Source organism: Streptomyces sp. NPDC002209 (assembly GCF_042890265.1).
Taxonomy (GTDB): Bacteria; Actinomycetota; Actinomycetes; order Streptomycetales; family Streptomycetaceae; genus Streptomyces.
In genome coordinates this window covers 280,219-337,889 of sequence record NZ_JBIARX010000002.1, presented here as the reverse complement: position 1 = coordinate 337,889, position 57,671 = coordinate 280,219, and the positions used below count along the sequence as shown (strand labels likewise).

Below are 57,671 nucleotides of genomic sequence, written 5' to 3'. Positions count from 1 at the left end.
CCACCATCTTCCCGTTGTAGGTGGTGTTCTTGGGCGCTCCGGCGCTGATCGGGAGGGTGGAGAGCAGTTTCCCGTCCCGGCGGACCTCCATCGTGTGCGCCTCCGCGTCCACGGTGGAGACCTGGGAGCGGCCCACGGTGAAGGTGACCGCCTTGTCCTGGATGCCGTACGAGCCGGGCGCGCCCTGCACGTCCCGCAGGTTCATCGTGACGGTGACCTCGGTCCCGGGCTTCCAGTACTGCTTGGGCCGGAAGTCGAGGCGCTCGTTGCCGAACCAGTGGCCCACGACCTCCACCGGGGGCTTGGAGGTGACGGTGACGGCCCGCTCGACGTCGGCGCGGTTCTCGATCGACCGGTTGAAGTTGAAGGAGACGATCATGCCGGTTCCGACGGTGGAGCGGTTCTCGGGCTTGAAGTAGCCGATGAACCGCTCCTCGGGGACGTAGGTGGTGAAGCTGGTGTGCCGGGCCTGGCGGCGGTCGTGCCCGTCGAGGGCGACCGCGTCCACGGTGTACTTGGCGGCGAGGGCGAGCTTGCCGCCCGCGGGGTCGGGGCTCCAGCTGAGGCCGTCGGGGGCGATGGAGCCGGGGACGCGCTCCTCCTGGGCGTCCTCGACCTTGGTGACCACGACCCGCTCGAGGCGGCCCTCGGGCACTCTGACCGTCAGCGGGCCTTCGGCCGGGACCCCCTTGGCGTTGTCCTCGGGGGTGATCCGGATGGCCTCGTCGGGCGAGCGGGGTTTGCCGGGGAGCTGGATCTCGACCGGGGAACCGCCGCTCCCGGTGCATCCGGCCAGGCCGCCCAGCAGGGCCGCCCATGCCGCCACGGCCGCCAAGCCCGCCCCTGCCCGCCTTGTCAGAAGTGTCACGATCCCTCCAACGACGGGCCCCCTCCGGGGGAAACGTGAGCGCGGGCCACGTTCCGGGCAGATCTCTCCGGGCAGAACAGTGGGAAGGACCAGACGGGGGCGGGCCCAGGCCGGGACGCCGGGGCCGCACTCTCCCCTTCCCCCGCCGGTACCCAGGAGCCGTGGAGGCGGGCAGTGTCGAGCGCAGCCGAGCAAGAGGCGGTGGATGCCGCCGCCATGGAGTCAGCGGAGTCAGTGGAGTCGCCGGATCCGGTGGAGGCCGTGGATTCGGTGGGGGCCGTGGACGCGGTCCGCGGCGGCGGGGCCGCGCCGCCCGTCCCGCACGTCAACGGCCGGGTGAACGGCGCGGTGGCACGGGACCTCGAGCCGGCCTTACGGGCCGTCACCCGCCCGGGGCCGCCGGTGTGGCCGGGGTCCTCACACCCGCTCGGGGCGCGTTTTCGCACCGGACCGGACGGGACGGCGGGCACGAACTTCGCGCTGTGGGCCCAGGGCGCGGAGGCGGTGGAGCTGTGCCTCTTCGACGCGGAGGGCGCCGAGACCCGCTGCGCCCTGACCGAGCTGACGCACGAGATCTGGCACGGCTTCCTGCCCGGCGTGCGCCCCGGGCAGCGGTACGGGTTCCGTGTGCACGGCCGCTGGGACCCGTGGACGGGGGCCCGGTTCAATCCGGCGAAGCTGCTGCTGGACCCGTACGCACGGGCCGTCGACGGGGACTTCGTGCTGCCTCCGGAGGTGTACGGGCACGTCCGCGACTGGCCGCAGCAGTACATCGCGGACACCGTGCGCGACGACCGCGACTCGGCGCCGTACGTCCCCAAGGGGGTCGTGGTCCACGATGACGACGACTGGGCGGACGACGTCCGGCCGAAGACCCCGTGGGCCGATTCGGTGATCTACGAGCTGCACGTGCGCGGGTTCACGATGCGCCATCCGGGTGTGCCCGAGGAGCTGCGCGGCACGTACGCGGGCCTGGCCCATCCGGCGGCGGTCGAGCACCTGACCCGGCTCGGGGTGACGGCGGTCGAGCTGCTGCCGGTGCACCAGTTCGCGCACGAGGACCACCTGCTGCGCCGGGGGCTGCGCAACTACTGGGGCTACAACTCGATCGGCTACTTCGCCCCGCACGCCGGCTACTCCTCGTCCGGTACGGCCGGGCAGCAGGTCGGCGAGTTCAAGCGGATGGTGAAGGCCCTGCACGCGGCCGGGATCGAGGTCATCCTCGACGTGGTCTACAACCACACGGCGGAGGCGGGCGAGCTGGGCCCGACGCTCTCGCTGCGCGGCGTCGACAACCGGGGCTACTACCGGCTCCAGTCCGACCAGCGCCGGTACGCCGACTACACGGGCTGCGGGAACACCCTGCACGCCGGGCGGCCGCACGTGCTGCGCCTCATCACGGACTCCCTGCGCTACTGGGTGACGGAGATGGGGGTGGACGGCTTCCGCTTCGACCTGGCGGCGGCGCTGGCCCGCTCGATGCACGACGTGGACATGCTCTCCCCGTTCCTCGCGGTCATCGCCCAGGACCCGGTGCTGCGGCGGGTCAAGCTGATCGCCGAGCCGTGGGACGTGGGCTCGGGCGGCTACCAGGTGGGGGCGTTCCCGCCGCTGTGGACGGAGTGGAACGACCGGTACCGGGATGCCGTACGGGACTTCTGGCGCGGCGCGCTGCCGGACGTGCGGGATCTCGGGTACCGGCTGTCGGGCTCCAGCGACCTGTACGCGTGGGGCGGGAGGCGGCCGTACGCCTCGGTGAACTTCGTGACGGCGCACGACGGTTTCACCCTGCGCGACCTGGTGTCGTACGAGCGCAAGCACAACGAGGCCAACGGGGAGGCGGGCCGCGACGGGACCAACGACAACCGCTCGTGGAACTGCGGGGCGGAGGGGGAGACGGACGATGCCCGGATCGGGGTGCTGCGGCGGCGGCAGCTGCGCAACCTGCTGACCACGCTGCTGCTGTCCACCGGGGTGCCGATGCTGGTGGCCGGCGACGAGTTCGGGCGTACGCAGGGCGGCAACAACAACGCGTACTGCCAGGACAACGAGACGGGATGGGTGGACTGGTCGCTGCTGGAGGACCCGGCCTGGCGGGAGCTGGCCGCGCTGGCCGCGCGGCTGGTGGCGCTGCGCCAGGAGCATCCGGTGCTGCGCCGGCGGGCGTTCTTCTCGGGGCGGCCGCAGGGCGCGGACGGGCTGCGGGACCTGGCCTGGTTCACCCCGGCGGGCGTGGAGATGACCGAGCGGGACTGGTACGCGCCGGCCGCCGCGCTCGGGATGTACCTGTCGGGGCGGGACATCCCGGGGCGCGACGAGCGGGGGCGGCAGGTGAGCGACGACAGCTTCCTGGCGCTGCTGCACGCCGGGGACCGGCCGGCGGCGTGGGTGCTGCCGGGCGCGCCGTGGGCGGCGGGGTACGAACTGGTGCTGGACACCTCGCGGGAGGACCAGGCGGCGCCTCCCGGCACCCGGGTGCGGGGCGGGGAGACGCTGACGGTGCCGGCCCGTTCGGTCCTGCTGCTGCGGGTGGTGGGCTGAGGGGCGCGGGCCGAGGGGCGCGGGAAGCGGCCGCTACTTCTCCTGCTTCTCCTCGACGTGCCGCAGCATCCGCTTGAGGAGGGCGGAGAGCGCGGCCCGCTCCCCGTCGTCGAGGGGCTCGACCATCTCGGCCTCGGCGATGCCGCGCCAGCGCATGGCCTCGGTCCAGCGCCGGTGGCCGTCGTCGGTCAGCTCGACGTCGACCCGGCGCCGGTCCCCCGAGGCGCGCACCCGGCGGACCAGCCCGGACTTCTCGAGGGTGTCGAGGCGGCCGGTCATCCCGGCCGGGGAGAGCAGCAGTTCGGCGGCGAGTTCGGCGGAGGGGGCCCGCCAGGGTGCGCCCCGGGAGGCGAGCCGGTGCATGGTCTCGAACTCGAACTCCTGCAGTCCGGTCTCGGCCAGGGCCCGTTCCTTGCCGTACTTCACGTGCTTGGCCAGGAGCTGGATCCGCGTGATGACCGCCTCGGTGGGCACGTCGAAGGGGACCTTGCCGCTCCAGCGGGCGATGTGCCGGTCGACCGAATCCTCGGCGTACTCCGTGTCCATGGTCGGAAGTATCGCACCCCGGACGTGATACTTCGTTGACGAATGATTCGCTGGCGAAATATTATCCGCTGTCATGACCTCGTCGATCTGGCGGCTTCTCGCCGGGCGCACCTTCGCGGCCTTCGCCAGCGCCCTGATCCCCACCACCCTCACCCTGGCCGCCGTGCGCACCGGCTCGGCCGCAGACCTCGGCATCGTGCTCGCGAGCGAACTGCTCCCGATGCTGCTCCTGCTGCCCGTCGCGGGCGTGGCCGCCGACCGTTTCCCCGCCCGGCGGGTCGTCCTGGCCGCCGACCTGGTGCGCGCCGCGGCCCAGGTCGCGACCGGGATGCTGCTGCTGACCGGTCCGGTGCGCATCCCCGAACTCGCGGCCCTGGCCGCGGTCACCGGCGCCGGCGTCGCCTTCGGCAACCCCTCGGCCCGCACGCTCGTCGCCGCCGTCGTCCCCGCCGAGGGCCGGCTGCGGGTCAACTCCCGGCTCGGGGTGGCGACCGGGCTCGCACAGATGGCGGGGCCCGCCGCCGCGGGCACGATGATGCTGGTCCTCGGGGCCGGCTGGTCCTCCCTGCTGACCGGCGCGCTGTTCGCCGCCTCCGCACTCACCCTCGGCGGGCTGCGCACCGCCCCGGCGCCGCTCGTGCGCACCCGCGCCGGGTTCACCGCCGAACTGCGGGCCGGCTGGTCCGAGACCCGGCGCCACCCCTGGTTCCTGGCCAATGTGCTCGCCCACGGCGTCTGGCACCTCGCGGCCGGCCTGCTGCTCACCCTGGGACCGCTGATCGCCGTACAGAGCCTGGGCGGGGCGGCGACCTGGGTGGTCATCGCCCAGGTGGGCACCGCCGGCATGCTCGTCGGGGTCTGGGCCGCCGGCCGGCTGCCCGTGCGGCGGCCGCTGTACGGGGTGGCCGTCGGGGCCTCGGCACAGGCCCTGCCGCTCACGGCGCTCGCGCTGCGGCTGCCCGCGGCGGTGACGGCGACGGCCTTCTTCGTCGCGATGTTCGGCCTGGGCGTGCTGAGTCCGCTGTGGGAGACCGAGATGCAGCGCCGGATCCCGCTGGAGACGCTGGGCCGGGTCGGCTCGTTCGACACCCTGATCTCCTTCGCCGCCCGGCCGCTGGGGCTGGCGGTGGCGGCGCCGCTGGCGGGGGTCACCGGTACCGCGGCGCCGCTGCTGGTGGCGGCCGCCCTGAGCGCCGCGGCGAACCTGTCGGTACTGCTGCTCCCGGACGTCCGCAGGCAACCGGAGCGGGAACCCTCACTCGCCCTGCGATGATGTGCCCTCGTACACACGTGCACCCGTACACGTGTTCCGCCGCAGGAAATCAGGGGTACGCATGGCGAAGGTCGGGACCGCGCTGCGGGAGCTGCGCGGGGCGCAGAAGTCGGCGAAGGGGGTGTCGCTCTATTCGCGGTTCGTCAACCGGCCCGCGGGGCGTTACCTGGCCGCCGTGTCGTACGCGCTCGGGCTGACCCCGAACCAGGTGACGCTGGTCAGCGCCGCCTTCAGCTTCGCCGCCGTGGCCGCCGTCGCGCTCGCCGCGCCCTCGTGGGGGCTGGGCGTCGCCGTGTGGGCCGCGCTCGCCGTCGGCTTCGCGTTCGACTCCGCCGACGGGCAGCTGGCCCGGCTGCGCGGGGGCGGCAGCGCGGCGGGCGAATGGCTCGACCACGTCGTGGACTGCGCCAAGCTGACCGCCCTGCACACCTGCGTGCTGATCGCGTTCCACCGCTTCCCCGACGCGTACGGGACGGGCGGGGACGGCTGGCTGCTGGTGCCGCTGGGCTTCCAGTTCGCCTCGGTCGTCACCTTCTTCGGCGGGCTGCTGACCGAGAAGCTCAAGCCCAAGCCGACGCCGGGCAGCCCCGCCGCCACACCGTCGACGGTGCGTGCGGTGGCGCTGCTGCCCGTGGACTACGGGGTGTTCTGCCTGGTGTTCCTCGTGCTCGGGGGCGGGGGGCTGTTCCGCTGGGCGTACGCGGGACTCGGCGCGATCGCCGCGCTGTTCCTGCTGGCGTTCCTCGCGAAGTGGTTCCGGGAGCTCAGCGCCGTTCCGCGCTGAGCGGTTCGGACAGCGCGTCCAGCGCCCGGCGCAGCTGGGTGCTGGAGGTGTGCACCGTGTAGGGGAAGTAGACGACGTCGACGCCGACGGCGGCGAAGTCCTTCTCCAGCTTGTCGCCCTTGGGGGTGCCCCGCCAGTCGTCGCCCTTGAAGATCACGTCGAAGCGGACCTGCTTCCAGGTCTCCACCTTGTCCGGGACCGTTTCGACGAACGCGGCGTCCACGTATTTCACGCTGCGGACGATTTCGAGGCGCTCGACGAGCGGGATCATCGGGCGCCTGCCCTTGGCCAGTTCCGCCATCTCGTCGGAGACCACCCCGGCCACCAGGTAGTCGCACTGGCTCCGGGCGTGCCGAAGGATATTGAGATGCCCGATATGGAACAGATCGTAGGCGCCCGGGGCATACCCGACTCGGTACGGTCTGTGCGCAGGCGCACCAAGTTCGGACATGTCGCGCTCCGTCATGAGTTACCCCCCAGCGGCCACACCCCCCGGTGTGGCGGATTAGCAGACAATAGCGTGCACGTTCCGCAGCCTGTCGGTGAACGAATAGGGTGACGTGCGCATCATCCTGGGGAGAAGGGGACGTTCAGTGTCGAGATCCGGTCACCGGCGCCTACTGCTGGTTTCCACCAATTACGCTCCCGAGCACGCGGGGATTGGGCCGTACGCCACCCAGATCGCGGAGCACTGGGCTGATCTCGGCCATGACATCCATGTCCTCGCCGGCATGCCGCACTACCCGTCATGGTCGCTGGAGCCGGAGTACAAGGGGGCGCTGCGGCGCACGGAACAGCGCGCCGGAGTCACCGTGCACCGGCGTGCACACACCGTGCCGCCCCGTCAGACCGCCGTCAAGCGGGCCCTGTTTGAGGGATCGATTCTGCTCCACGGCACCGTGGCCCCGCCCCGGATGCCGCGCCCGGACGCGGTCATGGCCCAGATGCCCAGCCTGGCCGGCGGCGTCGTCGCCGCCCGGCTCGCCGCGCGCTGGAAGGTCCCGTACATCCCCGTCGTCCAGGACCTGATGGGCGCGGCCGCCGCACAGAGCGGGATCAGCGGCGGCGACAAGGCGGCCGCGATCGCCGGGCGCGCGGAGGCGTACGCCCTGAAGCGGGCCACCCTGGTCGGCGTCATCCACGAGACCTTCGTGGACCGGGTCGTCGGCATGGGCGTGGACCCGAAGAAGATCCGCCTCGTCCCCAACTGGTCCCACGTCCCGCAGCCCACGAGGCCGCGCGGCCAGACCCGCCGCCACCTGGGCTGGGCACCCGGCCAGCCGGTCGTCCTGCACTCCGGGAACATGGGCCTCAAGCAGGGCCTCGAGGTCCTCGTCGGCGCCGCCCGCCTCGATCCGGGTGTCCGTTTCGTCCTCATGGGCGACGGCAGTCAGCGCTCGGCCCTCGCCGACCTCGCGGCCGACGTACCGAACCTGGACATCATCCCCCCTGCCGCCGACGGAGAGTTCCCGGATATCCTCGCGGCGGCGGATGTGCTCGCCGTGACGCAGCACGCGGCCGTGCTCGACATGAGCGTGCCGTCCAAACTGACCTCCTACTTCCAGGCCGGCCGGCCCGTCGTCGCCTCCGTCGCGGCGGAGGGCGGTACCGCCCAGGAAGTGGAACGCTCGGGCGCAGGGGTGCTCGTACCACCGGAGGACCCCCACGCCCTGCTGAAGGCCGTACGGGCCCTCGCCGAGGACCCCGAGGGCGCGGATGCACTGGGGGCGGCCGGGCCCCGCCACGTGGCGGCCCACCTGAGCCGTGACGCGGGCCTGGCCCGCATCGACGCACTGATAGACGAAGCACTTGGGGGTCCGCAGCCGTGATCGAGACGAATCGCCCTGCAGCGGTCCCGGCGGAGGACGAACCTGATCTCCTCAGGGACCAGTTCAAGCAGCTCCTGCGCTACCGCCGCCTCCTCGGCGCGGGTGTCGGCATCGGCCTGCTGGGCGGCGTCTACCTCGGCATCTCCACGGCCGACACCTACGTCGCGACCGCGGACATCGTGCTGCGCGCACCCACCGACGACCCGTTCAACCCGAGCCTCGCGCCCGACAAGGCGATCAACATCGGTTCGGAGCGGCAGGTCGCGCTCAGCTCCTCCATAGCCAACGAGGCCGCGAAGAAGCTCGGCGTGTCCTCGAAGGACTTCGCCGGCCTGCGCAGCGGCCTCCAGGTGACCAACCCGCCGCAGACGATGGTGCTGCGCTTCACGTACACCGCGTCCTCCCCCAAGGAGGCCGCGACCCGCGCCAACGCGATGACCGAGGCCTACCTGCTCAAGCGGCAGGAATCCCTCGACGTCACCCGCGACAAGATGGTCAAGGGCTACCAGGAGCAGCGCGATCCGGTCGCCAAGAACCTCGACGAGCTCGTCAAGCAGATCAACGCCATGCCGGCCGGTCCGGGGCGCGACGCCGCGTACTCCTCGAAGACGGACCTCCAGAGCAAGGTCAACACGCTCAACAGCAACATCGCCAAGCTCCAGGCCCTGGACATGACCCCGGGCCGGGTCACCAGCGCCGCGACCCCGCCGTCCGACACCGACGGCCCGGGCATCCCGATGTCGCTCGCGCTCGGCGCGGCCGTGGGCCTCGCACTCGGCCTGCTCGCCGCGTGGGTCCGCCTCGTCTTCGACCCGGCGCCGCGCTCCGAGGGCGATGTCGCGCGGGCCCTGCGCGCCCCCGTGCTCGGCTACCTGCCGCGGGCCAAGACCATCGGCGGACCGCTGCTCGCGGCCGGCGAGGAGGACCCCCGGCTCGCCGAGGAGTTCCGCTCGGTCGCCTTCCGGCTCGCCTACGACTCCCGCTTCGCCGACCGGCGCCGGCTGCTCGTCGTCGCCCCGCGCGGCAGCAGCGAGACCGCCGCCGCCGCGGCCGTGAACCTGGCCGCCTCCTTCGCGGAGACCGGCAAGGACGTCCTGCTCATCGAGGCCGACCTGCGCACCCCGGTACTGGCCAGCCAGCTGCCCACCGGTGCGGGCGGGCGGCCGCGCTGGAGCCAGACGCCCGGCGGCCCGGCCGCCGGCGGGCACGCCTCCGCGCAGGGCGACTCCGACTGGCCCGACGGACGCCAGCTCGTCGTCGACGCCGGTGAGTCGGGCGCCTTCGACCTGATCCCGGGCGAGCCGGTCCGCAACGTGCCCCGTGCGCTGACCTCCCCGCGCGCCACCCGGCTGATCTCCGAGGCGGACTCCCCCAACTCCACGGTCGTCGTGCTCGCGCCGCCCGTGCTCTCGTACGCCGATGCCCTCGCGCTCGTCGACCGCGTCGACGGGGTCCTGGTCGTCTGCGACCCGCGCGCCGTCCACCGCAGCGACCTGTCCCGGATCCGCGAGCTGATCAGCGGCGCCGGCGGCACGGTGCTCGGCGCGGTGCTGCACGCCCCGCTGCCGGGCGAGAAGCGCGGCCGCGGCGGCAAGTCGAAGGCTGCGGCCGCCCCGGCCCGGCCGTCCGCGCCTCAGCCGCAGCCGCTCACGCGGCAGCCGAACCAGGCGCACCAGGCGAACCGGCAGGCCGAGCCGGAGCAGCACATCCCGGGCGACGGCACGGACACGGTGGCCCTGCGCACGGTGCGCATGGGCCGCAGATGAGCCGGCGCGGCCTCGCCGCCGTCTCCTCGGTCCTGGACCAGGCCGCGTCCAGCGCCACCAACATCCTGGTGCTCGTGCTGGCCGCCCGGCTGTCCTCGGCGTCCGGCTTCGCCGACTTCTCGATGGTGTACGTGACCTTCAGCGTGCTCCTCGGGCTGAACATGGCGTACGTCGGCCAGACGGTGGTGCTGGAGAAGGACGAGGACCGGCTGGGCGCGGTGTGCCGCTCGGGCCTCGCGTTCACCGCGGCCGCCTCGGCGGCGGCGGGCGCAGCGCTGGTGGTCGTCGGCCTCGGCCTGCCCGGGTCCGGCGGCCGGGCCTTCCTCGCGCTCGGCCTCGTACTGCCGCTGGTGCTCGTCCAGGACGGGCTGCGGTACTGCTTCTCCGCGCTCCGCACCCCCGAGCGGGCGCTGGCCGCGGACGCGCTGCGGCTGGCGTGCGTGGTCGCTGCGCTGCTGCTGCAGCCCGAAGGGGCCTCGGCGGGGCGGCTGGTGCTGGTGTGGGGGGTCTCGGCGCTTCCGGCGCTGGCGCTGGGGCTGTTCCTGCTGCGCCCGTACGTACGGGGCGCTGCCGCGGACCTGCGGCCGTACCTGCGGCGCGGGCACCTGGGCCGGCGGTTCGTGGTCGAGTTCGCGGTGGGCAACGGCTCCAGCCAGCTGGCGGTCCTCGGCCTCGGGCTGTTCGCCACCCCGCTGGCGGTGGGCGCGCTGCGCGGCGCGACCACGCTCTTCGGGCCGCTGAACGTGCTGTTCAACTCGGCGAACGCGTTCGGGCCGCCGGTGGTGGGCCGCGCCTCGGGCAAGCGGGGCGTGGTCCGGCTGACGCTGCTGATGGGCGGCGTACTGGCCGTGCTCGGTGCCGGGTGGGGGGCCGTGCTGTACGCGCTGCCGGAGGCGGTCGGCCGGCAGCTGCTGGGCGACACGTGGGGCGCGGCCTGCGCGCTGCTCCCGGCCACGGGCGCGCAGTACGCGGTGATGGGCCTGGGCACGTGCGCCCTGCTGACCCTGCGGGTGCTGGCCCCGAAGGCCACGCTGTCGCTCCAGGTCGTGTTCTCCCTGCTCTCGGTGGCGCTGCTGCTGGGCGGGTACGTGGCCTGGGGCGTGGCCGGCGCCGCGTGGGGCCTGGCGGCCGGCTCGGCCCTCAAGGCCGCGGCGGCCTGGCTGCGCGTCTCCCGTGTCCCGGCCCCGGTGCCGGCGCCGGTCACCACCGCGGCCTGACCGGACCCCGATTGCCGGGTCCGGCGCCGGACCCCGTTCGCCTGCACCGCCGTTGTCGGGGGCAGGGGCGGGGCAGGGCCCGCTCCGCGGGGGTCAGCGCAGGGTGGTGGACCTGTCCTGGCGGTACGTCGCGACCAGCGCCAGGCAGAGGCCGGCTATCGCCACACGGCCGGAGGCCTGGAGCAGCGGCCCCCGCAGCAGGATGAACGAATAGCCCGCCACCAGCGGGACCACCACCGAGATCAGGCTGCCCGGCGGGGACCTGCGCGTGGCGCGCTTCGCGTACCGGCGGTCCACGCGCGCGGACGCGTAGCCCATCCCCAGCAGCCCGGCTCCCATGCCCAGCGACCCGAAGTCGAGCCACAGCTCGGCCCAGATCGGCGACGACAGGTTGGTGTTGACCGTCCCCATCCACTGGCCGACCATCACGCCCGTGTCCCGCGGCTTGCCCGGCCACACCGAGCGCGGCACCGCGAAGAAGACCGATCCCGCGAGCTGGCGCCCGTAGTAGTGCCCGGGCCCGGAGTTCGAGTAGGTGATCGTGTTCGCGAACATGCCGATCTGGTCGTAGTCCTTCAGCGCCATCGGCTCCAGGAACGACGTCGTCTCGACCGGCTTGTAGTTCTTCTCGTCGTACCGGAAGCGGTCCGCGAACGGGAACACGAGCAGGGCGATCACCACGGCCATCGACAGCGCGACCCGGTACATCGCGGCGCTCACCGGGAAGACGGTGAAGAGCAGCGCGAACATGACCGTGAGGAACCAGTACCGCGGGTTCGAGATCGGGTTGTTGACCACCAGGTTCAGCAGGGCGAGCGCCCCCCAGGTGACGATGATCGAGACCTTGCGGCGGGCGTACGTCGAGGTGATCAGCCAGCGCGTGTACAGCAGCAGGGCGAGCAGCGCCGGGACGGTGCCGAAGCCGCGCAGCAGGGCCTGGCCGGCCTGGCCGTCGCCGTTGGAGACGCCCGCCTCCTCGATGCCCGCGATGATCTCCTGGCGGCTGGAGAAGAAGACCGCCGGGCCGCCGAGCTTCATGATGAAGGCCGCGCTGCACAGGAAGGCGAGCCCGGTGAGCAGTTGGAGGCGGCGCCGGTGGGCCATGACCGGGCGCGGCTCCTTCTGGGAGCCGCCGGCGCGGCCGGCCGGCCGGTGGCGGGCGAGCAGGACGCCGACGTCGAAGGCCGTGCAGCCGAGCAGGACCAGGCCGATGGCGATGGTGAGGTCGGAGCGGGGGCCGACCACGGGGGTCGGGACCCGGCCGAGGACGGCCTGCGCGAGCGGGGCGACGCCCATCGCCATGTACACGAACAGCCAGAAGGAACCCTGGAGCAGCTTGCGGCGGCTGGTGAGGACCATCGCGGAGAGCCGGGCGCCCGCGTACATCGTGAGCAGGAGCTGGAGCCAGAAGGCCGCGTCGCGCTGGCCGTCGCCGGACTGGACGGCCACGAACAGCGGCAGGAAGACGGTGAAGCCGAGGATGAGCGGAACGGACAGGGCGCGCGACAGCAGCGTGCGCGGGGTGGTGACCCGGCCCCACTTGTGCTCGTCCTCGAGCTCGGGAACCGGCGGGGTCACGGAGGGCTTGCGTATGTCCGTTGCCACTGCTGCCCCCACCCCATGTGCCTGGTCCGCGCGCAGTCTAGTCTGAGCGGGCGGCGCCCGGGGAGGCGCGCCTGCGAAGGACGATGAGGGGCGACCGTTGCGTGATCTTCCTGCCTTCACGCTGGCCGGGTACGACAAGGGGCGCGGGCTGCTGACGCAGGCGCTCTGGTTCGCCGTGATGAACACGCTGTTCATGGCGTGGTTCTGTCCGGCCCGGCTGCGGGTCGCGCTGCTGCGGGCGTTCGGCGCGCAGATCGGCGAGGGCGTGCTGATCCGGCACCGGGTGCGGGTGCTGTGGCCGTGGAAGCTCACCGTCGGGGACCACACGTGGATCGGCGAGGGCGCCTGGCTGCTGAACCTGGAGCCGGTGACCATCGGGGCGAACGTGTGCATCTCGCAGGAAGCCATGCTGTGCACCGGTTCGCACGACCACCGGGCCGCCGACTTCCGGTACCGCAACGCGCCGATCGTGGTCGAGGACGGCGCGTGGGTGGCCGTGCGGGCGACCGTGCTGGCCGGGGTCACGATGGGCCGCTGCGCGGTGGCGGGCGCCGGTTCGGTGGTCCACAGAAACCTTCCTGCCCTGACCCTGCAGACGATGGACGGGCAGCGCCGCCCGGTCGAGGAGCCCAAGTGAGAGTCCTGCACGCCGTCACGCTCCACTCCCCCTCGCACGCGTTCGGCGGCCCGGTCCGGGTCGCGCTGAACCTGGCCGAGGGCCTGCGGGGCCGCGGCCACGAGGCGCGGCTGCTGGCGCTGGGCGAGGGCTTCCCGGACCCGTGGCCGACCTCGGTGGAGGGCGTCCCGGCGAAGCTGTTCCCGGCCCGGCGCCTTCTCCCCCTGGGCTTCAGCGGGATGACCTCGCCGGCCCTGCTGGCCTCGGCGGGCCGGCTGGTCCGGGACGCGGACGTGGTCCACGTCCACCTGGCGCGGGACCTGGTGACGCTGCCGGTGGCCCTGGCGGCGCTGCGGGCCGGCAAGCCGCTGGTGCTGCAGACCCACGGGATGGTGGACCCGAGCGAGAAGCTGCTGGCCAAGGTGCTGGACGCGGTGGCGGTACGCCGGCTGCTGCGCGGGGCGGACGCGGTGCTGTACCTGACCCCGCACGAACGGGAGGGCCTCGACGCGGTGGTGGGCGCCCCGCTGCCGGGGGCGGTCCGGCTGGTGAACGGCACCCCGGCGCAGGAGGAGCGGCCGGCGCTCGCCGGTCCCCCGCGCATCCTGTACTCGGCGCGCCTGCAGGCCCGTAAGCGCCCGGTGGACTTCGTGGACGCGGCCCCGGCGATCCTGGCGGCGCACCCGGACGCGGAGTTCGTGGTGGCCGGCCCGGACGAGGGCGAGCTGCCGGCGGTCCGCGCGCGCATCGCGGAGCTGGGGCTCACGTCCCGCTTCACGGTCCCGGGCGCGCTGTCCACCGCCGAGGTCCTGTCGCAGCTGCGCCGGGCCCACGTCTACGTGCTGCCGTCGGTGGACGAGCCGTTCCCGATGTCGGTGCTCGAGGCCCTCTCGGTGGGCGTCCCGTCGGTGGTCACCCACTCGAACGGCCTGGCCCGGGACATCGCGTCCGCCGGCGCCGGCCGGGCGGTCGCCCCGGGCCCGGCGGGTGTCGCCGAGGCCGTCCTCGCCCTCCTGGACCCGCAGTCCAACGCGGAAGCCTCCCTGTCGGCCCGCAAACTGGCCGCGGAGTCCTTCTCGATGGACGCGGTCCTGGACACCCTCCTGCCGGTCTACGAGAAGGCCTGCCGGCAGGGCTAGGTCGGAAGAGACGGCCTAGACCTCGCGGCGGGTTTCGTCCACCACCGGGAGGGCCGCCGTGCGCCGGCGCCTGAAGACGCTCGCGTAGACGGCGAGTCCGATGGCGCCGGCCGCCATCATGATCAGGCCGACGACGTCGAGGTCGACGCTCTCCATCTGCCAGTCCGTCGCGAACGTGAGGGTTGCCCCCACCACGATCAGCGCGATACAGCCGCCGATGCCTCCCATGTGATCCGCCTCCGCAGTCGTGGTCGTCTGACCGCGCGGCTACCCCCGGCGGGCGAACGAAAACGCCGCCCGCCGCCCGGAGTCCGGGCAGGGGGCGGCGTTCTCTTCGGTGCGGGGTGCGCTACGCCGGGATCCAGGCGTAGCAGCCCGCCGACGTGAACGTCGCCGTGCCCGACGGGATCGTGGCCGTGATCTTGTCGCCGGCCTTCGGGGCGGTTTCCGGGCCCGACGCCAGGACGGCGCCGTCCTTGCCCCTGGCCTCCCAGGTGCACGTCGTGCTCTGCGTCAGCGCCCGGTAGGTGCCCGCCGCGGGCGACTCGCGGGTGCCGTCGGCGAAGCCCTTGGACGCCGCGTCCAGGATCGGCTTCTGCTCCGGGCACAGGTACGTGATCGCGTCCTTCGCCCCGGGGATCTCCCCCGCGACGATGGACCCGGTCGCCGCGTCCTTGTCGCGCTTCGCGGTGCGCTCCACCCGCTGGCAGGACTCCTGGCCGGTCTGCAGGACCGCCGCCGGGTCCATCTTCTCCGGGACCCGACCGCTCAGGTACTGCTTCTCGTTGGGCTTGAAGCTGCCCGTCTTCGGGGTGAGCTTCGCGTCCGGCAGGACCGGGCCCGTCGGCTTCGCGTCGGGCGACGCCGGCGCAGCCGTGGCGTCCGCCGGGTCCGGGGCCGCCGACGAGGCCGGCGGCTTCGGCTTCGCGGCCGCGGCGTCGGCCTTGCCGTCGCCGCCCGAGCTGCAGGCGGTCAGGGTCAGAGCTGCGGCCAGCAGAACAGCAGCCGCGGCGGAGCGTCGGTACATCTCTAGGGCTCCTGTATTACGTGCCGGTTGATCGGGTGGGATAGGGGTGCGGGGCCCGGCTGTCCTTCGCGCCGGGCCCCGCATCCGTCAGACGGTTACTTCGGGCCGAAGGTGAGGACGAGCTGCGGAGCGGCGTCCGCTGCCGTCGACTCCATGGACCAGATCCACAGCGGGTCGGTGCCCGTGCTCGTCAGGGCCAGGCTGTAGCTGCTGCCCAGCACCGAGGAGAGCGCGGCGGTGTCCAGCGGGGTGCTCTGGACCGCCGAGCCGTCCGGCACGCTCGCGAACGAGCCGAGCGGCGTGGTGCCCAGGGTCGGCTTGTTGTTGAACGTGGTGCTCGCACCGCTCCAGGTGCCGGTGACCGGGACCACGGACACCTTGTCGGCCGTACCGGCGTTCGCCTGGGTCGACGTCTTGATCTGGAGCGCGGCGGACTTCAGGACCTGCCCGGCCGGCGCGGCCGGCAGGTTGAAGCGCAGGTACGTCTCGTACGCCGAGGTGCCGCGGACGGCGAGCGAGGTGCTCGCGCCGTTGGCGGCGCTCGGGGCGCCCTGGTTGATGTAGGTGTCCTCGGTCGCGGAGACCTTGGAGACCGTGTCGGAGGGCGCCTTGGCCAGGTCGTAGTGGTTCTTGGCCTGGGCCGCGGTGAGCGCCTTCGGGTAGACGGCCGTCTCGTCGATCTGGCCGGCGAAGAAGTTGCTCGTCGGCTTGGTCGGCCAGCCGGAGAGGTTGTCTCCGCCGACGTGCCAGTAGCCCTCGTACGCGGCGGAGCCGGTGACGTTCAGCGTGCCCTTGCTCTGGCCGTCGACGATCAGCTCCATGCCGGCGGGACCCTGGGTTCCGACGACGTGGTGCCACTTGTTGTCGTTGTACGTGTCGAACAGACCCGTGGAGACGGTGCGCGTCGAGCCGTTGTAGACGCCGAAGACCAGACGACCGGTGTTGGTCATGTAGATCTGCTTGTCGAACGAGCCGCTGTTGCGCGTGGTGTTGTTGCCGAAACCGATCAGCTTGCCGCCGCGCGTGGTGTTCGTCTTGAACCAGGTCTCGACGGAGAAGGCGCTGCCCACCGTCTGGCGGTGGTCGCTGTACACCTGCTGGCTGGTGCCGTTGAAGCCCATCGCCGTGCTGGCGCCGCTGATCGCGCCGGGCGTCTGGCGCAGGGCCGGGGCGTTGAGCTGGATGCCGCTGGTGTTGCCGGCCTCGGAGGAGTCGGCGACGTACGGGCTGACGGTGTCGTCGTAGCGCCAGTACAGGTTGGCGCCGTCGGCGCGGACCTGGTTCGGGTACGACTGCACCGAGCTCGGGACCGTGACCGAGGCCGTGGCCGACAGGGCGCTGGTGTTGCCCGCCGCGTCGGTGGCCGTCACGCGGTAGGTGTAGGACTGGCCGGCCTTGACCGTGGTGTCGTTCCAGGAGGCCTGGGGACGCTCCCACTCGAGGGACTCGGCGGCGACCGTGGCGATCGGGGTGGCGGAGCCGTTGCGGTAGATGCGGTACGTCAGCTTGCTGTCGTCCGCGTCGTAGCTGGTGCGCCAGCGCACCTGGACCTCGCCGGGCTTGACGCTGCCGGCGCTCGCGACCGGGGTCGTCGGGGCGCCGACGTCACCGGTGGAGGCGAAACGGGTCAGCGCCTGCTGGGGCTTGCCGTTGATGGCGGTGAACTCGCCACCGGCCCACATGTACTTGACGTCGCCCTTCTCGGCGATCGTCATGGCGCGCGGGCCGATGCCCTCGCCGAGGCCGTCGTTGGCGGTGGGGTGCCAGCCGAGCTTGCGCGGGCTGCGCACGAAGCCGTCCACGGGCGCGGGGGAGGCGCCTTCGTAGTTGGTCAGCTGCGCGTTGAAGAAGTTGCGCTTGCCGTCGGGGAACTGCCCCTCGAGCGAGCAGTCGTGCGCGTGCGAGGAGCTGTAGAGCACGCCGTCGTACGGCAGGACGGCCTGCGTCGCGCCGAGGCAGCGGTCGCGCCACTTCTCGCTGAAGTCGCTCAGCCTGAGGCCGATGCGGCCGTCGAAGACGCCGCCGCCCGAGCCCTCGTTGCCGGTGTAGAAGCCGGTCGAGTCGGTGGCGATGTCCTTGACCACGGAGTTCGACGGGATGTTGCTGTACGTCTTGGCGACCGCACCCGTGGTGGCGTTCACGACGGCCAGGGCGTGCGTGTTGGAGCCGTTGACCGAGAAGAAGTCACCGCCCAGGAGCGCGTTCTTGCCGTCCGGGGTGATCTCGATCGCGCGGCCGGGCTCGTCGGCGTTGGCGACGAAGGGCTTGAGCGCACCGGAGGAGGCGTCGACCGCGGCGAACCGCTCGCGGGTCTGGCCCTCGACGGTGCCGAAGTCGCCTGCCGCGTACAGGGTGTCGTCCGTGACGGCGAGGTCGCGCACGGTGGCGGGGAAGCCCGGGTGGAAGGCGGCCCTGGGGGTGCAGCTCTCGATGTCGATCGCCGCGACGCTGGAGACCGGGGTGCCGTTGACGGCGCCGAAGTAGCCGCCCGCGTACAGGGTCTTCTTGTCCTTCGAGACGGCCAGCGCACGTACGGTCGCGCTGCCGTCGCCGATGGTGAAGGCGAGCTTGCACGAGGTCGGCTTGCCCGTCGCGGCGTCGAGCGCCACGAAGTTCACGGCTTCCTGCTCGGCGCCGCTGGTGCCGTCGGGCGGGCGGACGGCCGAGAAGGTGCCGCCCGCGAAGACGGTGCCGTTCGCCTGGGCCATCGCAAAGACGATGCCGTTGGGCTGCCAGGTGGGCAGCTCGTCGGCGGTGAATGCCACGGGAGGCGTGATGGCGGACGCCTCGGGCATCAGCACCAGCCCTATGCCGGTGCCGGCGCCGGCCAGTGACAGGACGAGGGCAGCAGTCAGCCCTCTGGATCTACGCATGAGCCCCCCAGGGCAGTTGCCCGGTTTGATGGCTTGAACTATCCGAACAGCCATATGTACTGGCGCAGACTAGGGCTCCTGCGAGGACCCGGTCACCTTCCTTGACCCATTGCATACCAACTTGGAATGAACGGTTCAGGTTTGAGGGCGCACAGCGGACATACGGCAGGTTTGCCCCGGCCACACCCACCGATACCAGTGGAGATGACCGGGACACGGCAAATCGTAGGGGAAATATAAGGCCTTCAGCGGTCGATGCGGACCGTCACGCCCGCCAGTTGGTCCTCGACCTGCCGGATGTCGGCGTCGACCATGATCCGCGCCAGTTCGGCCACCAGCACCGTCGGCTTCCAGCCAAGCAGCTCGTTGGCCTTGGAGGCGTCGCCGATGAGGGCGTCGACCTCGCTCGGGCGCTCGTACTTGGGGTCGTAGCGCACGTGCTCGGCCCAGTCGAGGCCCGCGTGGGCGAACGACGACTCGACGAACTCGCGGACCGTGGCGGCCACGCCCGTGGCGACGACGTAGTCGGTCGGCTCGTCCTGCTGGAGCATCCGCCACATGGCGTCCACGTACTCGGGGGCGTAGCCCCAGTCGCGGACCGCGTCGAGGTTGCCGAGGTAGAGGTGCTCCTGCAGACCGGCCTTGATGCGGGCGACCGCACGGGTGATCTTGCGGGTCACGAAGGTCTCGCCGCGGCGCGGGGACTCGTGGTTGAAGAGGATCCCGTTGACGGCGAACATGTCGTACGCCTCGCGGTAGTTCACCGTGGTCCAGTACGCGAAGACCTTGGCGGCGCCGTACGGGCTGCGCGGGTGGAACGGGGTCTTCTCGTTCTGCGGGGGCGGGGTGGCCCCGAACATCTCCGAGGACGAGGCCTGGTAGATCCGGGTGTCCACACCGCTGGCCCGGATCGCCTCGAGCAGCCGCAGGGCGCCGAGGCCGGTCACGTCGCCCGTGTAGAGGGGGGCGTCGAAGGACACCCGCACGTGCGACTGGGCGCCGAGGTTGTAGACCTCGTCGGGCTTGATCTCGCGGAGCAGGTTCACGAGCGCCACGCCGTCGGAGAGGTCGGCGTGGTGCAGGACGAAGGACCGGTTGGCGGTCTGCGGGTCCTGGTAGATGTGGTCGATGCGCTCGGTGTTGAAGCTGGAGGACCGCCGCACGAGGCCGTGCACCGTGTAGCCCTTGGAGAGCAGCAGCTCGGAGAGGTAGGAGCCGTCCTGCCCGGTGACGCCGGTTATCAGTGCGGTCTTGCCCATGTGGGTCCCCCTGGGGGTCGTATCGGTCTGTTCTGGTGAGGCAGGGCCTCGGGGGCGGCGGTGCGGCCCGCCGGTGGGGCCGTACCTCGCGGGTGACGGGGTCCCGCCCAACCGGCCGGGGCTGCGCCCCGGTTTTCGCGCCGGACCTGACGGCGCGCGTACGGCCGCGGTGCCCAAGGGGCTGGATGCGTACCGTACACGGCGTCGTCCCGCCCCCTTCGGGCGGATTGCGCCGTGCCGGGCCGAGCCGGAGCAGGCCCGGGCGCGCGGAGCCGGCCGCCGGCGGCGGGGCCGGACCTCGTCTGCTGCCCGCGGCGGCGGACTGGCATCATCGGCGGTATGACAAGTTCGCTGCCGCTCCTGCCCCCGAACGCCCGAGTCTTCGTCGCGGGCCACCGCGGCCTCGTGGGGTCCGCGGTCGCCCGCCGGCTCACCGCCGACGGCCACGAGGTGCTCACCCGGGGCCGCGCCGACCTCGACCTGCGCGATGCCGCCGCCACGGAGGCGTACCTGAAGGACGTCCGCCCCGACGCCGTCGTGCTGGCCGCCGCCAAGGTCGGCGGGATCATGGCCAACAGCACCTACCCGGTGCAGTTCCTCGAGGACAACCTCAAGATCCAGCTCAGCGTCATCGGCGGCGCGCACGCCGCCGGGGTAGGCCGCCTGCTGTTCCTGGGCTCCTCCTGCATCTACCCGAAGCTCGCCCCGCAGCCCATCAGCGAGGACGCCCTGCTGACGGGCCCGCTGGAGCCGACCAACGAGGCGTACGCCCTGGCGAAGATCGCCGGCATCGTCCAGGTGCAGTCGTACCGCAAGCAGTACGGGGCCTCCTACATCTCGGCGATGCCCACGAACCTGTACGGGCCGGGCGACAACTTCGACCTCGAGACCTCGCACGTGCTGCCCGCCCTGATCCGGCGCTTCCACGAGGCCGCCGCCGAGGGACGCGACGAGGTCACCCTGTGGGGCAGCGGCACCCCGCGCCGGGAGTTCCTGCACGTGGACGACCTGGCGGCCGCCTGCGCGGTGCTGCTGGGCAGCTACGACGGCGACGAGCCGGTCAACATCGGCTGCGGTGAGGACCTCACCATCAAGGCCCTCGCCGAGACCGTCGCCGAGGTGACCGGCTTCCGCGGCCGGCTCGCCTGGGACACGTCCAAGCCGGACGGCACGCCGCGCAAGCTCCTGGACGTCACCCGCCTGACCTCGCTCGGCTGGAAGCCGGAGATCGGGCTGCGGGACGGCATCGCCGCCACCTACCGGTGGTGGCGCGAGCAGGGCTGAACGCGACGGCACGTGGTGCGGCCCCTCAGTACGCTCCGCGACCGTCGACGACGGCGCGGAGGGTACGGCCCATGACGTCGACGTCGCTGGTGAACGACCAGTTGTCGACGTACTGAAGGTCGAGCTGGATCGTCTCGTCCCAGGACAGGTCCGAGCGTCCGCTGATCTGCCACAGCCCGGTCATGCCCGGCCGCACGGTGAGCCGGCGCAGCTCGACCTCGTCGTACTGGGCGACCTCCTCCGGCAGCGGCGGGCGCGGCCCGACGAGCGACATGTGCCCGCTCATCACGTTGAACAGCTGGGGCAGTTCGTCCATGGAGGTGCGGCGCAGCAGCCGGCCCACCCGGGTCACCCGGGGGTCGCGGCGGATCTTGAACATCAGGCCGTCGTTCTCGTTGGCCCCGGACAGTTCGTTCTTGAGCCGGTCCGCGTCCACGACCATGGTGCGGAACTTCCACATGACGAACGGGACCCCGTCGCGCCCGATGCGCCGCTGGCGGTAGAACGCCGGGCCGCGGGAGCCGAGGCGGATCGCCAGGACGATCCCGAGGAAGACCGGGGAGAGCAGCAGCAGCCCGAGCGCGGCCCCCGTGCGGTCGAGGACCGACTTCAGCAGGGTCTGGATGCCGCGGCTCACCGGCGGCAACACCCGCAGCACGGCGAGCCCGCCCGCGGACAGGGTCTCCAGCCGCTTGACGGAGACCTCCACGAGGCCGGGGAAGACGGCGAGTTCCAGGCCCGCGTCGTGCAGCGCCCACGCGACCCTGCGCAGCCGCTCCCCCGCGATCCGCGCGCCGGGGGCGACCAGCACCAGGTCGGCATCGTGACTGCGGACGGCGCCGAGCAGGGCGGCGGAGTCCGCGTTCCGGGCCTCGGGCGCGGCCGCCTCGAGCCGGGCCGCGACGGGCACCCCGCCCTCGATCGGGCCCGAGCCGACCGGCACCACTCCGACGACGACGTACGGGTGGTCGGTGCGCGCCGCCAGGTGCTCGATGACGGACTCGGCCGCGCCGGGTTCGCCGACCACCAGGACCCGGCTGACGGCGTGCGCCTCGCGGCGGGCCGCCGAGAGGTGGCGGTAGGTCAGCTTGTGGCAGGCCACGGTGATCAGCAGGGCGGGCAGCAGGGCGCCGAGCGCGGACAGCCGCGGGGTGCTCTCACCGGTCACCACGCGGGCCACGGCCAGGACACCGATCAGAATCAGCCAGTCGTGTACGACGGGCAGCACACCGCGTGATTCTCCGAGCACGCGGGCCGCGTACCGCCGGCGCACCGCCTGCACGCCGGTCCACGCCAGGGCCGCGCCGAGGGCGCAGTACACCGGCCGGACCTGCTGCGCCGCTTGGAAGACCAGCCCTACGGGGACTGCGGCGCCCAGGAAGTCGGCCGTGAGGGCAGCGGGCAGGTACCAGCGGGCCTTGTCGCCGAGCCGCCTCGCCGGGGCGGCCGCGAGCCGCGCCGGATCGGCGCCTGCTGCGGCCAGTCTTTGCGCAGGAAAATGGACATGCCTCATGGGCCCCCCTGGCACGTGGTCTATGACAGTGGCGCGTGCCCATGGCTTCCCCTGGCGACGGACATCTGGCGCACCGGGAAACAGTACGACAAACACCCGTACGACAAATGCCGATTGCCCGAACGGGGCCTCTTGTTGCGCAAGTGTTAGCAACCGGTACCAACCGTTCCAGATATCGACCCCCTCCTTCGCACGCGAAGGTGAATGGTTCGGATACCGGATACGTCTCATCGGTCAACGAACCGTTTCCAGCCAACCTTTTGACGCGGCCCTGACATTGGAGCCGACAGCTGGCACTCTTCGATCCGTTCTTCGCACCAGCCTGCTCTGCCCGGAGGCCCACCCAGCCGTCCGGAACCCCCCTTGCAGAAGGAGTCTGCGTTGAGTCCCACCCCCCACAGGCGTGCCACCGCGGCCGGCGCGCTCGTTGCCGCTGCAGCGCTGCTCGCCGTCGGCATACAGGCCGGCACCGCATCCGCCGACGCCACCGCGTCGCAGGCCCGCAACGCCGCTCAGCCCAACCCGGGCGCGGCCGCCGTCAATCTCAGCCCCTCCGAGCGTGCGACGCTCATCGCCGACGCCAACTCGACCACCGTCCAGGCGGCCAAGGCCCTCGGCCTCGGCGAGCAGGAGAAGCTGGTCGTCCGGGACGTCGTCAAGGACGCCGACGGCACCACGCACACCACGTACGAGCGCACCTACGGCGGACTCCCCGTGCTCGGCGGCGACCTGACGGTCCATGCCAAGGCCGGCGTCACCAAGAGCATCACCAAGGCCACCAACCACGAGATCAAGGTCGCGGACACCACGGCCACGGTCACCCCGGCCGCCGCCGAGGGCCAGGCCGTCTCCGCCGCGAACTCCGAGGGCTCCAAGGACGCCAAGGCCTCCAAGACCGCCCGCAAGGTGATCTGGGCCGCCGAGGGCGCCCCCGTCCTCGCCTACGAGACCGTCGTAGGCGGCCTCCAGGACGACGGCACCCCGAGCCAGCTGCACGTGATCACCGACGCCAAGACCGGCGCGAAGATCACCCAGTGGCAGGCCATCGAGACCGGCACCGGCAACACCATGTACAGCGGCCAGGTCACGATGGGCACCTCGCAGTCGGGCAGCAACTACACGCTGACCGACGCCGGGCGCGGAAACCACAAGACGTACGACCTCAACGGCGGCAGCTCCGGCACCGGCAGCCTCTTCACCAACACGACCGACGTGTGGGGCAACGGCGCCGCGTCCAACCGGGCCACCGCCGGTGCCGACGCGCACTACGGCGCACAGCTGACCTGGGACTACTACAAGAACGTGCACGGCCGCAACGGTCTGCGCAACGACGGCGTGGCCCCGTACAGCCGGGTCCACTACGGCAACGCGTACGTGAACGCGTTCTGGGACGACTCCTGCTTCTGCATGACGTACGGCGACGGTACGAGCAACACGCACCCGCTGACGTCCATCGACGTGGCCGCCCACGAGATGACCCACGGCCTCACCTCGGTCACCGGCAACATGACCTACAGCGGTGAGCCCGGCGGCCTGAACGAGGCGACCTCCGACATCATGGCGGCGGCCGTCGAGTTCTACGCCAACAACCCGCAGGACGTGGGCGACTACCTGGTCGGCGAGAAGATCGACATCAACGGCGACGGCACCCCGCTGCGCTACATGGACAAGCCGAGCAAGGACGGCGGCTCCAAGGACGCGTGGTACTCGGGCATCGGCGGAGTCGACGTCCACTACTCCTCCGGCCCGGCCAACCACTGGTTCTACCTGGCCTCCGAGGGATCCGGCGCCAAGGTCATCAACGGCGTGAGCTACGACTCGCCGACCTCCGACGGCCTCCCGGTCACCGCGATCGGCCGTGACGCCGCCGCCAAGATCTGGTTCCGCGCGCTGACGGTGGGCTACTTCAAGTCGAACACCAACTACGCGGCGGCCCGGACCGCGACCCTGCAGGCCGCTGCCGACCTGTACGGCGCCGGCTCGACCACGTACAACAACGTGGCCAACGCCTGGGCGGGCATCAACGTCGGCCCGCGCATCGTCTCCGGCGTCACGGTCACCCCGATCGCCAACCAGACCACCCAGATCAACACCGCTGTGAGCCTTCAGGTCCAGGCGACCAGCACCAACCCGGGTGCGCTGAGCTACGCGGCGACCGGCCTGCCGGCCGGCCTGTCGATCAACTCCTCGACCGGTCTGATCTCGGGCACGGCGACCACCGCGGGCACGTCCAACGTGACCGTGACGGTGACCGACTCGGCGAGCAAGACGGGCACGGCGTCCTTCACCTGGACCGTCGGCACGTCCCAGCAGAACGTGTTCGAGAACACGAACGACTACCAGATCGCGGACAACGCGACCGTCGAGTCGCCGATCGCCGTGACCCGCACGGGCAACGCCCCGAGCACCCTCAAGGTGGACGTGAACATCGTCCACACCTACGTCGGTGACCTCCGGGTCGACCTGGTCGCCCCCGACGGCACCGTCTACAACCTGCGCAACCGCACCGGCGGCAGCGCGGACAACATCGTCCAGAGCTTCACCGTGAACGCCTCGTCCGAGGTGGCCCAGGGCACCTGGAAGCTCCGCGTGGCGGACCTCGCCAGCCTGGACACCGGCTACATCAACAGCTGGAAGCTCACCTTCTGACCCCACCCGGGGCAGGTGAAGCGAAGCGGCTGATCCCATGAAAACGCGGGGCCGTCCGGGAGAGACCCTCCCGGACGGCCCTGTTCCATGCGGCGTCGAAGGGCCCGGCACCCACGGGGTGCCGGGCCCTCGTGCTCATCGGATCCGAAGGTCAGCCGCCGATGCCCTTGAAGATGAAATCGAACAGGTCGTGCTTTCCGTGGTGCTTGCGGCCCTCGTCGTGCCGGCCCTGCTCCTTGCCGTGCTCCCGACCCTCGTCCTTGCCGTGCTCCTGCTCCTTGCCGTGCTCCTGCTCCTGGCCGTTCTCCTGGCCCTGGTCCTGGCCGTGCTCCTGCTCCTGGCCGTTCTCCTGACCCTGCTTCTGCTCCTGCTCCTGCTCCTGCTTCTGCTTCTGCTCCGGCTCGTCCATCGGCGTGCGGTGCGCGCGGAAGTCGTCATCGTCGTTGCGGTAGTCGTCGCGGTAGTCGTCACGGTCCTCACGGAAGTCATCACGGTGACCGCGGACCGGCACGAAGGTCGCCGAGAGGACCGATACGTTGTGCACCGTGTCGCCCGGCTGCAACTCCCGCTCCACCCGGCCGCTGCAGGCGTGGTTCGGGTAGAGCACGGCCCGCGAGTCGGTGTCGTTGTGCACCGCCGTCGCGGGGCGGTTGCGCGAGGTGTCCGTCAACTCGTAGCAGGTGTCGTTGTCCGACGGGCGGATCTGCCCGCGCTCGTCGTTGTCGATGATGTACTGCAGCCGGCCGAGGTCGTCGTTGCCGCCGGCCATGGACGGGCCGGCGGTCGGCAGGACGAGGGCGAGGGCACCCAGGAGCGCTGCGGCGGTAGGGCGAAGACGCATGGGGAGGCAGTCCGTTCTGTGGGCAAATGGATGCCGGTCCGGTGGCATCCAGCGGGCAGCGTAGGAGCGGTCCCCCATGCCGAAACGATTCGGCATGCACAGCGCGTTCGAAGGTTCACCCTCCCGGATCGGCGGCCTGCACCCGTACGGTCCCGCTCCGCAGCCCTTACGCGGACGCGCGTTCGGACGCCGGAACGGCCGCACCGGCCGGAGCCGGTACCGCAGTGGCAGCCGGGACGGGAGCCGGAGCCTGCGCCGCCGAGCGGACCAGGACGAGCACGATCAGCGCGCCGGCCAGCCCCATCAGCCCCGAGACCAGGAACGTCCCCCGCAGCCCGCTCGCGAAGGCCTCCTCCACCCAGACCCGGGCGGCCGGCCCCGCGGCCAGCAGCTCCCCGGCCCGGCCGGAGGCCAGCGCCTCGGCCGCGGCGGGCCCTTGGCCGAAACCGCCGAGCCCGTCCTTCAGACCGGCCTGGAAGACCGCGCCGAGCACCGCGATGCCCAGCGCCATGCCCAGCTGCCGCGCGGTGTTGAGGGCACCGCCGGCCATGCCCGCCCGGGCCGGGGCCACGGCCCCCATCGCGGCGGCCGCCAGCGCCGGGGTCGCCATGCCCACGCCGAGGCCGGTCACCACCAGACCCGGGACCAGGGCCGGCCAGCCGTCACCGGCATCCGTCATCCAGGCCTGGAGCAGTGCGCCCGCCCCGATCAGCAGCAGCCCGCCGCCGATGGTCAGCCGCGCCGGGGCCCCGTGCAGCAGCCGGCCGGCCACCGCCGAGACGGCGAACGCGGCGAGGCTCAGCGGCACCAGCACCAGGCCCGCCGAGACCGGGCCCATCCCCTCGGCGGACTGCAGCCAGAGGGAGACGTACATCAGGTACGAGAACGCGGCGCCGGACAGCAGCAGCGCCCCGGCCATGACGCCGACGAAGGAACGGCTGCGGAACAGCGAGAGGTCCAGCATCGGGCGGGAGCTGCGCAGTTCGACCAGGACGAAGGCCGCGAAGGCGGCCGCGCCGAGCCCGAACAGGCCGAGGGTGGCGCCGCCGGTCCAGCCGTTCTCGCCGACCCGGATCAGGGCGTACGTGACGGCCGCCGCGCCCGTGGTGAAGGCGGCCATGCCGGGCAGGTCGAGGCCCTTGGCGCGCGGGTCCCGGGACTCGGCGACCGAGCGGAGGGTCACGTACACGGCCACGGCACAGACCGGGAGGTTGATGAAGAAGATCCAGCGCCAGTCGAAGTGCTCGGTCAGCAGCCCGCCGATGATCGGGCCGGCCGCGGCGGCGGCGCCGTTGACCGCGCCCCAGACACCGAAGGCGATCCCGCGGTCGCGCCCCTGGTAGGCACTGCTGAGCAGGGCCATGGTGGTGGCGAACATCGCGGCACCACCGATGCCCTGGACGGCCCGGAAGGCGATCAGTGCGGCCGGTCCGGTGGCCAGCCCGCAGGCGAGCGAGGCGGCGGCGAAGAGCCCGAGCCCGCCGACGTAGACGCGGCGGCGGCCGATCCGGTCGGCGAGGGAGCCGGCCCCGAGCAGCAGGGCGGCGAGGGCCAGGGCGTAGACGTCCATGACCCACTGGAGTGCGGAGAAGGAGGTGTGCATGTCGGCGGCCATGTCGGGCAGGGCGACCATCACGATGGTGACGTCGACCAGGAGCATGAACGCCCCGAGGCACACCGCGGTCAGCGGGAGCCATTTGCGCATGTGAGTTCTCCTCGGGACCCGAAGGCCCGGCAGGGGCCGGGCAGGGCCGGCAGGGGGTTGGCGGTGGCTCCAACCTCTCAGCCGCAGGGCCAATCCCCCATCCACGCCGCCACGGCTGCCGGATTCCTCCATGACGGGCCCTGTCATGATGGATTCCATGACCACACCCGCACAGCTGGACGACCTCGACAGGGGGCTGATGCAGGCCCTGATGCTCGACGGCCGGGCCCCCTTCAGCCGGATCGCCGAGGTCCTCGAGGTCTCCGACCAGACGGTGGTGCGCCGCTACCGCCGGCTGCGGACCTCGGGCCTGATCCGGGTGGTCGGGCTGCCGCTGGGCAGCCGCGTCGGGCTGTTCGAGTCCTGGCTGCGCGTGCAGTGCGCGCCCGACGCCGCGCTCGCGGTGGCCGAGGCGCTGGCCCGGCGGCCGGACATCTCCTGGGTGAAGCTCGGCTCCGGCGGGACGGAGATCAACTGTCTGACCAAGGCCCGGACCCGGCAGGCCCGCGACGGCCTGCTGCTGGACAAGCTCCCGCGCACCCGCCGGGTGACCGGGATCAGCGCCCACACCATCCTGCGGGTGTACATCGGCGGCCCGACGGGATGGTGCGGCCTGGACACCCTGCGGCCCGAGCAGGTCGCGGCGCTGACGCGGCCCCGCGTGGCGCCCGGGCAGGAGCGGTACACCCTGGACGAGGCCGAGCTCGCGCTGCTCGCGGTACTCGCCCAGGACGGCCGGGCCGGCTATCCCGAGCTGGCCCGCGCCTCCGGCCTGTCGGAGTCGACCGCGCGCCGCCGGCTGGACCGGCTGCGGGAGCTGCGGGAGCTGTACTTCGACCTGGAGCTCGTCCCGTCGACCCTGGGCTACGAGGCGGAGGCGACGCTGATGCTGACCGCGGAGCCGGCCCGGCTGGCCGAGGCGGGCGCCGCTCTGGCCGGCCACCCGGAAGTGCCGTTCGCGGCCGCGGTGACCGGCACGGCCAACCTCATGGCCGCGGTGGTGTGCCGGGACACCGACGCGTTGTACACGTACATGACCGAGCGGATCGGCTCGGTGCCCGGCCTGCGGCACGTGGAGGTGATCCCGACCCTGCGCAACATCAAACGGGCCGGGATGCTGGTGGAGGGCGGGCGGCTGGTCGACCCGCCGCCCGCCCCCTGACCGGCGCCCCGACTAGCGCAGCAGTACGCCGCCCCCAGGGCCCGTGTCACCGGCCGCGTCGGCCTCCACCGGAGCGGCGACCAGCCCCAGTTCGGCCGGCGTCGCCAGCAGCGGGTGCGCGGGCAGGATGCGCACGGTGTAGCCGTAGGGCCCCGTGCGGTCGAGGGCGAGCGGGCCCTCGTACATCCAGCGTCCCTCCAGGTCGGGCCCCGCGGCCGGCTTGAGCGGGAAGGTCCGCCCGTCGCGGATCACGTCCTGCGGATCCACCCGGCCGGCGACGGCCTGTACCTCCACGTCCTCGGGGGTGAGTGCGTCGAGCGCCACCCGCACCCGCAGCGTGAGGGTGGCCCCGAGCTCGGCGGTGCCGTTCACGGGAGCCGCGGCCAGCGCCTCCACGTGCTCGACGACGACCCGCGGCCAGGCCGCCCGGACCCGACCCTTCCACCAGGCCAGGTCCCGTGCCGCATCGGGGTTCAGGGCCCGGTGGGCGCGCGCGGCCGGCGCGTACAGCCGCTCCACGTACTCCCGCACCATGCGCCCTGCGAGCACCTTGGGCCCCAGCGATACCAGGGTGCGCCGGACCATCTCGATCCACCGCACCGGCAGTCCGCTGCGGCCCGCCCGGTCGTAGAACCGCGGCGCGACCCGGCCCTCGATCAACTCGTAGAGGGCATTGGCCTCCAGGTCGTCGCGCCGGTCCTCGTCCGTCCCCAGCCCGTCGGCCGTCGGGATGGCCCAGCCGAAGTCCGGCTCGAACCACTCGTCCCACCAGCCGTCCAGCACGGACAGGTTGAGGCAGCCGTTGAGCGCCGCCTTCATCCCGCTCGTCCCGCAGGCCTCCAGCGGCCGCAGCGGGTTGTTCAGCCAGACGTCGCAGCCCGGGTAGAGCTTCTGCGCCATGGCCATGCCGTAGTCGGGCAGGAAGACGATCCGGTGCCGCACCCGCGGGTCGTCCGCGAAGCGCACCAGCTCCTGCACGAGCCGCTTGCCCCCGTCGTCGGCCGGGTGCGCCTTGCCCGCGACGACGATCTGCACGGGCCGCTCGGGGTCGAGCAGCAGCCTGCGCAGCCGTTCGGGGTCGCGCAGCATCAGCGTGAGCCGCTTGTACGAGGGCACGCGCCGGGCGAACCCGATGGTCAGCACGTCCGGGTCGAGTACGCAGTCCACCCAGCCGAGTTCGGCTTCGGCGGCCCCGCGCTGGAGCCACGAAGCCCGCAGCCGGTCGCGCACCTCCTGCACCAGCTGTTCGCGCAGCCCGCGCCGCAGGTCCCAGATGTCCTGGTCGGCGATGTCGGCGACCGCGTCCCAGCGCTGGGAGCCGCCCACCGACAGCGCGTCCTCGGTCCGCCCGGCGCCGATCTGGCGGGCTCCGAGGCGGACGACCTCGGGGGCCACCCAGGTCGGGGCGTGCACGCCGTTGGTCACGGAGGTGATGGGCACGTCGGCCGGGTCGAAGCCCGGCCACAGCCCGGCGAACATGCCCCGGCTGACCGCCCCGTGCAGGGTCGAGACCCCGTTGGCGCGCTGGGCCAGGCGCAGCCCCATCACCGCCATGTTGAACACCCCGGGGTCGCCGCCGGGATAGGACTCGGCGCCCAGCTCGAGGATCCGGTCGACCGGCAGGGCGGCCAGCTCCGCGCCGGGCCCGAAGTGCCGGGCGACCAGGGCCCGCTCGAAGCGGTCGATGCCGGCGGGCACGGGCGTGTGCGTGGTGAACACGGTCCCGGCGCGCACCGCCTCGACGGCGGCGTCGAAGCCGAGCCCCTGCTCCCCTTCCAGTTCCCTTATGCGTTCGAGCCCGAGGAAGCCGGCGTGCCCCTCGTTCGTGTGGAACACCTCGGGGTCGGGATGCCCGGCGATCCGGCAGTACGTGCGCACCGCGCGCACGCCTCCGATGCCGAGCAGCATCTCCTGGAGCAGGCGGTGGTCGCTGCCGCCGCCGTAGAGCCGGTCGGTCACCTCCCGGGCGCCGGCGTCGTTGTCCTCGACGTCGGAGTCCAGGAGGAGCAGCGGCACCCGGCCGACGCGGGCCTGCCAGATGTGAGCGTGCAGGGCCCGGCCGCCCGGCAGGCTCAGGGACACCCGGGCCGGTGCCCCGTCGGTGTCCCGCAGCAGGGACACGGGGAGTTCGTTGGGGTCGAGGACGGGGTAGTGCTCCTGCTGCCAGCCGTCCCGGGAGAGGGACTGGCGGAAGTACCCGTGCCGGTAGAGCAGTCCCACGCCGATCAGCGGGACGCCGAGGTCGCTGGCGGCCTTGAGGTGGTCCCCGGCGAGGATCCCGAGCCCGCCGGAGTACTGCGGCAGGGCGGCGGTGATCCCGAACTCGGGGGAGAAATAGGCGATCCCGGCGGGCAGCTCGGCGCCGTTTTCATGGCTCTGGTACCACCTCCCGCCGTGGACGTAGTCGTCGAGGTCGGCGGCGACGACGGCGAGCCGGCGCAGGAACCGGCGGTCGCCGGCCAGTTCCTCGAGCCGGGGGGCGGAGACCGCGCCGAGCAGCCGGACGGGATCGCCTCCGGCGGCCTGCCAGCCCTCGGGGTCGACGGATTGGAAGAGTTCACGGGTCTCGGCATGCCACGACCAGCGCAGATTGCGCGCGAGGTCGGCGAGCGGCAGCAATGGTTCCGGGAGAACGGGGCGCACGGTGAATCGACGGATAGCCTTCACACGTTCTACCTTCGCAGGCGATTGCGGATCGAAGCGGCCGCACCACGCTGTGCGTCCGCGCATCACCCCGGGAAGGCTAGCTTCACCGGGGCCCGCCCTGCCACGGTGCCTCGATCGCCGAACGGCGCCGGACGCCGCAGTAACGCCGCCGAAACGCCGCCGCCCCGGTCACCGCGTGCAGTGCACGGGCGGCCGGGGCGGCGGTGTGTGGCGCGGGACCGGGCAGGTCAGGGCTGGGTGAAGTAGCCGAGCAGGTCGGTGATCACGTGGGTGCTTCCGCCGTAGCCGTTGGCGATGCTGACGCGTCCGTCACCCACCGGAGTGGTGACGTGGTTCGGGACGGTGTCACCGGGACGGGTGTTGAGGCTGCTGGCCTCCGGGCGGGCGGCGCCGTACCCGTACACGGTGAGGAACCCGGGGCCGGTGGACTCGGTCGCGGTGACGTTCAGCGCCGCGCCGACGGCGCCCGCGGGCTGGCCGGTCACGGTGGTGGTGGCGCCGGGGGCGAGTTTGCCGGTGGTGCGGGTGTCGGCCAGGCGGCGCGGGACGGTCGGGGTGAACAGGGCCTTGCCGCCCTTGCCGTACCAGCCGACCGCGTCGAGGACCAGGTGGGTGGAGCCGGTGTTGGTGTAGAGGGTGATGGTGCCGTCGGGGCCGACGGGGACGATGGCCTGGTTCGACTTGTCCTTGCCGGGTTCCAGGTTGAGGTTCGAGGTCGCGGGCCGCTTCGCCGGGTCGGGGTAGGCGATGACGTGGGCGTTGTCGGTGCTGGCGGTGCCGGTCAGGTTGAGCGCGACGGCGGTGGCGTCGGCGGGGATGCCGTTCACCCCGGCGACCTTGACCGTCCGGGTCTGCCCGCCGCCGAGCGCGCCGCCGCTCGTACGGGTGTCGGCGAGCCGGGTCGGCGCGATCGGGCTGAACCGCTGCCCGATGCCGGGCTGGTAGTAGCCGACGAAGTCGACGACGAGCGCGGCGCTGCCGGAGTTGAGCTGGGCCGAGACCTTGCCGTCGGCGCCGACCGGGACGGTGACCGTGTTGGAAGAGGTACCGCCCTTGCAGACGTTGACGTTCGAGGTCGCCGGGCGCGGCTGGCCGGAGGGCCACACGCTCAGGTGCGTGTCCTCGGAGGCCCCGGTGACGGTCACGTTCAGGACGGCGGCGGCCATGCTGCCGGACAGGACGTGGTCCGGCAGGGTCAGCCCGACCGGCAGGGTCACCGCGGTGGCGCCCCCGCCCCAGAGGACGGTGCCGTTGGTCCGCGTGTCCAGCAGCCGGAACGGGGCCGTGGCGACGTAGCCGGACGGCGCGTAGTCGACCTTCACGCTCCGGGTTGCCGTGGAAGCGGCCCCCTTGGTGTCGCGGACCGTGACCGTGACCTTGTATTCACCGGGCCGGGCGTAGGCGTGGCTCGTGCCGTACAGGGAGGTCTGCTGCCCGGTGGTGCCGTCGCCGAAGTCGAAGTCCACGCTCTGCACGGGCCACGGCGCAGCGGTTGCCGAGGGGTCGACGGCCACGGACAGCGGGCCCGCGTGGCTGATCGGGGAATCCGAGGTCGGCAGCTCCGGATTCACGGTGAGGGCGGCGGTGAGCGGACCGGCGGCGGTGACGTTCGTCGACAGCTCGGCGGAGGCCGTCTGCCCGTTGCCGGAGACCGCCGTCACGGTGACCCGGCACCACTCGCACGGTGCGCTGTAGACGTGCTCGGCCGTGGTCGCCCCGGTCACGACGGGGGCCGTGCCGTCACCGAAGTCGTAGTGGTAGGTGAGCGCGCCCGGCCACCGGTTGTCCGGCTCGGCCGTCGCCTTCACGGTGGTGCCGACCGGTGCCCAGTACTGGTCGAGTTCCAGCCGGACGCCTCTCAGGTAGTCCTGGGTCTCGTAGGCGCCGCGATCCAGGTACCCACCGTCCTTGCCGGTGTTCGGGACCCGCGGATCGTCGGCGGCGGGCTTCCCCGCCTTGTCGCTCGGCAGTGCGCCCGGAGCCGTCGGATCGGCGGAGTCCACGGTGGGCGAGCCGTCGATCGGACCGACCTTGTAGCCGTCGGGGGCGAGGATGTCGTGCGCACCGTGGCCCGTGGCGGCCTGGAAGGCCGCCGGACTCGGGTATGCGGTTGCGGACCAGAGGTACGGGTTCACCTGCGCCCGGTGACCGCTGAACACGTTGTAGTCGACACGCGTGCCTTCGGCCGCGCTCTGCGCGACGGAGACTCCGCCCCGCGGCTCCGCCGCCTCGCACTTGTCGTAGGTGGCTTCACTGAAGACCACGTTGTTGAACAGCGCGGAACCCGTCGAGTTCCCGCTGAAGGACACGGTCGCCCCGCAGACGCCGGTGAGGTCGTTGTTGGTGACGACCGTGCCGGGCGCGTCCACCACCGTGACGCTCGACCGCAGCTCCGCATAGAGCTCGTTGCGGCTGAGCACGGTGCCCCGCGAGCCACCCTCGATCCGGACGCCCCATGTGCTGCTCCGGGTGAGTCGCACGTCCGTGCTCTGCTCGCCGACCACGAGGCCGCTGCCGGACACTGCCCCACGGCTCTGGATCCGGTCCAGCTCGACGTCGGCGGACCGGGAGACGCGTATGCCGTCGCCCATGTACATCCCGCGCACCACCACGTGGCCCGCACCGCTGACGGTCAGGCCCTTGCCGAGGTCCACCCAGTCGAAGCCGTCGGCCGCGCCGGACACGAAGGCGATCGGCCTGCCCGGCTCGCCGGAGCGGTCGACGGTGACGGCCTCGTCGTACGCCTTGCCCGGTGCGATCCGCACGGTCTGGCCCGGCTTCACGATCCTGGCGGCCGCCGAGATCGTGCAGAAGGGGGCGGCCTGCGCCCCGGAGCCGGCGTCGGAGCAGTGGGCGTCGGCGTTGTCGACGTAGAGCGAGGCCGGGGCATCGGCGGCCGCGGCTGCCGGGACACCGAAAAGGGTGACGAGGCCCGCGGTGAGCAGGACCACCGTACGAGTGGGACGCAACGGGGATGTTCCTTCGAAAAAGTTGATGTGAATTCAGGACACTTCGACGGTCGGAAGCGCACGGGGAATTCACAGAGTCGGTCCCATGGTCCCTCTTCCGGAGACCACTGTCACTCCGGATATTCCGCCCTCACCACCCCAAATCCGCAGTCACGGATGGGGCCTGTGGTGGCGGTGGGGCGGGGGTTTCACGTCGTACATCCGGTAGTCCTGACCGACTTGACTGAGCCTCGGCGGATGTCGGCCAGGGGCTTGGTCTGGGCCGCGCCACTACGTACGAGTAGTTAACCAAGCGCACTGATTGGGCGGGGTGAGAGTGGGAAGGGCTCCCCGCGTACACGCACGGCACCCCCGCCCCACCACCTCTCCCGCCACCCGAGTGAACGCGGACAGGAGCGGCCATGCCCGCAGCCCAGCCGTCTTCTGAGCGGCTAGAAACAGAGCGAACAGAGCGTGCACGACCAGCCGGTGCTCCGGCTGGGCTGTTGTCACCGAGCCCTGCGAACTGCCCCCAGGTGATCCCATCATGATCGGTCGCATTCCCGTGCTGGACGTCCGCCCCGCCGTCGACTGCGGGGCCAGACCCGCCAAGGCGGTCGTGGAAGAGGTCTTCGAGATCTCCGCCACCGTTTTCCGCGAGGGCCACGACGCCGTCGCCGCCCATGTCGTACTCCGCGACCCCAGCGGGCGGCTGCGGCCCCCCGTGCCGATGCGCGAGCTGGCGCCCGGCACCGACCGGTGGGGGGCGCGGGTCTGCGCCGAGGCCGAGGGGAGGTGGACGTACACCGTCGAGGCGTGGAGCGACCCCCTCGGCACCTGGCAGGCCCACGCCGCCATCAAGATCCCGGCGGGCATCGACCCCGGGCTCACCCTGCTCGAGGGCGCCGAGCTCTACGAGCGGGCCGGCTCGCGGATCCCCAAGAAGGACGGGCGCGAGCACGTGCTGGCCGCCGCCGAGGCGATGCGCGACGAGGACCGCCCGGTGTCGCTGCGGTACTCCGCCGCCCTCGCAGCCCCGGTGCAGGCCGCGCTCGCCCGGCGCCCGTACCGGGAGCTGGTCACCGCGTCCAAGGCCCTGCCGCTGGTCGTGGAGCGCAAGCGGGCCCTCTTCGGCTCCTGGTACGAGATGTTCCCGCGCTCCGAGGGAGCCGTCGTCGAGCCCGGCGAGCAGCCCGTGAGCGGCACGTTCGCCAGCGCCGCCGACCGGCTGCCGGCCATCGCCGCGATGGGCTTCGACGTGGTGTACCTGCCACCGATCCACCCCATTGGGAGTACGTACCGCAAGGGTCCGAACAACACTCTTTCGGCTGGAAGTTGGGACCCCGGGGTGCCGTGGGCCATCGGATCCACCGAGGGCGGCCACGACGCGGTCCACCCCGACCTCGGCACGATCGAGGACTTCGACGCCTTCGTCGCGCGCGCCCGCGAGCTGCGCATGGAGATCGCGCTCGACTTCGCACTCCAGTGCTCCCCGGACCACCCCTGGGTCGAGAAGCACCCCGAGTGGTTCCGCCACCGGGCCGACGGGACGATCGCGTACGCGGAGAACCCGCCGAAGAAGTACCAGGACATCTATCCGATCCACTTCGACACCGACATGGCCGGGATCGTCGAGGAGACGGTCCGGATCCTGCGGTACTGGATGGACCACGGCGTCCGCATCTTCCGCGTGGACAATCCGCACACGAAGCCGGTCGTCTTCTGGCAGAAGGTGATCGCGGACATCAACAAGTCCGACCCCGACGTGATCTTCCTGGCGGAGGCCTTCACCCGGCCCGCGATGATGCGCACGCTCGCCGCCATCGGCTTCCAGCAGTCGTACACGTACTTCACCTGGCGCAACACCAAGGCCGAGCTGACCGAGTACCTGACCGAGCTCGCGGACACCCGCTCCGCCTCCGTCATGCGGCCGAACTTCTTCGTCAATACGCCCGACATCCTCCACGAGTACCTCCAGCAGGGCGGCCGTCCGGCCTTCGAGGTGCGCGCCGTCCTGGCCGCCACCCTCTCCCCCACCTGGGGCGTCTACGCCGGGTACGAGCTGTGCGAGAACGCCCCGGTCAGGGAGGGCAGCGAGGAGTACCTGAACTCCGAGAAGTACGAGTTCCGGCCGCGCGACTGGGCGGCCGCGGACCGCGAGGGCCGCACCATCGCCCCGCTGATCACCGCCCTGAACCGGATGCGCCGCCGCAACCCGGCCCTGCAGCAGCTGCGCGACATCCATTTCCACACGACCGACAACGACCAGGTGATCGCCTATTCGAAGCATGCCGGCGCCAATTCCGTACTGGTGGTCGTCAACCTCGATCCGCACCACACCCAGGAGGCGACGGTCTCGTTGGACATGCCGGTACTCGGCCTCGACTGGCACGGGTCCCTCGCGGTGCGCGACGAGCTCACCGGCGAGACCTACCACTGGGGCAGGGCCAACTACGTGCGCCTGGAACCGGGCCGCACGCCCGCGCACGTACTGGCGGCCCTGCGACCGTCCCCGCCCACCGGAGGGTCACCCACCACATGATGATCAACGATCCCGTCCACGACACGTTCGAGGACACCCCCGCGAAGGACCGCGACCCCGACTGGTTCAAGCGGGCGGTCTTCTACGAGGTGCTCGTCCGGTCCTTCCACGACAGCAACGGAGACGGCGTAGGGGACCTGAAGGGACTCACCGCCAAGCTCGACTACCTCCAGTGGCTGGGCGTCGACTGTCTCTGGCTGCCGCCGTTCTTCGCCTCGCCGCTCCGCGACGGGGGCTACGACGTGGCCGACTACACCTCGGTGCTCCCCGAGTTCGGCGACCTCGCCGACTTCGTGGAGTTCGTGGACGCCGCGCACCAGCGCGGCATGCGGGTGATCATCGACTTCGTCATGAACCACACGAGCGACCAGCACGAGTGGTTCCAGCAGTCCCGCAAGGACCCGGACGGTCCGTACGGCGACTACTACATGTGGGCCGACAACGACAAGCAGTACCAGGACGCCCGCATCATCTTCATCGACACCGAGACCTCGAACTGGACGTACGACCCGGTCCGCAAGCAGTACTACTGGCACCGGTTCTTCTCGCACCAGCCCGACCTCAACTACGAGAACCCGGCCGTGGTGGAGGAGATCGTCTCCGCCCTGCGCTTCTGGCTGGACCTCGGGATCGACGGGTTCAGACTCGACGCGGTGCCCTACCTGTACGCGGAGGAGGGCACCAACTGCGAGAACCTCCCGCGCACCCACCAGCTCCTCAAGCGGGTCCGCGCCGAGATCGACACGCACTACCCCGACACCGTGCTGCTCGCCGAGGCCAACCAGTGGCCCGAGGACGTCGTCGACTACTTCGGCGACTTCGCGAAGGGCGGGGACGAGTGCCACATGGCCTTCCACTTCCCCGTCATGCCGCGCATCTTCATGGCGGTACGAAGAGAGTCGCGCTATCCCGTCTCCGAAATCCTGGCCAAGACCCCGGCGATCCCGGACCGCTGCCAGTGGGGCATCTTCCTGCGCAACCACGACGAGCTCACCCTCGAGATGGTCACGGACGAAGAGCGCGACTACATGTACGCCGAGTACGCCAAGGACCCGCGGATGCGGGCCAACATCGGCATCCGGCGCCGGCTCGCCCCGCTCCTCGACAACGACCGCAACCAGATGGAGCTGTTCACCGCCCTGCTGCTGTCGCTGCCCGGTTCGCCGGTGCTCTACTACGGCGACGAGATCGGCATGGGCGACAACATCTGGCTCGGTGACCGCGACGGGGTGCGCACCCCGATGCAGTGGACCCCGGACCGCAACGCCGGTTTCTCCTCCTGCGATCCGGGCAGGCTGAACCTGCCGGTCATCATGGACCCGGTCCACGGGTACCAGGTCACCAATGTCGAGGCCGCGATGGCATCGCCCTCCTCACTGCTGCACTGGACCCGCAGGCTGATCGAGATCCGCAAGGCGAACCCGGCCTTCGGCCTCGGCTCGTACACCGAACTGCCCTCGTCCAACCCGGCGGTGCTCGCCTTCCTGCGCGAGTACGGGGACGACCTGGTGCTGTGCGTGCACAACTTCTCCCGCTTCGCGCAGCCCACCGAGCTGGATCTGCGGTCGTTCAACGGGCGGGTCCCGGTGGAGCTCACGGGTGACGTGCGCTTCCCGCCGATCGGCGAATGGCCGTACCTGCTCACCATCGCGGGGCACGGCTTCTACTGGTTCCGCCTGCGCAACGAGTAGCCCGCCGAGTACGGGGTGGGCGGCGCGAATGGGTCAATCGCCCGCCCCTGTACGGATCATCCTGACCCGACACTCGTACACCACCGGAGAAGCACTGACGCGATCCGGGACACTCTCCGCATTCTGTGACGGCCCGGGGAAAGGACGCGACGCCATGTCGGAGGCTGCATCCGCCGGGACGACGAGCACGACCGGACTCAGTCCGCTGGAGCCGATGCTGCGGGACTGGCTGCCGGTCCAGCGCTGGTTCGCCGGCAAGGGCCGGCGCATCGGCCGGCTCCGGATGATCTCGGCGGCCGATCTGCTGCCGCCGGGGTCCTCCCCCAGGCTGGTCCACCTGCTCCTCGACGTCGACGGCGACTGCTACCAACTGCTGCTCGGCGTCCGCGCCGCGCTGCCGCCGGCCCTGGCGCCCGCCCTGATCGGGCGCGCCGAGGGAGGCCCGTACGCGGGCCAGTACGTGTACGAGGGGCTGGGCGACCCGCGGCTGGCGGCCCTGCTGCTGGAACGATTGCGCGCGCCCGGCACCCTCGGCCCGCTGCGGTTCGACCGCGACCCGATGGCGCTGATCCCGGCGGCGCTCACCCCCCGGCCGCTGTCCGGGGAGCAGACCAACTCCTCGCTGATCTACGGGGATTCGCACATCCTGAAGGTGTTCCGCAGGGTCGGCCCCGGGGTCAATCCGGACCTGGAGCTGCCCAGGGCGCTGGCCGCCGCCGGCTGCGCCCGCGTGCCCGCGCCGGTCGCCTGGTACGAGGCCGAGCTGCCCGGCGCGGAGCCGCTGACGCTGGGCGTGCTCCAGCCCTATCTGCGCGGCTCCGACGACGGCTGGCAGCTCGCGCTGCGCCGGCTCGGCGCCGGGGCGGACTTCACCGCCGAGGCGCACGCGCTGGGCCGGGCCACCGCGGAGGTGCACAGTGCGCTCGCCGCAGCCCTGCCCACGGTCGCGCTGGGCCCGGAGCAGACGTCCCGGCTCGCCTCCGGGATGACGGCCCGGCTGGCGGCCACCGCCCGCGAGGTGCCCGCGCTGCGGCCCTACGAGGCGGGACTGCGCGGGGCGTTCGACGCGCTGGCCGCCTCCCGCGGCGCCGGGGTGCCCGCGCAGCGGATCCACGGGGACCTGCACCTGGGCCAGACGCTGCGGACCGCCGACGGCAGCTGGGCACTGATCGACTTCGAGGGCGAGCCGGCCCGGCCGCTGGCCGACCGCCGCCGCCCCGAACCCGCCGTCCGCGACATCGCCGGGATACTGCGCTCGTTCGACTACGCGGCCCGCTCCCACCGCCCGTTCGCCCCCGCCTGGGCGGACGCCTGCCGGGCCGCGTTCTGCGAGGGCTACGCCCGCACCACCGGCCGCGACCCGCGCGAGGACCCCGTACTGCTGCGCGCGTACGAGACGGACAAGGCGGTGTACGAGGCGCGTTACGAGTCCCGGCACCGCCCCGACTGGCTGCACGTCCCCATGGCGGCGATCCGGCGCCTCGCCTCCGGCGCGGACCGGGGATTCGGCCGGGCGCTGCCGGGCCCCGGTTCCGCGGCCCGCCCGGCGCAGTCACACCGGCCCGGCCCCAACGCCGCCGCGGGACCCGGCCCGGGCCCCGGGCCCGGCACCGGCGAAGGCTTCTCCTCCCGCTCCCCCCACCCCCGCCCGCAGCCGCCTAGGAGGCCGCACACGTGAGCCCCGCCCGTCAGTCACCCTCCACCACCCCGCCGTCCGTGGCCCCGGCCCCGGCTCCGGCCGCCGCTCCGGGCCGCGGAGCTCCGGCCACGGCGGCGCCGCGCAAGGCCCAGCCACCGCGCGCCCGGCGGGCGCCCGCGCACGGGGTACGGCCGGCGCCCGCGCTCGGCGCCGAGGAACGCGCCCGGCTGCTGGAGGGCCGCCACCACGACCCGCACGGGGTGCTGGGCGCCCGGACCCGGCGGGACGGGGTGGTCTTCCGCGTGCTGCGCCCGTACGCCAAGTCGGTCACGGTCGTCGCCAAGGGGCTGCGGGCCGAGCTCCTCGACGACGGCGACGGGCTGTTCTCGGGGCTGCTGCCGCTGACCGGCGTGCCGGACTACCGGCTGCTGGTCGCGTACGACGGCGACGAGCTCGAGGTGCACGACCCGTACCGCTTCCTGCCCGCGCTCGGCGAGCTGGACCTGCACCTGATCGGCGAGGGCCGGCACGAGGAGCTGTGGACGGCGCTCGGGGCCCGCCCGATGGAGCACCAGGGGGTGGCCGGCACCCGGTTCACGGTGTGGGCGCCGAACGCCCAGGGGGTGCGGGTCACCGGGGACTTCTCGTACTGGGACTCGGTCGCGTACCCGATGCGCTCGCTGGGCGCCTCCGGGGTGTGGGAGCTGTTCCTGCCGGGGGTGGGCGAGGGCACGCTCTACAAGTACGACATCACCCGCCCGGACGGCAGCCACACCCTGCGCGCCGACCCGATGGCGCGGCACACGGAGGTCCCGCCGGCCACCGCTTCGGTGGTCACCGCCTCCCGGTACGAGTGGCAGGACGCGCAGTGGATGGCGCAGCGCGGCGCCCTCCCCACGCACCAGGCGCCGTTCTCGGTGTACGAGCTGCACCTGGCCTCCTGGCGGCCGGGGCTCTCGTACCGACAGCTGGCCGAGCAGCTCCCGCCGTACGTGAAGGAGCTCGGCTTCACGCACGTGGAGTTCATGCCGGTCGCCGAGCACCCCTTCGGCGGCTCGTGGGGCTACCAGGTCACCGGGTTCTACGCGCCGACGTCGAGAATGGGCAGCCCGGACGATTTCCGGCTGCTGGTGGACGCGCTGCACCAGGCGGGGATCGGGGTGATCGTCGACTGGGTGCCCGCGCACTTCCCGCGCGACGAGTGGGCGCTCGCGGAGTTCGACGGGCGGCCGCTGTACGAGCACCACGACCCGCGGCGGGCCGCGCACCCGGACTGGGGGACGCTGGAGTTCGACTACGGCCGCAAGGAGGTCCGCAACTTCCTCGTCGCCAACGCCGTGTACTGGTGCCAGGAGTTCCACGTGGACGGGCTGCGGGTGGACGCGGTGGCCTCGATGCTCTACCTGGACTACTCGCGCGGCGAGGGCGAGTGGGCGCCGAACGAGCACGGCGGGCGGGAGAACTGGGACGCGGTGGCGCTGCTCCAGGAGATGAACGCGACGGTGTACCGGCGCTGTCCGGGCGTGGTGACGATCGCGGAGGAGTCCACGGCCTGGGAGGGCGTGACCCGGCCGACGGACGGGGGCGGGCTCGGCTTCGGGCTGAAGTGGAACATGGGCTGGATGCACGACACCCTGCGGTACGCGACGAAGGACCCGGTGCACCGCAAGTACCACCACCACGACATGACGTTCGGGATGATCTACGCGTACAGCGAGAACTACGTGCTGCCGATCTCGCACGACGAGGTGGTGCACGGCAAGGGCTCGCTGGTGTCGAAGATCCCCGGGGACTGGTGGCAGCAGCGGGCCATACACCGCGCGTACCTGGGCTTCATGTGGGCCCATCCGGGCAAGCAACTGCTGTTCATGGGACAGGAGTTCGCCCAGGGTTCGGAGTGGTCGGAGGCGCACGGGCCGGACTGGTGGCTGCTGGACTCCTCGTACTCGGCGGCCGGCGACCACCGGGGCGTACGCGACCTGGTGCGCGACCTGAACCACACGTACGCGGCGGCGCCCGCGCTGTGGGAGCGGGACACGGTGCCGGAGGGCTTCGCCTGGGTGGAGGCGGACGCGGCGGAGGACAACGTCTTCGCGTTCCTGCGCTACGCGCAGGACGGCTCGCCCCTGCTGTGCGTGTCGAACTTCTCGCCGGTGGTGCGGCACGGCTACCGGATCGGCGTCCCGGAGGAGGTGCCGTGGTGGCGGGAGGTCCTGAACACGGACCTGGAGCAGTACGGCGGCAGCGGCGTACGCCATCTGCAGCCCCTGCGGCCCGAGCCCGTGCCCGCGCAGGGCCGTCCGGCGAGCCTGCGCATGACCCTCCCGCCCCTGGCGACGGTCTGGCTCAGGCCGTGACGCCGGTGGCCCCGATAACGTCCTCGAGCTCCTGAAGCAGCCTGCGCTCGGCGCGGGCGCCGGCCATCTGCTTGACGGGCTCGCCGCCCTGGAAGACGAGCGGGGTCGGCATGGACAGCGCCCCGCACCGGACGACGGCGGCGGGGTTGCTGTCCGCGTCGATCTGCACGACCTCGTACGTCAAGGCAAGGAGCGGCTTCGGGGTGAGGGGTGGGGCCCTCGCCACCCCCGTATGCGAGGGCCCCCGATATGGATCACGTGCGGGGAGGGCGGCCGGTTCACGAGGGGTGCGGGAGATCGGTGGAGATCCGTGGAGATCGTGCGCAGGGGTATCGCAACGGCTGGCCGGAACCGTACGCTTGCCAATGGATCTAGAAATGGTCCGATTACCGGACGGTCGCAGGGAAACCCGGCCAAAGCGCCGAACTCCATAGGACTTTCCTACGAGTTCTGGGCTTGTTTGAACGGTCTGTAGTCGCCACCCCTTGGGCACTCCTACGGTGTGCCCTGTGCACTCCAGCCCTCCCTTCAATGCCCCCGCCGCGCGTCGCCTCCGCGCAGCCCTGGGCATGGCTCCCGGTCATGTCGCCTATGGCCTGCGCGCCCAGTACGGACTGATCGTCGAGCCCGAGACCGTGATGGCGTGGGAGCGTGGCGAGATATCGCCCAGCTCCGCAGAGCTCACGGCGCTCGCGGGCGTGCTCTGGTGCGCCCCGGGCGAGCTGCTCGCCGAGCCCGTGACCTTGCGGGAGCACCGGATGGCCCGCGGTATGGCCGCGGACGAGCTGGCCCGGCGGATCGGGCTGGAGACGGGTGCGTACCAGAAGATGGAGGACACCGGGCGCTGGAAGGGCAACGAACGGCAGTCCGTGGCCCTGGCGCAGGTGCTCGGGCTGTCGCTGGCCCAGTTCGTGGCGGCGACCGGCAAGCAGGACGAGCTCGCCGAGCTGCTGCGCAATGCGGTGACCACGCGCTGGCAGGCGTACGTGAAACCGCTGGCCAAGCTGCTCCCGGTGCCCAAGCAGCACCTGGAGCCGGTGCTGGAGCAGCTGCACGCGGACTACCAGTCGAAGATGGTGGCCACCTTGAGCTGGGGCGGCGCCTCGGGCGCGGCCGGCGCGGGGGATGCGGGCCGGGAGTTCCTGGCCGACATCGTGGCCCACTTCTGGGCCTTCGCGGGCGGCACCCGCTAGGGGGTGTCTTGTGGATCATGCCGGAGGTCCCGCCCCGGGCGGGGCGGGGGTCCGGGGCCGGGTCAGAAGACGGACTCGGCCTCGTACATGCGCCCCTCCGGGACCGTCTTCAGTTCGGTGACCGCGTGGGCCAGCGGGGCCATCACGATGTCGGTGCCGCGCAGGGCGGTCATGTTGCCGAAGTCGCCGCGGTGGACGGCCTCCACCGCGTGCCAGCCGAAGCGGGTGGCCAGGACCCGGTCGTACGCGGTGGGGACGCCGCCGCGCTGGACGTGGCCGAGGATGACCGGGCGGGCCTCCTTGCCGAGGCGGTGCTCCAGCTCGGTGGCGAGGCGGTTGCCGATGCCGGCGAAGCGCTCGTGGCCGTAGGCGTCGATCGCGCCCCGCTCGTACGGCATCGAGCCCTCGGCGGGGTGCGCGCCCTCCGCGACGCAGATGACGGCGAACTTCTTGCCGCGGGAGAATCGTTCCTCCACCATCTTCACCAGGCTGTCGACCTCGAAGGGGCGCTCCGGCAGGCAGATCCCGTGGGCGCCGCCGGCCATGCCGGACTCCAGGGCGATCCAGCCCGCGTGCCGGCCCATGACCTCGACGACCATCACGCGCTGGTGCGATTCGGCGGTGGTCTTGAGGCGGTCGATGGCCTCGGTGGCGACCATGACGGCGGTGTCGAAGCCGAAGGTGCGGTCGGTGGAGGAGATGTCGTTGTCGATGGTCTTCGGCACGCCGACGACCGGCATCCCGGCGTCCGACAGCATCCGCGCGGCGGTCAGGGTGCCCTCGCCGCCGATCGGGATGAGGGCGTCGATGCCGTAGCGCGTCGCCAATTCCTGCGCGTTCTCGGCGGCTTCGTGCAGCCGTGCGCGCTCCATGCGGGCCGAGCCGAGGATCGTGCCGCCGCGCGCGAGGATGCCGCTGACGGCGTTGATGTCGAGGGGCCGGTGGTGGCCGTCCAGGAGGCCCTTGAAGCCGTCCTCGAAGCCGATGACTTCGTCGCCGTGGCCGACCACGGCACGGTGCACGACCGAACGGATGACAGCGTTCAGGCCCGGGCAGTCGCCGCCTGCGGTGAGAACTCCGATACGCATCGTGCTGTGTCTCCTGCTCCTGGTCGTACCGGGCCGTACGCGTGGGGGCGGACAGCCGTACATCTGAAGGGCGTATTGGTGAAGCCCTGTCCGATTGTTCCACGGGCCGGGGATGCGGCGCGTCCTGTGGTGCTCCGCCCACCAGGCCTTTCGACCCCTCCGGACAGCCCTTTTCCCGGCGGGCGCCCTATCTGCCCGCCGAGGTATTGTCAAGAGGTCAAGCCCACCCTATCGGGGAATATCGACTCGGTGCCGCCCGCCGGCCCGGCGGGCGGCACCCACATCCAGACCATGGGACGGAGAGCACGCGTGACGCGCAGCGTGTACGTGACCGGTATCGAGCGGGGGGACGGCCGGCAGGTCGTCGAGCTGGGGATCATGGAGCTGCTGACCCGCCAGACGGCGCGGGTCGGGGTCTACCGCCCGTTGCTGCACGACGGACCGGACCGGCTCTTCGACCTGCTGAAGGCCCGCTACCGGATCGACCAGGACGCCCGGGCGGCCTACGGCATGGAGTACCACGAGGCCTCCGCCATCCTGGCCGAGAAGGGCACCGACGAGCTGGTCTCGCGCCTGGTGGACCGCTACCACCGGGTGGCCCGCGACTACGAGGTCATGCTCGTCCTCGGCACCGACTACGCCGAGACGAACCTCCCCGACGAGCTCGCGCTGAACGCCCGCCTCGCCAACGAGCTGGGGGCCGTCGTGGTGCCCGTCGTCGGAGGCACCAAGCACCCCGCCGAGGCCGTGCGCGCCGAGGCCCAGAGCGCGTTCCGCGCGTACGAGAGCCTGGGCTGCCACGTCGTCGCGATGGTGGTCAACCGGGTGGCCGCCGAGGACCGCGACGCCATAGCCGAGCGGCTGGCCGCCCGCCTGCCCGTCCCCTGCTACGTGCTGCCGGACGACAAGTCGCTCTCCGCCCCGACCGTCGCCCAGATCACCCGGGCGCTCGGCGGCGAGGTGCTCCTCGGCGACGACGCCGGGCTGGCCCGCGACGCCCTGGACTTCGTGTTCGGCGGCGCCATGCTGCCGAACTTCCTGAACGCCCTGACCCCCGGCTGCCTGGTCGTCACCCCCGGGGACCGCGCCGACCTGGTCATCGGGGCGCTGGCCGCACACGCCTCGGGCACCCCGCCGATCGCCGGTGTGCTGCTGACCCTGAACGAGCGTCCCGGCCCCGACATCCTGACGCTGGCCTCGAAGCTGGCGCCGGGCACCCCGGTGGTCTCGGTGGCCGGCAACAGCTTCCCGACCGCCGCCGAACTGTTCTCGCTGCAGAGCCGGTTGAACTCCGCGACCCCGCGCAAGCTGGAGACCGCGCTCGGCCTGTTCGAGCGGCACGTGGACACCGCCGAGCTGCGCGGGCTGCTGTCGGTGGCCCGCTCCGAGCGGGTCACACCGATGATGTTCGAGCACGAGCTGCTGGAGCGGGCCCGCTCCGAGCGCCGCCGGGTGGTGCTGCCCGAGGGCGGCGAGGAGCGCGTGCTGCGCGCCGCGGACGTGGTGCTGCGCCGCGGGGTCTGCGACCTGACCCTGCTGGGCGACGAGCAGGCGATCCTGAAGAAGGCCGGCGACCTGGGCGTCGACATCTCCGGCGCGCAGCTGATCGACCCGGCGACCTCCCCGCTGCGGGAACGTTTCGCCGAGTACTACGCGCAGGCCCGCGCCCACAAGGGCATGACCGTCGAGCTGGCCCTCGACGTGGTCACCGACGTGAACTACTTCGGCACCCTGATGGTCCAGGAGGGGCTCGCCGACGGCATGGTCTCGGGCTCGGTGCACTCCACCGCCGCGACCATCCGCCCCGCCTTCGAGATCATCAAGACGAAGCCCGACGCCTCGATCGTCTCCTCGGTCTTCTTCATGTGCCTGGCCGACCGGGTCCTCGTCTACGGCGACTGCGCGGTCAACCCGGACCCGGGCGCCGATCAGCTCGCCGACATCGCCATCCAGTCGGCGGCGACCGCGGCCGCATTCGGCGTCGAGCCGCGGATCGCGATGCTCTCGTACTCGACCGGCACCTCGGGCTCCGGCGCGGACGTGGACAAGGTCCGCAAGGCCACCGAGATCGTCCGCGAGCATCGCCCCGACCTGGCCGTCGAGGGCCCGATCCAGTACGACGCCGCCGTCGAGCCCTCGGTCGCCGCGACGAAGCTGCCCGGGTCCGACGTGGCCGGCCGGGCGAGCGTGCTGATCTTCCCCGACCTCAACACGGGCAACAACACGTACAAGGCCGTGCAGCGCTCGGCGGGCGCCGTCGCGGTCGGCCCGGTGCTCCAGGGCCTGCGCAAGCCGGTCAACGACCTCTCGCGCGGCGCGCTGGTGCAGGACATCGTCACCACCGTGGCGATCACCGCGATCCAGGCGCAGGGTGCCCCGGCCCCCACCGCCTGACCCCCGCACAGCCCGTCCGGCCCCGCCACCGAGCCCTCACCCCGAAGGAAAGACCCTCATCGTGACCACCGCATCGCGCGTACTCGTCCTCAACTCCGGCTCCTCGTCGGTGAAGTACCAGCTGCTCGACATGGCGGACTGCGCCCGCCTCGCCGTCGGCCTGGTGGAGCGGATCGGCGAGGAGACCTCGCGGCTCGTGCACGAGCCGCTCACCGGTCCGGGCGCGGGCGGCGGCAAGCGCGAGCGGCTCGGCGCGATAGCGGACCACGGGGCCGCGCTCCGGGCCGTCGCGGCGGAGCTCGCCGCCGACGGGCTGGGCCTGGACTCCCCCGAACTGGCCGCCGTCGGGCACCGGGTGGTGCACGGCGGGACCCGGTTCACCCAGCCCACGGTGATCGACGACGAGGTGCTGGCGGAGATCCGGAGCCTGATCCCGCTGGCCCCGCTGCACAATCCGGCGAACGTGACCGGCATCGAGGTGGCCCGCGCGCTGCGCGCGGACCTCCCGCAGGTGGCGGTCTTCGACACGGCGTTCCACTCGACGATGCCGGAGCACGTGGCGCGGTACGCGATCGACGCCGCGACGGCGGACAAGTACGCCATCCGGCGGTACGGGTTCCACGGCACCTCCCACGCGTACGTCTCGCGGGCGACGGCTCGGCTGCTCGGCCGGCCGGTGGAGGACGTGAACGTGATCGTGCTGCACCTGGGCAACGGGGCCTCGGCCTCGGCGGTCCGGGGCGGGGTGTGCGTGGAGACGTCCATGGGCCTGACCCCGCTGGAGGGTCTGGTCATGGGCACCCGTTCGGGCGACCTGGATCCGGCGGTCGTCTTCCACCTGGCGCGGGTGGGCGGCTTCTCGGTGGATGAGATCGATTCGCTCCTGAACAAGAAGAGCGGTCTGCTGGGCCTGTGCGGCGACAACGACATGCGCGAGGTGCTGCGGCGGGCGGGCGAGGGCGACGAGTCGGCGCGGCTCGCCTTCGCGGCGTACGTCCACCGCCTGAAGAAGTACATCGGCGCCTACTCGGCGGTGCTCGGCCGGGTGGACGCGGTGGTCTTCACGGCCGGGGTCGGCGAGAACGCGCACCAGGTCCGGGAAGCTGCCGTGGACGGCCTCGCGGAGCTGGGGCTCGTCCTGGACCCGGAGGCCAATGCGGTGCGCTCCCCGGAGCCGCGCCTGGTGTCGCCGCAGTCCGCGCGGGTGGCGGTGGCCGTGGTCCCGACGGATGAGGAACTGGAGATCGCCACCCAGGCGTACGCCCTCGTTACTCAGTAGTCACTTGGACTTTCCACCAGACGGAATATTCCGCTACGAAACAAACCGATAGGATCCAGTCATGCGCCGTTCCAAAATCGTCTGCACGCTGGGCCCCGCCGTCGACTCGTATGAGCAGCTGAAAGCGCTCATCGAGGCAGGTATGAACGTGGCCCGATTCAACTTCAGCCACGGATCCCAGGCAGAACACCAGGAGCGGTACGACCGCGTCCGGAAGGTCTCCGAGGACACCGGGCGTGCGGTCGGCGTCCTCGCCGACCTCCAGGGTCCGAAGATCCGTCTGGAGACCTTCGCCGAGGGCCCCGTCGAGCTGGTGCGCGGTGACGAGTTCACCATCACCACCGAGGACGTCCCGGGTGACAAGTCCATCTGCGGCACCACCTACAAGGGTCTGCCGGGCGACGTGGCCAAGGGCGACCAGATCCTGATCAACGACGGCAACGTCGAGCTGCGGGTGACCGAGGTCGAGGGCCCGCGGGTGCGGACCATCGTCATCGAGGGCGGTGTCATCTCGGACCACAAGGGCATCAACCTGCCGGGTGCCGCCGTGAACGTCCCCGCCCTGTCGGAGAAGGACGTCGACGACCTCCGCTTCGCCCTGCGGATGGGCTGCGACATGGTCGCCCTGTCCTTCGTCCGCGACGCCAACGACGTCAAGGACGTCCACAAGGTCATGGACGAGGAGGGCCGCCGGGTCCCCGTCATCGCCAAGGTCGAGAAGCCGCAGGCCGTCGAGAACATGGCCGCCGTGGTCGACGCCTTCGACGCGGTCATGGTGGCCCGTGGCGACCTGGCCGTCGAGTACCCGCTCGAGAAGGTCCCGATGGTCCAGAAGCGGCTCATCGAGATGTGCCGCCGCAACGCCAAGCCGGTGATCGTCGCGACCCAGATGATGGAGTCGATGATCACCAACTCCCGCCCGACCCGCGCGGAGGCGTCCGACGTCGCCAACGCGATCCTCGACGGCGCGGACGCGGTCATGCTGTCGGCCGAGTCCTCGGTCGGCGCGTACCCGATCGAGACCGTCAAGACGATGTCGAAGATCGTCACGGCGGCCGAGGAGGAGCTGCTCTCCAAGGGCCTCCAGCCGCTGGTCCCGGGCAAGAAGCCCCGTACCCAGGGCGGCTCCGTCGCCCGCGCGGCCTGCGAGATCGCGGACTTCCTCGACGGCAAGGCACTCATCGCCTTCACCCAGTCCGGTGACACGGCCCGCCGGCTGTCGCGCTACCGCGTGACCCAGCCGATCCTGGCCTTCACCACCGACGTCAACACCCGCAACCAGCTCACGCTGAGCTGGGGCGTCGAGTCCTACATCGTCCCGCACGTGGACACCACCGACGCGATGGTCGACCTGGTGGACGGCGAGCTGCTGAAGCTGGGCCGCTACAACGAGGGCGACACGATGGTCATCACCGCCGGCTCGCCCCCCGGCGTCCCGGGCACGACCAACATGGTCCGCGTCCACCGCCTGGGCGGCCAGTCCCAGGGCTGACACCGCACGGTGTGACTCTGCCGCACAGAGACCGAGGGCGGCACCCCGATCCCGACCGGGATCCGGGGTGCCGCCCTCGGTGCATTGCGACGCGGTGTACGGGGCCGTACGGGAGCACCCCGTACGGGACTACTCCGGCGGGCCGATGTAGTTCTTGAGGCCCGGGACGGTGAGCGTGCCGCCGAACTGGCCGGCCTGGACGACCTTGACGTTCGTGAAGAACGCGAAGGGGACGTTCAGGGGCGGCGGGCTGTTCGGGGTGAACTCGATCGGGATCAGGCCGAACAGGTTCCCCTTGAGGCTCTCGGTGTACATCGTCACCGTGCCGCCGCGGATCTTGGAGGTGGAGCCGGAGCGGGACTTCAGGTGGGCGACGTTCCCGCTCTTGCCGACCGTCTGGTAGAGGTCCTTGATGTCCAGCGAGTCCGCCGTGAACTTCAGGACCTTCTTGGTCTTGCCGCCGGCCGTCTTCACCTCGACGATGCCGTGGTAGTCCAGGCCGTAGAGGGTCAGCAGCGAGCTGTCGAGGTACCAGGGCTCGTCCGGCAGGAGCGGGATGCCCGGCTCCAGCTCGGCGTCGGCCAGCGCCTTGGCGTCGTACGTCGGACAGGGGAAGGGTTGCTTCCCGTCCGCGTCCTTCGTCTCCTCGGGCTTCGGCTTGTCCTCTTCCGCCGTCTTGCCCGTCTCGTCCTTCGGCTTCGTCGCCGTGTCCTTGACGTCCTGCGACAGCTCCTTGACGTCCACGCCGGCCTTCTTCGCCGCGTCGCGGATCGCGTCCGAGGCCGGGTCCGGGGCGGGCTTCGCCGGGGACGGGGTCGCCGTGGCCGTCTTGGACGGCGTGGGCGTCGGGGTCGCCGACGGCTTCGCGGTCTCGAGCGGCTTGGTGATCCCGTCGACGATGCCCTTGAGGGCGTCGCCGACGCCCAGCGGGTCCAGCGGGTTCGGGGTCTTGGACGCGGACGGTGCGGCGGCCGGGGCCGACGGGTCCGTCTGCTTCGACGCGGTGGTGCCGGCGGGCTTGCTGGCGGAAGGCTTCGGGGCCGGCGGGGTGACGCCGGGCGTCGGGGCCTTGGACGCACCGGGCGAGGGCGTCGCCGTGGGCGACGAACTCGGCGAGGGCGACGTGGAGGGGCTCGGAGAGGCCGACTCCGCGGGCTCGTCGGACCGCGTGACGCACGGGCCGGGCGCGAAGGGGATCTCGTGGTCGTCGGCCAGGGCCAGCTTCGGGGCCACGCCCATCCCGACGAAGACCGCGGTCGGCATGGCCGCCAGCGCCATCGTCTTGCCGACGGGTATCTGGATCTTGTTCAGCAGCGACTTCCGGGGCGCGGCGTGCCGCGGGCCCCTTCTTTCACGGGACTCTGCGCTCGGGGCCACGCCCCGCTGCGTCTCGTCACCCCGCACTGTTCCTCCCGCCATCGGCGTGGGCAGTCGTCTCGCTCGCGTATGCCGTTTCCGTCTCACGGGGCACCGGGATGCCTGAAATGCCCGGGATGCCCTGGGGGTTGTCCGCCATGGCCGCCGACTTGCCCATGCCACCGTCCGGGACGGCGGCCTCTTCCACCGGGCTGCCGGGGGCCCACGCCAGTGCCAGGGCGCCGCCGAGCATGGCGAGGATGAAGCCCACGAAGAACCCGCCGAGGTTGGACACCGGCAGGGACACCAGGGCCAGCAGGATCGAGGCGACCCCGGCGAAGACCCGGATGCTCTGCTGGAACCAGAGGGCCAGGCCCAGCGTCATCAGCAGGATGCCGATGATCAGCGAGCCGGATCCGGTCGTCGTCGCCATCGCGAGAGTGACGTTGCCCAATCGCATGTCCGCGTACGGGAAGTACACGATCGGGACACCACCGAGGAGCGTGAACAGGCCTGCCCAGAAGGGACGGCGGCCGCGCCAGGCGTAGAAGTGGTAGTACACCACGGTGAGCCAAGCATCATCAGAGCGGCGAACGTAGACCGGGGCCTGGTGGTTCATGGACTACAGCTCCCTGGAAACGGTGGTACGGAGAACTAGGTGGAGCCCCGGACGGGCGGGCGGAATCGGCTGCAGCCGGCGCCGACCGCCCCTCCGGTCACGCTCCGGGACGGATTACTTCTCGTCCTGGTAGCACGGCTGGTCGCCGCCGAGCAGGCGCAGCTTGAGGTCGGGCAGCTTGAACGTACCCGCCGTCGTCGCCCACGCCTTCTGGCGCACGTTCGTCAGAATCGCCTTGTCGGCGCGCTGGGAGAACGCGTAGGGGCTCGCGACCGTACCGGCCTGCGGCTTGGTCTTGTGGCTCGCGTCGCCCACGGCGACACCGATGTCCAGGTTCTTGAACTCGGCGTCGGTGTCGAGCTCCGCAACATCCAGGTAGATGTTGTCGGCGACGGCCGGCTTGCCCTTGTGGCCCGTCCGCAGCTGCAGCGTGATGTTGCCCAGCGGGGTCGGGGTCACCAGCGACTGGCACATGTTGGTGATCTCGGCGTGGCTGAACCCGGAGATGGTCACCGGGTGGTGCGCAGCGTTGCCCTTGAGGTCGTGACCCTCGGCGATACCGCCGTACTGAATGAGGTTGTCACCGTCGAGCTTGTCGGCCGAGACCTTGAAGTCCTGGCCGGAGACGCTGAAGGACGCCGCGAGGGCACCCTGCGCCAGACCCACACCGACCGCGGCGGTTGCCGCGATGCTCGGCACCATGACGAGCGCGAAGCGCTTCCATCTGGTCCCGCCACGAACCTGAGAACTCATTATTCGTTCCTCCTTCTCGGACGTACATCTCCGGTCCGGGCCGTACCCGTCCTGGGATGGGAGAAGTGCTACGTCCTCGGGAAGGAGCGCAGGCGGCCGAGCCGCGGCAGAGCCGCGTCCGGTACGCCGGCGTTCACCCCCGAGCGACAACCACTGGGTCACGCGTTCGCGCAACCAGGAGGACAGGCTCCGCCGGTGTGGCGAAGACCCCCCTGTCCCACGGCCGGTGCCACTGCCACCGGCCGGCCCGGTGGGGACCCTCCACCGCGGCTCCGGATGAGCGGCTCTGCGGGAAGGACCGAGCGTCGCCGATCGTGGTCCATTCCAGGCCGGGACACAAGGGGGTTCGTTACTGGCGGGTAACGGCAAGATAACCGGGGGTCGACCCGGCGCCATCGGGTGACGACGCAGGGTGTCACCAAGGGCCACGACAGAACGTCGGATTCATGAACACACCGGACAGATCACGGGGTTCCTCTTACTGCGAGTAACAGCGGCCGCAATTGCCAAGTTTTGGCAAAGTGCGGCCGCTGTTTATCTACGTGTCAACAAATCGCCGGTGGTCCGGCGGCCTCCCGGACGCCTCCGGAAGGGACACGGAACGGGCTCTAGAACAGCACCCGCGCGAGCGCCGTACGCGCCGCCGCCACCCGGGGATCGTCCGCCCCGATGACCTCGAACAGCTCCAGGAGCCGCACCCGCACCGCGTCGCGGTCGGCGCCGGCCGTCACCCGGACCGTGTCCACCAGGCGCCCGAAGGCGTCCTCCACGTGACCGCCGACCAGGTCCAGGTCCGCGGCGGCGATCTGGGCCGCCGAGTCCTTCGGGTCCTCGGCCGCCGCGGCGCGCACCGCCTGCGGGTTCATGTCCTTGACCCGGGCGAGCAGCTCGGCCTGGGCCAGGCCCAGCTTGGCCTCGGTGTTGGCCGGGTCGTCCGCCAGCACGTTCTTGTACGCCTGGACCGCGCCGCCCAGGTCGCCGGCGTCCAGCGCGACGACCGCCGCCTCGAGCAGCGCGTCGTACGGGCCCGCCGGGATCGCGGCCTCGGCGGCCGGGGCGCCCGCGGGAGCGCCCTCGGCGTTCGGGTCCACCTCGATGCCGATGATCCCGAAGCGCTCCTCGGCGACCTGGACCAGCTGCGCCAGGGTCGCGCGGATCTCCTGCTCGGGCGCCACGCCCTGGAACAGCGGCAGCACCTGGCCCGCGACCACGGCGAACACGGCCGGGATGCCCTGGATGCCGAACTGCTGCATCAGCATCTGGTTGGAGTCGACGTCGACCTTGGCGAGGAGGAGGCGGCCGTTCGCTTCGATCGTCAGGCGCTCCAGCAGCGGGCTGAGCTGCTTGCACGGCTCGCACCACTCGGCCCAGAAGTCCAGGACGACCGGGACCTCGGCGGAGAGCTGGAGGACGTCGCGTTCGAAGCCGGCCTCGTCGACGTCGATCACGAGCGCGGACGGCGGCACGGCACCGGCGGACGCGGGTGCGCCACCCTGGGCGGCCTGCCGGGCCGCTTCGGCACGGGCCTGCTCGGCCTTCGCCTTGGCCTCGCCGGCCGCCTTCACCGCGGCGAGGTCGACGACGCCGCTCATGGACATGTTTCTGGGCTGCATGCGTACATCCTCCCCCGTGTGTGCGCGCCGACGAAAAAGATCGGCCGAAATGCCTTCTTGCCCGCGTCGGACCGATCGGTTGTGCGGTGGTCGTATGGTGTGGCGCCGGGTCCCCACCTGGCGCCGGTAGCTCTTCGCGTGGTCGTCGCTCTTACGCTACGAGCCGTAGCGTAACTCCTCGCGGCCGTTCGCGCCCCGTGATCTCAAGCACAGCATTTCGGGGGCCTCCGGTTCCGCTACCGACGGGTATGGTCTGCGCCATGCGCAACCCCAGCCCCCCGACCGGACGCACCGGCCGCCCCCGCAGCGCCGCTGCGGACGCGGCCATCCTCGCCGCGACGCGGGACGCGCTGGTCGAGCTGGGCTGGTCGAAGCTGACGATGGGCGACGTCTCCGCCCGGGCCGGGGTCGCCAAGACCACCCTCTACCGCCGCTGGGCGGGCAAGAACGAGCTGGTCGTGGACGCCGTCGCGGAGCTCTTCGACTCCCTCGAGCTCCCCGACCGGGGTTCCCTCGAAGCCGACATAGAAAACGTCGTCCTCCAGTTCGCGACGCTGCTGCGCAGGCCGGAGGCCCGTACGGCCCTGATGGCCGTCGTCGCCGAGTCCACCCGGGACGAGGCCCTGCGCGACCGGATCCGGTCGGCGATCGTGGACCGGCAGAAACGTCTCGTCGTACTGGGCCGCGAGCGGGCCCAGGCCCGCGGCGAACTCCCGTACGAGGAGGACGAGGGGCTCGCCGGCCCGACCACGGACCTGATCTTCGACGTGATCGCCGGCACGGTGGTCCACCGCGCGCTGGTCAGTTGCGAGCCGGTGGACGAGGCCTGGGTGTCCACCTTCACGGCCCTGCTGATGCACGGCCTCCAGGGCCCGGCCCACGCCTGAGCCCGGGACCGGCCCGGGCGAACGGAAAGGCCGGTCACGGCCGCCCCCGCAGGGGCCTGCCGCGACCGGCCTCCCACCGGACGGGGGCGGGCTCAGAAGCCCGGCGGCTCCGTGTACGTACCCCACTCGTCGCGCAGCACGTTGCAGATCTCACCGAGCGTGGCCTCGGCGCGCACCGCGTCGAGCATCGCCGGGATCATGTTCGACCCGTCACGGGCGGCGGCCAGCATGGCGTCCAGCGAGGTCTTCACCTTGGCGTCGTCGCGGCGCTCCTTGCGCGCGGCCAGCTCCTGCACCTGTACGCGCTCCACCTCGTGGCTGACGCGCAGGATCTCCAGGTCCCCGGTCACCGACCCGTGGTGCACGTTGACGCCGACGACCCGCTTGTCGCCCTTCTCCAGGGACCGCTGGTACTGGAAGGCCGACTCGGCGATCTCCCCGGTGAACCAGCCGTCCTCGATGCCGCGCAGGATGCCCGAGGTGATCGGCCCGATCGGGTGCTGCCCGTCCGGGTGGGCGCGCAGACCGCGCTCCTTGATCTGCTCGAAGATCTTCTCGGCGTCGGCCTCGATGCGGTCGGTGAGCTGCTCCACGTACCAGGAACCGCCCAGCGGGTCGGCCACGTTCGCCACCCCGGTCTCCTCCATCAGCACCTGCTGGGTGCGCAGGGCGATCTCGGCCGCCTGCTCGCTCGGCAGTGCGAGGGTCTCGTCGAGGGCGTTGGTGTGCAGGGAGTTGGTGCCGCCGAGGACGGCCGCGAGGGCCTCGACCGCGGTGCGTACGACGTTGTTGTACGGCTGCTGCGCGGTCAGCGAGACGCCGGCCGTCTGGGTGTGGAAGCGCAGCCACATCGACTTCTCGCTCTGCGCCCCGTACACCTCCTTCATCCAGCGCGCCCAGATCCGGCGGGCGGCGCGGAACTTGGCGATCTCCTCGAAGAAGTCGAGGTGCGCGTCGAAGAAGAAGGAGAGGCCGGACGCGAAGTGGTCCACGTCCAGGCCCCGGGAGAGGCCCAGTTCCACGTAGCCGAAGCCGTCGGCCAGGGTGTACGCGAGCTCCTGCGCGGCCGTGGCCCCGGCCTCGCGGATGTGGTAGCCGGAGACGGACAGCGGCTTGTACGCCGGGATGCCCTTCGCGCAGTACTCCATGAGGTCGCCGATGAGGCGCAGGTGCGGCTCGGGTTCGAAGAGCCACTCCTTCTGGGCGATGTACTCCTTGAAGATGTCCGTCTGGAGGGTGCCGTTGAGCAGGGCCGGGTCCACGCCCTGGCGTTCGGCGGCGACCAGGTACATGCAGAAGGCGGGCACGGCCGGGCCCGAGATCGTCATCGAGGTGGTCACGTCGCCGAGCGGGATGTCCTTGAACAGGACCTCCATGTCCGCGGCGGAGTCTATGGCGACCCCGCAGTGGCCGACCTCGCCGAGCGAGCGGGGGTCGTCGGAGTCGCGCCCCATGAGCGTCGGCATGTCGAAGGCCACGGAGAGCCCGCCGCCGCCGGCGGCCAGGATCATCTTGTAGCGCTCGTTGGTCTGCTCGGCGTTGCCGAACCCGGCGAACTGGCGGATGGTCCAGGTCCGGCCGCGGTATCCGGTGGCGTGCAGGCCGCGGGTGTAGGGGTACTCCCCCGGCCAGCCGATGCGCTCGAATCCCTCGTACGAGTCACCGGGCCGGGGGCCGTAGACGGGATCGACGTCATCCCCGGAGAGCGTGGTGAAATCGGCCTCGCGCTTGCGGGCCTTGTCATAACGGGCCTGCCAGCGGCGGCGGCCCTCCTCGATGGCGTCAGCGTCCATACCCACGAATTTACTAGGACGTCCTAGTAAATGTCGATGGGAAACCCCGGGGAGTCTCCCCGGGGTACCCGACGGGCGAGCGGCGCTCTAGGCGTCGGCGGTGGCCACGGCGTCGACGACCAGCGGCTCGACCTCGGCGCGGACCGTGCGCTCGACGAAGAAGGCGGCCAGCGGGATCGTGCCGGAGACGAGCACCCAGAGCAGCTTCGGGAACGGCCACCTCGCCTTGGAGCCCAGGTCGAAGGCGAACACCAGGTAGATCATGAACAGCACACCGTGCACCTGGGAGACCGCCAGGGTCAGGTCGGCGCCGGTGTCGAAGCCGTACTTGAAAACCATGCAGGTGCAGAGGATCAACAGCATGACCGCGGTCAGGTAGGCCATGACGCGGTAGCGGGTCAGCACGCTTCGTTTCATGGATACGAGCGTAACGATCCGTTGCGCGCGATCTTGACGGGGGCCCGGTGACGGCGGCCCGGTGACGGCGGCCGCTACTGCTCCTCGAAGTCCGCGGCGGCGATCCGCAGCGGGCGCAGGAGCGCGAAGATCTCCTGGCACTCCTCGGCGTCGTACGCGCGCAGCCCGAAGTCGACGGCCATCAGGTCCTTCGTCGCCGCCTCGACGACCTCGCGGCCCTTGTCCGTGATGGAGGCGAGCGTGCCGCGCCCGTCGTTCGGGTTCGGCCGCTTGGCCACCAGCCCGGACCGCACCAGCCGGTCCACCGTGTTCGTCACCGACGTCGGGTGGACCATGAGCCGCTCGCCGATCTTCGACATCGGCAGCTCTCCGGCCTTGGAGAAGGTGAGCAGGACCAGCGCCTCGTAGCGCGCGAAGGTCAGCCCGTAGGGCTTGACCACCGCGTC

The 57,671-nt window shown here is 71.7% G+C and carries 41 protein-coding genes and 1 pseudogene (2 of these 42 only partly in view); 20 read left to right on the top strand and 22 right to left on the bottom strand.

From position 1 onward, the window contains the following. A protein-coding gene (locus tag ACFYXK_RS06395; RefSeq protein ID WP_389410245.1) for an Ig-like domain-containing protein crosses the window boundary here: on the bottom strand, positions 1 to 859 show its 5' portion. The gene continues 362 nt to the left of window position 1, outside the view; the window shows 859 of its 1,221 coding nt (coding positions 1–859); its start codon is at positions 857 to 859; its stop codon lies beyond the left edge, outside the window. A 183-nt stretch (positions 860 to 1,042) separates the two neighbouring features. On the opposite strand from ACFYXK_RS06395, the gene glgX reads away from it, so the two are divergent. Beyond that, on the top strand, positions 1,043 to 3,409 hold the full coding sequence (gene glgX / locus ACFYXK_RS06390) for a glycogen debranching protein GlgX (RefSeq protein WP_389410062.1): 2,367 nt from the start codon (positions 1,043 to 1,045) through the stop codon (positions 3,407 to 3,409). Between the two features lie 33 nt (positions 3,410 to 3,442). On the opposite strand, the gene ACFYXK_RS06385 is transcribed toward glgX, so the two are convergent. Continuing rightward, positions 3,443 to 3,955 carry a MarR family winged helix-turn-helix transcriptional regulator gene (locus tag ACFYXK_RS06385; protein WP_389410061.1) on the bottom strand — a complete coding sequence of 171 codons (513 nt, stop codon included), beginning with the start codon at positions 3,953 to 3,955 and terminating at the stop codon, positions 3,443 to 3,445. A gap of 73 nt (positions 3,956 to 4,028) precedes the next feature. On the opposite strand from ACFYXK_RS06385, the gene ACFYXK_RS06380 reads away from it, so the two are divergent. Together ACFYXK_RS06380 and ACFYXK_RS06375 are read left to right on the top strand one after the other, a co-directional pair. Further along, a complete protein-coding gene (locus ACFYXK_RS06380; RefSeq protein ID WP_389410060.1) occupies positions 4,029 to 5,228 on the top strand; it encodes an MFS transporter in 1,200 nt (399 codons plus the stop codon). A 61-nt stretch (positions 5,229 to 5,289) separates the two neighbouring features. Further along, complete coding sequence (locus ACFYXK_RS06375) at positions 5,290 to 6,012, top strand: CDP-alcohol phosphatidyltransferase family protein (protein ID WP_389410059.1); 723 nt, start codon at positions 5,290 to 5,292, stop codon at positions 6,010 to 6,012. Here the strand turns inward: ACFYXK_RS06375 and ACFYXK_RS06370 are convergent. After that, a complete protein-coding gene (locus ACFYXK_RS06370; protein ID WP_266625279.1) occupies positions 5,993 to 6,463 on the bottom strand; it encodes an adenylyltransferase/cytidyltransferase family protein in 471 nt (156 codons plus the stop codon). The two genes, ACFYXK_RS06375 and ACFYXK_RS06370, sit on opposite strands and share 20 nt — an antisense overlap. Positions 6,464 to 6,635: 172 nt before the next feature. On the opposite strand from ACFYXK_RS06370, the gene ACFYXK_RS06365 reads away from it, so the two are divergent. The 3 genes from ACFYXK_RS06365 to ACFYXK_RS06355 are packed head-to-tail and all read left to right on the top strand — an operon-like array spanning position 6,636 to position 10,824. After that, positions 6,636 to 7,841: a glycosyltransferase family 4 protein gene (locus ACFYXK_RS06365; protein WP_389410244.1), complete on the top strand. Its 1,206-nt coding sequence runs from the start codon at positions 6,636 to 6,638 to the stop codon at positions 7,839 to 7,841. Next, positions 7,838 to 9,607 (top strand): lipopolysaccharide biosynthesis protein, encoded by a 1,770-nt coding sequence (locus ACFYXK_RS06360; protein ID WP_389410058.1) that lies wholly within the window; start codon positions 7,838 to 7,840, stop codon positions 9,605 to 9,607. The genes ACFYXK_RS06365 and ACFYXK_RS06360 overlap by 4 nt, the downstream gene beginning before the upstream one ends. After that, on the top strand, positions 9,604 to 10,824 hold the full coding sequence (locus ACFYXK_RS06355; protein ID WP_389410057.1) for a hypothetical protein: 1,221 nt from the start codon (positions 9,604 to 9,606) through the stop codon (positions 10,822 to 10,824). The genes ACFYXK_RS06360 and ACFYXK_RS06355 overlap by 4 nt, the downstream gene beginning before the upstream one ends. Before the next feature lie 93 nt (positions 10,825 to 10,917). Here the strand turns inward: ACFYXK_RS06355 and ACFYXK_RS06350 are convergent, their stop codons facing one another. Next, complete coding sequence (locus ACFYXK_RS06350; protein ID WP_389410243.1) at positions 10,918 to 12,402, bottom strand: hypothetical protein; 1,485 nt, start codon at positions 12,400 to 12,402, stop codon at positions 10,918 to 10,920. Positions 12,403 to 12,526: 124 nt separating this feature from the next. Here ACFYXK_RS06350 and ACFYXK_RS06345 point away from each other — a divergent pair, with 124 nt between their 5' ends. Then, on the top strand, positions 12,527 to 13,066 hold the full coding sequence (locus ACFYXK_RS06345) for a WcaF family extracellular polysaccharide biosynthesis acetyltransferase (protein WP_030295168.1): 540 nt from the start codon (positions 12,527 to 12,529) through the stop codon (positions 13,064 to 13,066). Further along, on the top strand, positions 13,063 to 14,184 hold the full coding sequence (locus ACFYXK_RS06340; RefSeq protein WP_389410056.1) for a glycosyltransferase: 1,122 nt from the start codon (positions 13,063 to 13,065) through the stop codon (positions 14,182 to 14,184). Before ACFYXK_RS06345 ends, ACFYXK_RS06340 begins: the two co-directional genes overlap by 4 nt. Before the next feature lie 15 nt (positions 14,185 to 14,199). Here the strand turns inward: ACFYXK_RS06340 and ACFYXK_RS06335 are convergent, their stop codons facing one another. The 4 genes from ACFYXK_RS06335 to gmd all read right to left on the bottom strand — a co-directional run bounded on the left by ACFYXK_RS06335 (position 14,200) and on the right by gmd (position 19,343). Continuing rightward, positions 14,200 to 14,412: a hypothetical protein gene (locus ACFYXK_RS06335; protein WP_389410055.1), complete on the bottom strand. Its 213-nt coding sequence runs from the start codon at positions 14,410 to 14,412 to the stop codon at positions 14,200 to 14,202. Positions 14,413 to 14,533: 121 nt separating this feature from the next. Beyond that, complete coding sequence (locus tag ACFYXK_RS06330; RefSeq protein ID WP_389410054.1) at positions 14,534 to 15,211, bottom strand: hypothetical protein; 678 nt, start codon at positions 15,209 to 15,211, stop codon at positions 14,534 to 14,536. Between the two features lie 95 nt (positions 15,212 to 15,306). Continuing rightward, a complete protein-coding gene (locus ACFYXK_RS06325; protein ID WP_389410053.1) occupies positions 15,307 to 18,084 on the bottom strand; it encodes a LamG-like jellyroll fold domain-containing protein in 2,778 nt (925 codons plus the stop codon). A 245-nt stretch (positions 18,085 to 18,329) separates the two neighbouring features. Beyond that, on the bottom strand, positions 18,330 to 19,343 hold the full coding sequence (gene gmd / locus ACFYXK_RS06320) for a GDP-mannose 4,6-dehydratase (RefSeq protein ID WP_389410052.1): 1,014 nt from the start codon (positions 19,341 to 19,343) through the stop codon (positions 18,330 to 18,332). A gap of 339 nt (positions 19,344 to 19,682) precedes the next feature. Here gmd and ACFYXK_RS06315 point away from each other — a divergent pair, with 339 nt between their 5' ends. Beyond that, the gene (locus tag ACFYXK_RS06315; protein WP_389410051.1) at positions 19,683 to 20,627 is read left to right on the top strand and encodes a GDP-L-fucose synthase family protein; all 945 of its coding nucleotides are present in this window, start codon (positions 19,683 to 19,685) and stop codon (positions 20,625 to 20,627) included. A gap of 25 nt (positions 20,628 to 20,652) precedes the next feature. Here ACFYXK_RS06315 and ACFYXK_RS06310 read toward each other — a convergent pair whose 3' ends face one another. Beyond that, positions 20,653 to 22,140 carry a sugar transferase gene (locus tag ACFYXK_RS06310; RefSeq protein ID WP_389410050.1) on the bottom strand — a complete coding sequence of 496 codons (1,488 nt, stop codon included), beginning with the start codon at positions 22,138 to 22,140 and terminating at the stop codon, positions 20,653 to 20,655. 381 nt (positions 22,141 to 22,521) lie between these two features. Here ACFYXK_RS06310 and ACFYXK_RS06305 point away from each other — a divergent pair, with 381 nt between their 5' ends. Further along, a complete protein-coding gene (locus tag ACFYXK_RS06305) occupies positions 22,522 to 24,789 on the top strand; it encodes a M4 family metallopeptidase (RefSeq protein ID WP_389410049.1) in 2,268 nt (755 codons plus the stop codon). Between the two features lie 151 nt (positions 24,790 to 24,940). On the opposite strand, the gene ACFYXK_RS06300 is transcribed toward ACFYXK_RS06305, so the two are convergent. Then, positions 24,941 to 25,630 (bottom strand): hypothetical protein, encoded by a 690-nt coding sequence (locus ACFYXK_RS06300; protein ID WP_389410048.1) that lies wholly within the window; start codon positions 25,628 to 25,630, stop codon positions 24,941 to 24,943. Positions 25,631 to 25,796: 166 nt separating this feature from the next. Beyond that, positions 25,797 to 27,335 (bottom strand): MFS transporter, encoded by a 1,539-nt coding sequence (locus tag ACFYXK_RS06295; RefSeq protein ID WP_389410047.1) that lies wholly within the window; start codon positions 27,333 to 27,335, stop codon positions 25,797 to 25,799. A 157-nt stretch (positions 27,336 to 27,492) separates the two neighbouring features. Here ACFYXK_RS06295 and ACFYXK_RS06290 point away from each other — a divergent pair, with 157 nt between their 5' ends. Further along, positions 27,493 to 28,497: an Lrp/AsnC family transcriptional regulator gene (locus tag ACFYXK_RS06290; RefSeq protein WP_389410046.1), complete on the top strand. Its 1,005-nt coding sequence runs from the start codon at positions 27,493 to 27,495 to the stop codon at positions 28,495 to 28,497. 12 nt (positions 28,498 to 28,509) lie between these two features. Here ACFYXK_RS06290 and glgP read toward each other — a convergent pair whose 3' ends face one another. Continuing rightward, the gene (gene glgP, locus ACFYXK_RS06285) at positions 28,510 to 31,164 is read right to left on the bottom strand and encodes an alpha-glucan family phosphorylase (RefSeq protein ID WP_389410045.1); all 2,655 of its coding nucleotides are present in this window, start codon (positions 31,162 to 31,164) and stop codon (positions 28,510 to 28,512) included. Positions 31,165 to 31,391: 227 nt separating this feature from the next. Next, the gene (locus ACFYXK_RS06280) at positions 31,392 to 34,133 is read right to left on the bottom strand and encodes a PKD domain-containing protein (RefSeq protein ID WP_389410044.1); all 2,742 of its coding nucleotides are present in this window, start codon (positions 34,131 to 34,133) and stop codon (positions 31,392 to 31,394) included. A 526-nt stretch (positions 34,134 to 34,659) separates the two neighbouring features. Here ACFYXK_RS06280 and ACFYXK_RS06275 point away from each other — a divergent pair. The 4 genes from ACFYXK_RS06275 to glgB all read left to right on the top strand — a co-directional run bounded on the left by ACFYXK_RS06275 (position 34,660) and on the right by glgB (position 42,341). Continuing rightward, positions 34,660 to 36,654, top strand: a complete 1,995-nt coding sequence (locus ACFYXK_RS06275; RefSeq protein ID WP_389410043.1) for a maltotransferase domain-containing protein — start codon at positions 34,660 to 34,662, stop codon at positions 36,652 to 36,654. Then, positions 36,651 to 38,345 (top strand): maltose alpha-D-glucosyltransferase, encoded by a 1,695-nt coding sequence (treS, locus tag ACFYXK_RS06270; RefSeq protein WP_389410042.1) that lies wholly within the window; start codon positions 36,651 to 36,653, stop codon positions 38,343 to 38,345. The genes ACFYXK_RS06275 and treS overlap by 4 nt, the downstream gene beginning before the upstream one ends. Before the next feature lie 154 nt (positions 38,346 to 38,499). After that, a complete protein-coding gene (locus ACFYXK_RS06265) occupies positions 38,500 to 40,023 on the top strand; it encodes a maltokinase (protein ID WP_389410041.1) in 1,524 nt (507 codons plus the stop codon). Then, positions 40,020 to 42,341, top strand: coding sequence for a 1,4-alpha-glucan branching enzyme (gene glgB, locus ACFYXK_RS06260; protein WP_389410040.1), 2,322 nt, complete (start codon positions 40,020 to 40,022; stop codon positions 42,339 to 42,341). The genes ACFYXK_RS06265 and glgB overlap by 4 nt, the downstream gene beginning before the upstream one ends. Here glgB and ACFYXK_RS06255 read toward each other — a convergent pair. Next, a pseudogene (locus ACFYXK_RS06255) lies at positions 42,331 to 42,513 on the bottom strand (thioredoxin family protein); the annotation flags it as partial. The gene glgB and the pseudogene ACFYXK_RS06255 overlap by 11 nt on opposite strands. A gap of 337 nt (positions 42,514 to 42,850) precedes the next feature. Here ACFYXK_RS06255 and ACFYXK_RS06250 point away from each other — a divergent pair. After that, the gene (locus ACFYXK_RS06250; RefSeq protein ID WP_389410039.1) at positions 42,851 to 43,534 is read left to right on the top strand and encodes a helix-turn-helix domain-containing protein; all 684 of its coding nucleotides are present in this window, start codon (positions 42,851 to 42,853) and stop codon (positions 43,532 to 43,534) included. 62 nt (positions 43,535 to 43,596) lie between these two features. On the opposite strand, the gene ACFYXK_RS06245 is transcribed toward ACFYXK_RS06250, so the two are convergent. Next, entirely contained in the window at positions 43,597 to 44,622 is a 1,026-nt protein-coding gene (locus ACFYXK_RS06245) for an ATP-dependent 6-phosphofructokinase (protein ID WP_389410038.1), read from the bottom strand. A gap of 309 nt (positions 44,623 to 44,931) precedes the next feature. Between ACFYXK_RS06245 and pta the strand changes: the two genes are divergently transcribed. The 3 genes from pta (at position 44,932) to pyk (ending at position 49,787) form a co-directional block, all read left to right on the top strand. Further along, positions 44,932 to 47,016, top strand: a complete 2,085-nt coding sequence (pta, locus tag ACFYXK_RS06240; RefSeq protein ID WP_389410037.1) for a phosphate acetyltransferase — start codon at positions 44,932 to 44,934, stop codon at positions 47,014 to 47,016. 61 nt (positions 47,017 to 47,077) lie between these two features. Further along, the gene (locus tag ACFYXK_RS06235) at positions 47,078 to 48,295 is read left to right on the top strand and encodes an acetate kinase (protein WP_389410036.1); all 1,218 of its coding nucleotides are present in this window, start codon (positions 47,078 to 47,080) and stop codon (positions 48,293 to 48,295) included. Positions 48,296 to 48,356: 61 nt separating this feature from the next. Beyond that, positions 48,357 to 49,787, top strand: a complete 1,431-nt coding sequence (gene pyk / locus ACFYXK_RS06230) for a pyruvate kinase (protein WP_389410035.1) — start codon at positions 48,357 to 48,359, stop codon at positions 49,785 to 49,787. A gap of 129 nt (positions 49,788 to 49,916) precedes the next feature. Here the strand turns inward: pyk and ACFYXK_RS06225 are convergent, their stop codons facing one another. From ACFYXK_RS06225 to ACFYXK_RS06210, 4 genes are all read right to left on the bottom strand, one after another. Beyond that, the gene (locus ACFYXK_RS06225; RefSeq protein WP_389410034.1) at positions 49,917 to 51,191 is read right to left on the bottom strand and encodes a hypothetical protein; all 1,275 of its coding nucleotides are present in this window, start codon (positions 51,189 to 51,191) and stop codon (positions 49,917 to 49,919) included. After that, entirely contained in the window at positions 51,181 to 51,762 is a 582-nt protein-coding gene (locus ACFYXK_RS06220; protein ID WP_389410033.1) for a DUF6114 domain-containing protein, read from the bottom strand. The genes ACFYXK_RS06225 and ACFYXK_RS06220 overlap by 11 nt, the downstream gene beginning before the upstream one ends. A gap of 114 nt (positions 51,763 to 51,876) precedes the next feature. After that, on the bottom strand, positions 51,877 to 52,515 hold the full coding sequence (locus ACFYXK_RS06215) for a DUF6230 family protein (protein ID WP_266784413.1): 639 nt from the start codon (positions 52,513 to 52,515) through the stop codon (positions 51,877 to 51,879). A gap of 608 nt (positions 52,516 to 53,123) precedes the next feature. Beyond that, on the bottom strand, positions 53,124 to 54,128 hold the full coding sequence (locus tag ACFYXK_RS06210) for a tetratricopeptide repeat protein (RefSeq protein ID WP_389410032.1): 1,005 nt from the start codon (positions 54,126 to 54,128) through the stop codon (positions 53,124 to 53,126). Positions 54,129 to 54,388: 260 nt separating this feature from the next. On the opposite strand from ACFYXK_RS06210, the gene ACFYXK_RS06205 reads away from it, so the two are divergent. Then, entirely contained in the window at positions 54,389 to 55,015 is a 627-nt protein-coding gene (locus ACFYXK_RS06205) for a TetR/AcrR family transcriptional regulator (RefSeq protein ID WP_389410031.1), read from the top strand. A gap of 92 nt (positions 55,016 to 55,107) precedes the next feature. On the opposite strand, the gene ACFYXK_RS06200 is transcribed toward ACFYXK_RS06205, so the two are convergent. The 3 genes from ACFYXK_RS06200 to ACFYXK_RS06190 form a co-directional block, all read right to left on the bottom strand. Further along, positions 55,108 to 56,808: a methylmalonyl-CoA mutase gene (locus tag ACFYXK_RS06200; RefSeq protein ID WP_389410030.1), complete on the bottom strand. Its 1,701-nt coding sequence runs from the start codon at positions 56,806 to 56,808 to the stop codon at positions 55,108 to 55,110. Between the two features lie 87 nt (positions 56,809 to 56,895). Then, positions 56,896 to 57,225 carry a DUF3817 domain-containing protein gene (locus ACFYXK_RS06195; protein ID WP_383504244.1) on the bottom strand — a complete coding sequence of 110 codons (330 nt, stop codon included), beginning with the start codon at positions 57,223 to 57,225 and terminating at the stop codon, positions 56,896 to 56,898. 74 nt (positions 57,226 to 57,299) lie between these two features. Beyond that, on the bottom strand, positions 57,300 to 57,671 hold the 3' portion of the coding sequence (locus ACFYXK_RS06190) for a MarR family winged helix-turn-helix transcriptional regulator (RefSeq protein ID WP_383504246.1). 138 nt of this gene lie beyond the right edge of the window; 372 of the gene's 510 nt are visible here — the last part of the coding sequence; its start codon lies off the right edge, out of view — the gene reads right to left on this strand; the stop codon is at positions 57,300 to 57,302.

What these genes read in the sequence shown, in the direction of transcription:
- gmd (WP_389410052.1), bottom strand. Translation starts at nt 19,343, where the DNA reads ATGGGCAAGACCGCACTGATAACCGGCGTCACCGGGCAGGACGGCTCC.
- ACFYXK_RS06315 (WP_389410051.1), top strand. Translation starts at nt 19,683, where the DNA reads ATGACAAGTTCGCTGCCGCTCCTGCCCCCGAACGCCCGAGTCTTCGTC.
- ACFYXK_RS06380 (WP_389410060.1), top strand. Translation starts at nt 4,029, where the DNA reads ATGACCTCGTCGATCTGGCGGCTTCTCGCCGGGCGCACCTTCGCGGCC.
- ACFYXK_RS06325 (WP_389410053.1), bottom strand. Translation starts at nt 18,084, where the DNA reads ATGCGTAGATCCAGAGGGCTGACTGCTGCCCTCGTCCTGTCACTGGCC.
- ACFYXK_RS06215 (WP_266784413.1), bottom strand. Translation starts at nt 52,515, where the DNA reads ATGAGTTCTCAGGTTCGTGGCGGGACCAGATGGAAGCGCTTCGCGCTC.
- ACFYXK_RS06195 (WP_383504244.1), bottom strand. Translation starts at nt 57,225, where the DNA reads ATGAAACGAAGCGTGCTGACCCGCTACCGCGTCATGGCCTACCTGACC.
- ACFYXK_RS06355 (WP_389410057.1), top strand. Translation starts at nt 9,604, where the DNA reads ATGAGCCGGCGCGGCCTCGCCGCCGTCTCCTCGGTCCTGGACCAGGCC.
- ACFYXK_RS06200 (WP_389410030.1), bottom strand. Translation starts at nt 56,808, where the DNA reads ATGGACGCTGACGCCATCGAGGAGGGCCGCCGCCGCTGGCAGGCCCGT.
- ACFYXK_RS06310 (WP_389410050.1), bottom strand. Translation starts at nt 22,140, where the DNA reads ATGAGGCATGTCCATTTTCCTGCGCAAAGACTGGCCGCAGCAGGCGCC.
- ACFYXK_RS06295 (WP_389410047.1), bottom strand. Translation starts at nt 27,335, where the DNA reads ATGCGCAAATGGCTCCCGCTGACCGCGGTGTGCCTCGGGGCGTTCATG.
- ACFYXK_RS06335 (WP_389410055.1), bottom strand. Translation starts at nt 14,412, where the DNA reads ATGGGAGGCATCGGCGGCTGTATCGCGCTGATCGTGGTGGGGGCAACC.
- ACFYXK_RS06375 (WP_389410059.1), top strand. Translation starts at nt 5,290, where the DNA reads ATGGCGAAGGTCGGGACCGCGCTGCGGGAGCTGCGCGGGGCGCAGAAG.
- ACFYXK_RS06205 (WP_389410031.1), top strand. Translation starts at nt 54,389, where the DNA reads ATGCGCAACCCCAGCCCCCCGACCGGACGCACCGGCCGCCCCCGCAGC.
- ACFYXK_RS06370 (WP_266625279.1), bottom strand. Translation starts at nt 6,463, where the DNA reads ATGTCCGAACTTGGTGCGCCTGCGCACAGACCGTACCGAGTCGGGTAT.
- ACFYXK_RS06210 (WP_389410032.1), bottom strand. Translation starts at nt 54,128, where the DNA reads ATGCAGCCCAGAAACATGTCCATGAGCGGCGTCGTCGACCTCGCCGCG.
- ACFYXK_RS06245 (WP_389410038.1), bottom strand. Translation starts at nt 44,622, where the DNA reads ATGCGTATCGGAGTTCTCACCGCAGGCGGCGACTGCCCGGGCCTGAAC.
- ACFYXK_RS06265 (WP_389410041.1), top strand. Translation starts at nt 38,500, where the DNA reads ATGTCGGAGGCTGCATCCGCCGGGACGACGAGCACGACCGGACTCAGT.
- pyk (WP_389410035.1), top strand. Translation starts at nt 48,357, where the DNA reads ATGCGCCGTTCCAAAATCGTCTGCACGCTGGGCCCCGCCGTCGACTCG.
- ACFYXK_RS06275 (WP_389410043.1), top strand. Translation starts at nt 34,660, where the DNA reads ATGATCGGTCGCATTCCCGTGCTGGACGTCCGCCCCGCCGTCGACTGC.
- ACFYXK_RS06300 (WP_389410048.1), bottom strand. Translation starts at nt 25,630, where the DNA reads ATGCGTCTTCGCCCTACCGCCGCAGCGCTCCTGGGTGCCCTCGCCCTC.
- ACFYXK_RS06220 (WP_389410033.1), bottom strand. Translation starts at nt 51,762, where the DNA reads ATGAACCACCAGGCCCCGGTCTACGTTCGCCGCTCTGATGATGCTTGG.
- ACFYXK_RS06330 (WP_389410054.1), bottom strand. Translation starts at nt 15,211, where the DNA reads ATGTACCGACGCTCCGCCGCGGCTGCTGTTCTGCTGGCCGCAGCTCTG.
- treS (WP_389410042.1), top strand. Translation starts at nt 36,651, where the DNA reads ATGATGATCAACGATCCCGTCCACGACACGTTCGAGGACACCCCCGCG.
- ACFYXK_RS06385 (WP_389410061.1), bottom strand. Translation starts at nt 3,955, where the DNA reads ATGGACACGGAGTACGCCGAGGATTCGGTCGACCGGCACATCGCCCGC.
- ACFYXK_RS06290 (WP_389410046.1), top strand. Translation starts at nt 27,493, where the DNA reads ATGACCACACCCGCACAGCTGGACGACCTCGACAGGGGGCTGATGCAG.